The sequence below is a fragment of the Halobacillus rhizosphaerae genome, from assembly GCF_046719735.1.
GTDB classification, from domain to species: Bacteria; Bacillota; Bacilli; order Bacillales; family Halobacillaceae; genus Halobacillus_B; species Halobacillus_B rhizosphaerae.
On record NZ_JAUTWQ010000023.1, the window covers coordinates 1 to 57,671 of the forward strand.

Annotated in this window: 55 protein-coding genes and 1 riboswitch (1 of these 56 running past the window's edge); of the genes, 33 read left to right on the forward strand and 22 right to left on the reverse strand. The window is 39.9% G+C overall.

What is annotated here, in order from left to right:
- Nucleotides 1-55 precede the first annotated feature (55 nt).
- Nucleotides 56-607 carry a 3D domain-containing protein gene (locus tag Q7A53_RS18160; protein ID WP_411790618.1) on the reverse strand — a complete coding sequence of 184 codons (552 nt, stop codon included), beginning with the start codon at nucleotides 605-607 and terminating at the stop codon, nucleotides 56-58.
- Nucleotides 608-941: 334 nt separating this feature from the next.
- Here Q7A53_RS18160 and Q7A53_RS18165 point away from each other — a divergent pair, with 334 nt between their 5' ends.
- From Q7A53_RS18165 to Q7A53_RS18175, 3 genes are all read left to right on the forward strand, one after another.
- On the forward strand, nucleotides 942-2,141 hold the full coding sequence (locus Q7A53_RS18165; protein WP_411790619.1) for a dicarboxylate/amino acid:cation symporter: 1,200 nt from the start codon (nucleotides 942-944) through the stop codon (nucleotides 2,139-2,141).
- A 372-nt stretch (nucleotides 2,142-2,513) separates the two neighbouring features.
- A complete protein-coding gene (locus tag Q7A53_RS18170; protein WP_411790620.1) occupies nucleotides 2,514-3,665 on the forward strand; it encodes a zinc ribbon domain-containing protein in 1,152 nt (383 codons plus the stop codon).
- Between the two features lie 11 nt (nucleotides 3,666-3,676).
- Nucleotides 3,677-4,807, forward strand: coding sequence for a S1C family serine protease (locus Q7A53_RS18175; protein ID WP_411790621.1), 1,131 nt, complete (start codon nucleotides 3,677-3,679; stop codon nucleotides 4,805-4,807).
- A gap of 203 nt (nucleotides 4,808-5,010) precedes the next feature.
- Here the strand turns inward: Q7A53_RS18175 and Q7A53_RS18180 are convergent, their stop codons facing one another.
- From Q7A53_RS18180 to Q7A53_RS18190, 3 genes are all read right to left on the reverse strand, one after another.
- Nucleotides 5,011-5,301, reverse strand: coding sequence for a phospholipase (locus Q7A53_RS18180; protein ID WP_411790622.1), 291 nt, complete (start codon nucleotides 5,299-5,301; stop codon nucleotides 5,011-5,013).
- A gap of 209 nt (nucleotides 5,302-5,510) precedes the next feature.
- The gene (glnA, locus tag Q7A53_RS18185) at nucleotides 5,511-6,821 is read right to left on the reverse strand and encodes a type I glutamate--ammonia ligase (RefSeq protein WP_411790623.1); all 1,311 of its coding nucleotides are present in this window, start codon (nucleotides 6,819-6,821) and stop codon (nucleotides 5,511-5,513) included.
- 487 nt (nucleotides 6,822-7,308) lie between these two features.
- A complete protein-coding gene (locus tag Q7A53_RS18190; RefSeq protein ID WP_411790624.1) occupies nucleotides 7,309-8,502 on the reverse strand; it encodes a cytochrome P450 family protein in 1,194 nt (397 codons plus the stop codon).
- Nucleotides 8,503-8,924: 422 nt separating this feature from the next.
- Between Q7A53_RS18190 and Q7A53_RS18195 the strand changes: the two genes are divergently transcribed.
- Complete coding sequence (locus Q7A53_RS18195; protein WP_411790707.1) at nucleotides 8,925-10,172, forward strand: Nramp family divalent metal transporter; 1,248 nt, start codon at nucleotides 8,925-8,927, stop codon at nucleotides 10,170-10,172.
- A 186-nt stretch (nucleotides 10,173-10,358) separates the two neighbouring features.
- Here the strand turns inward: Q7A53_RS18195 and Q7A53_RS18200 are convergent, their stop codons facing one another.
- Nucleotides 10,359-10,949 (reverse strand): YgjP-like metallopeptidase domain-containing protein, encoded by a 591-nt coding sequence (locus Q7A53_RS18200; protein ID WP_411790625.1) that lies wholly within the window; start codon nucleotides 10,947-10,949, stop codon nucleotides 10,359-10,361.
- Nucleotides 10,950-11,172: 223 nt separating this feature from the next.
- On the opposite strand from Q7A53_RS18200, the gene Q7A53_RS18205 reads away from it, so the two are divergent.
- The 6 genes from Q7A53_RS18205 (at nucleotide 11,173) to Q7A53_RS18230 (ending at nucleotide 17,429) form a co-directional block, all read left to right on the forward strand.
- Entirely contained in the window at nucleotides 11,173-11,928 is a 756-nt protein-coding gene (locus Q7A53_RS18205) for an alpha/beta hydrolase (RefSeq protein WP_411790626.1), read from the forward strand.
- A 134-nt stretch (nucleotides 11,929-12,062) separates the two neighbouring features.
- Nucleotides 12,063-13,991 carry an N-acetylglucosamine-specific PTS transporter subunit IIBC gene (gene nagE / locus Q7A53_RS18210; protein ID WP_411790627.1) on the forward strand — a complete coding sequence of 643 codons (1,929 nt, stop codon included), beginning with the start codon at nucleotides 12,063-12,065 and terminating at the stop codon, nucleotides 13,989-13,991.
- Nucleotides 13,992-14,048: 57 nt separating this feature from the next.
- Nucleotides 14,049-15,233 carry an N-acetylglucosamine-6-phosphate deacetylase gene (gene nagA, locus Q7A53_RS18215; RefSeq protein WP_411790628.1) on the forward strand — a complete coding sequence of 395 codons (1,185 nt, stop codon included), beginning with the start codon at nucleotides 14,049-14,051 and terminating at the stop codon, nucleotides 15,231-15,233.
- Nucleotides 15,230-15,988 (forward strand): glucosamine-6-phosphate deaminase, encoded by a 759-nt coding sequence (gene nagB / locus Q7A53_RS18220; RefSeq protein ID WP_411790629.1) that lies wholly within the window; start codon nucleotides 15,230-15,232, stop codon nucleotides 15,986-15,988. Before nagA ends, nagB begins: the two co-directional genes overlap by 4 nt.
- Nucleotides 15,978-16,697 (forward strand): GntR family transcriptional regulator, encoded by a 720-nt coding sequence (locus Q7A53_RS18225; RefSeq protein WP_411790630.1) that lies wholly within the window; start codon nucleotides 15,978-15,980, stop codon nucleotides 16,695-16,697. The genes nagB and Q7A53_RS18225 overlap by 11 nt, the downstream gene beginning before the upstream one ends.
- Before the next feature lie 9 nt (nucleotides 16,698-16,706).
- Nucleotides 16,707-17,429, forward strand: a complete 723-nt coding sequence (locus Q7A53_RS18230; RefSeq protein ID WP_411790631.1) for a sugar isomerase domain-containing protein — start codon at nucleotides 16,707-16,709, stop codon at nucleotides 17,427-17,429.
- Between the two features lie 88 nt (nucleotides 17,430-17,517).
- Here the strand turns inward: Q7A53_RS18230 and rpsN are convergent, their stop codons facing one another.
- Entirely contained in the window at nucleotides 17,518-17,787 is a 270-nt protein-coding gene (gene rpsN / locus Q7A53_RS18235; RefSeq protein ID WP_411790632.1) for a 30S ribosomal protein S14, read from the reverse strand.
- Nucleotides 17,788-17,962: 175 nt separating this feature from the next.
- Nucleotides 17,963-18,064, forward strand: a riboswitch (TPP riboswitch).
- A 78-nt stretch (nucleotides 18,065-18,142) separates the two neighbouring features.
- On the opposite strand from rpsN, the gene thiT reads away from it, so the two are divergent.
- From thiT to Q7A53_RS18270, 7 genes are all read left to right on the forward strand, one after another.
- A complete protein-coding gene (thiT, locus tag Q7A53_RS18240) occupies nucleotides 18,143-18,724 on the forward strand; it encodes an energy-coupled thiamine transporter ThiT (RefSeq protein ID WP_411790633.1) in 582 nt (193 codons plus the stop codon).
- 154 nt (nucleotides 18,725-18,878) lie between these two features.
- Nucleotides 18,879-19,748 (forward strand): DUF1028 domain-containing protein, encoded by an 870-nt coding sequence (locus Q7A53_RS18245; RefSeq protein ID WP_411790708.1) that lies wholly within the window; start codon nucleotides 18,879-18,881, stop codon nucleotides 19,746-19,748.
- A gap of 122 nt (nucleotides 19,749-19,870) precedes the next feature.
- On the forward strand, nucleotides 19,871-20,461 hold the full coding sequence (locus Q7A53_RS18250; protein ID WP_411790634.1) for a DUF2087 domain-containing protein: 591 nt from the start codon (nucleotides 19,871-19,873) through the stop codon (nucleotides 20,459-20,461).
- Nucleotides 20,462-20,528: 67 nt separating this feature from the next.
- The gene (locus tag Q7A53_RS18255) at nucleotides 20,529-21,731 is read left to right on the forward strand and encodes an MFS transporter (RefSeq protein ID WP_411790635.1); all 1,203 of its coding nucleotides are present in this window, start codon (nucleotides 20,529-20,531) and stop codon (nucleotides 21,729-21,731) included.
- Between the two features lie 153 nt (nucleotides 21,732-21,884).
- Nucleotides 21,885-22,691, forward strand: coding sequence for a formate dehydrogenase accessory sulfurtransferase FdhD (gene fdhD / locus Q7A53_RS18260; protein ID WP_411790636.1), 807 nt, complete (start codon nucleotides 21,885-21,887; stop codon nucleotides 22,689-22,691).
- A 15-nt stretch (nucleotides 22,692-22,706) separates the two neighbouring features.
- Entirely contained in the window at nucleotides 22,707-25,652 is a 2,946-nt protein-coding gene (fdhF, locus tag Q7A53_RS18265) for a formate dehydrogenase subunit alpha (protein ID WP_411790637.1), read from the forward strand.
- Complete coding sequence (locus Q7A53_RS18270; RefSeq protein ID WP_411790638.1) at nucleotides 25,652-26,119, forward strand: helical membrane plugin domain-containing protein; 468 nt, start codon at nucleotides 25,652-25,654, stop codon at nucleotides 26,117-26,119. The genes fdhF and Q7A53_RS18270 overlap by 1 nt, the downstream gene beginning before the upstream one ends.
- A gap of 193 nt (nucleotides 26,120-26,312) precedes the next feature.
- Here Q7A53_RS18270 and Q7A53_RS18275 read toward each other — a convergent pair whose 3' ends face one another.
- Nucleotides 26,313-27,185 carry an alpha/beta hydrolase gene (locus Q7A53_RS18275; RefSeq protein WP_411790639.1) on the reverse strand — a complete coding sequence of 291 codons (873 nt, stop codon included), beginning with the start codon at nucleotides 27,183-27,185 and terminating at the stop codon, nucleotides 26,313-26,315.
- Between the two features lie 172 nt (nucleotides 27,186-27,357).
- Between Q7A53_RS18275 and Q7A53_RS18280 the strand changes: the two genes are divergently transcribed.
- Both Q7A53_RS18280 and Q7A53_RS18285 read left to right on the forward strand, forming a co-directional pair.
- Complete coding sequence (locus tag Q7A53_RS18280; RefSeq protein ID WP_411790640.1) at nucleotides 27,358-28,443, forward strand: glycosyltransferase family 2 protein; 1,086 nt, start codon at nucleotides 27,358-27,360, stop codon at nucleotides 28,441-28,443.
- Nucleotides 28,440-28,898, forward strand: coding sequence for a glycosyl-4,4'-diaponeurosporenoate acyltransferase CrtO family protein (locus Q7A53_RS18285; RefSeq protein WP_411790641.1), 459 nt, complete (start codon nucleotides 28,440-28,442; stop codon nucleotides 28,896-28,898). The genes Q7A53_RS18280 and Q7A53_RS18285 overlap by 4 nt, the downstream gene beginning before the upstream one ends.
- A 92-nt stretch (nucleotides 28,899-28,990) precedes the next feature.
- Here the strand turns inward: Q7A53_RS18285 and Q7A53_RS18290 are convergent, their stop codons facing one another.
- The 4 genes from Q7A53_RS18290 to Q7A53_RS18305 all read right to left on the reverse strand — a co-directional run bounded on the left by Q7A53_RS18290 (nucleotide 28,991) and on the right by Q7A53_RS18305 (nucleotide 33,892).
- On the reverse strand, nucleotides 28,991-29,467 hold the full coding sequence (locus Q7A53_RS18290; protein WP_411790642.1) for a DUF456 domain-containing protein: 477 nt from the start codon (nucleotides 29,465-29,467) through the stop codon (nucleotides 28,991-28,993).
- Nucleotides 29,468-29,667: 200 nt separating this feature from the next.
- Nucleotides 29,668-31,896 carry an MMPL family transporter gene (locus Q7A53_RS18295; protein WP_411790643.1) on the reverse strand — a complete coding sequence of 743 codons (2,229 nt, stop codon included), beginning with the start codon at nucleotides 31,894-31,896 and terminating at the stop codon, nucleotides 29,668-29,670.
- A 103-nt stretch (nucleotides 31,897-31,999) separates the two neighbouring features.
- Nucleotides 32,000-32,614: a TetR/AcrR family transcriptional regulator gene (locus Q7A53_RS18300; RefSeq protein ID WP_411790644.1), complete on the reverse strand. Its 615-nt coding sequence runs from the start codon at nucleotides 32,612-32,614 to the stop codon at nucleotides 32,000-32,002.
- A 273-nt stretch (nucleotides 32,615-32,887) separates the two neighbouring features.
- The gene (locus tag Q7A53_RS18305) at nucleotides 32,888-33,892 is read right to left on the reverse strand and encodes an aldo/keto reductase (protein ID WP_411790645.1); all 1,005 of its coding nucleotides are present in this window, start codon (nucleotides 33,890-33,892) and stop codon (nucleotides 32,888-32,890) included.
- Nucleotides 33,893-34,162: 270 nt separating this feature from the next.
- On the opposite strand from Q7A53_RS18305, the gene Q7A53_RS18310 reads away from it, so the two are divergent.
- Nucleotides 34,163-35,380, forward strand: a complete 1,218-nt coding sequence (locus Q7A53_RS18310) for a cation:proton antiporter (RefSeq protein ID WP_411790646.1) — start codon at nucleotides 34,163-34,165, stop codon at nucleotides 35,378-35,380.
- A gap of 265 nt (nucleotides 35,381-35,645) precedes the next feature.
- Here the strand turns inward: Q7A53_RS18310 and nfsA are convergent, their stop codons facing one another.
- Nucleotides 35,646-36,383, reverse strand: coding sequence for an oxygen-insensitive NADPH nitroreductase (gene nfsA, locus Q7A53_RS18315; protein WP_411790647.1), 738 nt, complete (start codon nucleotides 36,381-36,383; stop codon nucleotides 35,646-35,648).
- A gap of 201 nt (nucleotides 36,384-36,584) precedes the next feature.
- Here nfsA and Q7A53_RS18320 point away from each other — a divergent pair, with 201 nt between their 5' ends.
- The gene (locus Q7A53_RS18320) at nucleotides 36,585-36,929 is read left to right on the forward strand and encodes a hypothetical protein (RefSeq protein WP_411790648.1); all 345 of its coding nucleotides are present in this window, start codon (nucleotides 36,585-36,587) and stop codon (nucleotides 36,927-36,929) included.
- A gap of 12 nt (nucleotides 36,930-36,941) precedes the next feature.
- On the opposite strand, the gene Q7A53_RS18325 is transcribed toward Q7A53_RS18320, so the two are convergent.
- Nucleotides 36,942-37,193 (reverse strand): hypothetical protein, encoded by a 252-nt coding sequence (locus Q7A53_RS18325; protein WP_411790649.1) that lies wholly within the window; start codon nucleotides 37,191-37,193, stop codon nucleotides 36,942-36,944.
- Nucleotides 37,194-37,455: 262 nt separating this feature from the next.
- On the opposite strand from Q7A53_RS18325, the gene Q7A53_RS18330 reads away from it, so the two are divergent.
- The 5 genes from Q7A53_RS18330 (at nucleotide 37,456) to Q7A53_RS18350 (ending at nucleotide 42,530) form a co-directional block, all read left to right on the forward strand.
- Nucleotides 37,456-38,427 carry an ATP-binding cassette domain-containing protein gene (locus Q7A53_RS18330; protein WP_411790650.1) on the forward strand — a complete coding sequence of 324 codons (972 nt, stop codon included), beginning with the start codon at nucleotides 37,456-37,458 and terminating at the stop codon, nucleotides 38,425-38,427.
- Nucleotides 38,417-39,196, forward strand: coding sequence for an ABC transporter permease (locus Q7A53_RS18335; protein WP_411790651.1), 780 nt, complete (start codon nucleotides 38,417-38,419; stop codon nucleotides 39,194-39,196). Before Q7A53_RS18330 ends, Q7A53_RS18335 begins: the two co-directional genes overlap by 11 nt.
- A 153-nt stretch (nucleotides 39,197-39,349) precedes the next feature.
- On the forward strand, nucleotides 39,350-40,372 hold the full coding sequence (gene rsgA / locus Q7A53_RS18340; protein WP_411790652.1) for a ribosome small subunit-dependent GTPase A: 1,023 nt from the start codon (nucleotides 39,350-39,352) through the stop codon (nucleotides 40,370-40,372).
- 251 nt (nucleotides 40,373-40,623) lie between these two features.
- Nucleotides 40,624-41,187, forward strand: coding sequence for a class I SAM-dependent methyltransferase (locus Q7A53_RS18345; protein ID WP_411790653.1), 564 nt, complete (start codon nucleotides 40,624-40,626; stop codon nucleotides 41,185-41,187).
- 416 nt (nucleotides 41,188-41,603) lie between these two features.
- Entirely contained in the window at nucleotides 41,604-42,530 is a 927-nt protein-coding gene (locus tag Q7A53_RS18350) for a manganese-dependent inorganic pyrophosphatase (protein ID WP_411790654.1), read from the forward strand.
- A gap of 184 nt (nucleotides 42,531-42,714) precedes the next feature.
- Here the strand turns inward: Q7A53_RS18350 and Q7A53_RS18355 are convergent, their stop codons facing one another.
- Nucleotides 42,715-43,311 (reverse strand): GNAT family N-acetyltransferase, encoded by a 597-nt coding sequence (locus Q7A53_RS18355; protein WP_411790655.1) that lies wholly within the window; start codon nucleotides 43,309-43,311, stop codon nucleotides 42,715-42,717.
- Between the two features lie 139 nt (nucleotides 43,312-43,450).
- Between Q7A53_RS18355 and corA the strand changes: the two genes are divergently transcribed.
- Nucleotides 43,451-44,401 carry a magnesium/cobalt transporter CorA gene (gene corA, locus Q7A53_RS18360; protein WP_411790656.1) on the forward strand — a complete coding sequence of 317 codons (951 nt, stop codon included), beginning with the start codon at nucleotides 43,451-43,453 and terminating at the stop codon, nucleotides 44,399-44,401.
- Nucleotides 44,402-44,813: 412 nt separating this feature from the next.
- Here corA and Q7A53_RS18365 read toward each other — a convergent pair whose 3' ends face one another.
- From Q7A53_RS18365 to Q7A53_RS18375, 3 genes are all read right to left on the reverse strand, one after another.
- Nucleotides 44,814-45,374, reverse strand: coding sequence for an FAD-dependent oxidoreductase (locus tag Q7A53_RS18365; RefSeq protein ID WP_411790657.1), 561 nt, complete (start codon nucleotides 45,372-45,374; stop codon nucleotides 44,814-44,816).
- 205 nt (nucleotides 45,375-45,579) lie between these two features.
- Entirely contained in the window at nucleotides 45,580-45,912 is a 333-nt protein-coding gene (locus Q7A53_RS18370) for a hypothetical protein (RefSeq protein ID WP_411790658.1), read from the reverse strand.
- 89 nt (nucleotides 45,913-46,001) lie between these two features.
- Nucleotides 46,002-46,751, reverse strand: coding sequence for an SDR family NAD(P)-dependent oxidoreductase (locus Q7A53_RS18375; protein ID WP_411790659.1), 750 nt, complete (start codon nucleotides 46,749-46,751; stop codon nucleotides 46,002-46,004).
- A gap of 143 nt (nucleotides 46,752-46,894) precedes the next feature.
- Here Q7A53_RS18375 and Q7A53_RS18380 point away from each other — a divergent pair, with 143 nt between their 5' ends.
- From Q7A53_RS18380 to Q7A53_RS18390, 3 genes are all read left to right on the forward strand, one after another.
- Nucleotides 46,895-47,434 carry an HD domain-containing protein gene (locus tag Q7A53_RS18380; RefSeq protein ID WP_411790660.1) on the forward strand — a complete coding sequence of 180 codons (540 nt, stop codon included), beginning with the start codon at nucleotides 46,895-46,897 and terminating at the stop codon, nucleotides 47,432-47,434.
- Between the two features lie 370 nt (nucleotides 47,435-47,804).
- Nucleotides 47,805-47,945: a hypothetical protein gene (locus Q7A53_RS18385; RefSeq protein WP_411790661.1), complete on the forward strand. Its 141-nt coding sequence runs from the start codon at nucleotides 47,805-47,807 to the stop codon at nucleotides 47,943-47,945.
- 108 nt (nucleotides 47,946-48,053) lie between these two features.
- Nucleotides 48,054-48,191, forward strand: coding sequence for a hypothetical protein (locus Q7A53_RS18390; RefSeq protein ID WP_411790662.1), 138 nt, complete (start codon nucleotides 48,054-48,056; stop codon nucleotides 48,189-48,191).
- A 244-nt stretch (nucleotides 48,192-48,435) separates the two neighbouring features.
- On the opposite strand, the gene Q7A53_RS18395 is transcribed toward Q7A53_RS18390, so the two are convergent.
- Complete coding sequence (locus tag Q7A53_RS18395) at nucleotides 48,436-50,148, reverse strand: glycoside hydrolase family 3 N-terminal domain-containing protein (protein ID WP_411790663.1); 1,713 nt, start codon at nucleotides 50,146-50,148, stop codon at nucleotides 48,436-48,438.
- A gap of 300 nt (nucleotides 50,149-50,448) precedes the next feature.
- Between Q7A53_RS18395 and Q7A53_RS18400 the strand changes: the two genes are divergently transcribed.
- Nucleotides 50,449-51,498 (forward strand): PQQ-dependent sugar dehydrogenase, encoded by a 1,050-nt coding sequence (locus Q7A53_RS18400; RefSeq protein ID WP_411790664.1) that lies wholly within the window; start codon nucleotides 50,449-50,451, stop codon nucleotides 51,496-51,498.
- 157 nt (nucleotides 51,499-51,655) lie between these two features.
- Complete coding sequence (locus tag Q7A53_RS18405; RefSeq protein ID WP_411790665.1) at nucleotides 51,656-52,288, forward strand: hypothetical protein; 633 nt, start codon at nucleotides 51,656-51,658, stop codon at nucleotides 52,286-52,288.
- A gap of 160 nt (nucleotides 52,289-52,448) precedes the next feature.
- On the opposite strand, the gene Q7A53_RS18410 is transcribed toward Q7A53_RS18405, so the two are convergent.
- Nucleotides 52,449-52,871: a VOC family protein gene (locus Q7A53_RS18410; RefSeq protein WP_411790666.1), complete on the reverse strand. Its 423-nt coding sequence runs from the start codon at nucleotides 52,869-52,871 to the stop codon at nucleotides 52,449-52,451.
- An 86-nt stretch (nucleotides 52,872-52,957) separates the two neighbouring features.
- Entirely contained in the window at nucleotides 52,958-53,776 is an 819-nt protein-coding gene (locus Q7A53_RS18415) for an AraC family transcriptional regulator (RefSeq protein ID WP_411790667.1), read from the reverse strand.
- Between the two features lie 443 nt (nucleotides 53,777-54,219).
- On the opposite strand from Q7A53_RS18415, the gene Q7A53_RS18420 reads away from it, so the two are divergent.
- Nucleotides 54,220-55,014 carry a DUF817 domain-containing protein gene (locus tag Q7A53_RS18420; RefSeq protein ID WP_411790668.1) on the forward strand — a complete coding sequence of 265 codons (795 nt, stop codon included), beginning with the start codon at nucleotides 54,220-54,222 and terminating at the stop codon, nucleotides 55,012-55,014.
- A 176-nt stretch (nucleotides 55,015-55,190) separates the two neighbouring features.
- Here Q7A53_RS18420 and Q7A53_RS18425 read toward each other — a convergent pair whose 3' ends face one another.
- Nucleotides 55,191-56,588, reverse strand: coding sequence for a sodium:solute symporter family protein (locus Q7A53_RS18425; protein WP_411790669.1), 1,398 nt, complete (start codon nucleotides 56,586-56,588; stop codon nucleotides 55,191-55,193).
- Nucleotides 56,589-56,949: 361 nt separating this feature from the next.
- Nucleotides 56,950-57,671 carry the 3' portion of an AbrB family transcriptional regulator gene (locus Q7A53_RS18430; RefSeq protein WP_411790670.1) on the reverse strand. 361 nt of this gene lie beyond the right edge of the window, so the window shows 722 of its 1,083 coding nt (coding positions 362-1,083); its start codon lies off the right edge, out of view; it ends in the stop codon at nucleotides 56,950-56,952.

A 57,671-nucleotide genomic window follows, 5' to 3' on the forward strand; every position in this document is an offset into this window, starting at 1 on the left:
TTTTTTATAAGTGTCCATTATTCGGGTTATAGTTCACTTGAGCCGGGCTTTTTCATTAGGATTCTATAATTTCTACTTGAATTTGTCTGCGTCCAAAATCCATAGCGTTGCCGTGGTGAGGGATAAAACAGTCAATTCGATGACCTTGAATGTCAGAACCAATATCACCAGCGATAGCGACCCCGTATCCTGGCACTCTTACTTTTGAACCTAGAGGAATTACATCAGGATCTACGGCAATAACTTTTTTACCAGGATGTGCCTTCAGGTTGATTCCTGTATAAGTTGTCCCGCTGCAACCATCGCAGGAAGCTGTATAGGCAGTGGCTTCTACATTAACCGTCCGTTTTACATTAGAAGTTTTCTTTTTCTTTTCTTCTTTTTTAACGTGCTTTTTCTTTTTTTCTTCAAATCGTTTAATCTTGGAATCTTTTTTCTTATTAAGATGAGATGATTTCTTCACCATCGGACTAATCTGGATAGCAGTCTGCTCACTTTTTGATAATTCTAAAGCTGAAACGGTAGAATTATCTTGAAATCCGTGTCCTGTGATACCAACTATATAAAAGGCAAGAGTGAATAATAATATAAATAATTTCTTTTTCATGACTTTTTTACCCCTTTCAAAGATCTACTTACAGGAGTATAACAAGGGGAATAGGACTAAACAAATACAAGGAAGCAACATTTCCATTACAAAACCATTACATATGACTTATTCGACAAATAAGTATTTTGTTAGACATCTTTCCGTATGTTTTCTTGTAAATTAATGGGCATTTGATCAGTAGCTCTAAAGGAAATAATTCCAAGGTAAAGTGTTCGAATTTTTTAAGCATTCTTTCTTCACAAACTCCTTTTCATAGTTTATTGTATAGAGAATAGTGATTTCTGCACTGCTTTAATACGTTGAATTTACATAAGGAGAAAGGAAGTTAGTCATGAACAAAATACCTTTATTACTAAGAATAGTTTTAGCCATTGGACTAGGCATAGCCGCTGGTTTAATTGTCCCGGAATCCTTCATTGAAGTATTCGCGACTTTTACTGGGTTATTCAGCAATTTCCTTGGCTTTGTCATCCCTTTAATTATCATTGGTTTTATTGCACCGGGTATTGCTTCAATGGGAAAAGGTGCCGGCCGTATGCTCGGACTCACGGCAGGTCTTGCCTATACTTCAACGATAGCCGCTGGTTTACTTGCTTTCATAACAGCAAAAAATCTGTATCCGGTAGTTTTGTCGGGACAAAGTTCTCAGTCTTTATCTAATCCAGAAGATTCATTAATTGAAGCTCCGTTCACTCTTGATATGACCCCGATTATGGGGATCATGGCAGCACTGATATTTTCATTCATCTTAGGTGTAGGAATCTCTACTTTAAAAGGAAATACATTATTTAATGTACTGGACGAGTTCAGATCCATTATCCAAAAACTGATTGAACATGTAATTATTCCGTTACTGCCTTTTCATATATTCGGGGTATTTGCGAATATGACTTATGCAGGGCAGGTGGGTACAATTCTTAGTGTGTTTGCCAAAGTATTTGTTATGATTATTGCCTTACATCTTATTTATTTACTAGGAGTTTATACGTTTGCTGGCAGTCTCCACCGCGCTAATCCATTTCAAATGCTGAAAAAAATGGTTCCTGCTTACTTCACCGCCCTTGGTACACAATCATCTGCAGCTGCGATTCCCGTGACACTTAAGCATGTGAAGAAAGTGGGAGTGAAAGAACGGGTGGCCGACTTTGCTGTCCCTTTGCTTGCCAATGTGCACTTAGCCGGAAGCACTATCACAATTACAAGCTGTGCTATGGCCGTGCTTTTCATGCAAGGAAGCAGCATTGGTTTTGGTGAAATATTTCCGTTTATTTTAATGCTGGGGATCACTATGGTGTCTGCCCCAGGTGTGCCGGGAGGAGCTGTAATGACAGCGGTTGGATTGCTCGAGTCCATGCTTGGATTTGGCCCTGCCATGGTATCCTTAATGATTGCCCTTTACTTAGCTCAGGATAGCTTTGGAACGGCAGCGAATGTAACAGGAGACGGGGCGATTACTACCATTGTTAACCGTCTTGTGAAAAATCGCCTTAAGGAACCTAAAACAGCTCAGGCCAAACAGAAGATTGGTTAAATGGAATGGAAAAAGCCGCTTACCAAATTAGCGGCTTTTTTTCATCTTTGTATTTATTTAGCTGTGCCCTTCCGCTTTTTCCCACAACATGTACGGCGAGCGGGTTTCTTCTGGCTACCGTTATTTGCCGATTTACCTGGTTGATTGCTCAATTGTGCCACTCCTCTCGAATAGGATAGAATTATCTTATGCTTTCGTCCCCATTTCTGGCCGTGCGAATCACACACTTTCTATAAACTTCAGGGAACCATCATGACTTGTCAAAATTTATGTACCTCTGTCGATAAAATGGCAAATCATGCTATAATAAAACGTGGATAAAGGAAATTACTCCATTTCTTATTGAATTGTCAGATACAAGGAGGAAGGCCCATGACCAATTGTGGGAAATGCGGGGAACAGGTGAGTGAAGAATCCCGCTTCTGTTCTCATTGTGGAGAAAGCTTAGACGAGGACGGGAAACAATCCCGCTTGATCAGGCGAAAAAACCTCTGGCTTGTTTTGCTTCCGCTTATTGCTGTATTGATCTCCAGTGGTGCCATATTCTTTACATATAATTATGAAAAAGCGATTAACCAAGAAGTTCTTGGAGATAAAGAAAAAGCTGTCAAAATGGCTTTGGACGGGAAATATATGGAATCGGAAGCCATCCTTGCTGAAGCCGTGGACAAGCGTCCAGATTTTAATGCGGTTCAAACGGAGTTAAGCAGCATCCGTTCTGCGCTGGCGATGAACAGTGATTTGGATAAAATTGATGACTATATTGACGACAATCGTTTAAAGGATGCTAAGGAAAGCTTAGGTACGATCCAAAATCAAATTATAAATCATAATAGTAAGCTGACCGCCACACTATCCCCAAGAACAAATGAACTGGATTCGAGAATTACTGTCAAAGAAATCAGTAACGAAATTAATCAGGTGGATACGATCGATAACCTAGCAGTAAAGCTGGACACTCTCTCAGGATTAAATTTAGAAGAGGCTGCAAAAGTGCGGGAAAAAATCTCTCAGAAAATAGTTTCACTTGCAGTAGATAAGGCTGAAAAAGCGATGGATAATAAGCAATATACCGATGCAGTGAATGTCGTGGACAGAGGATTGCAATATGTTTCTAACCATGAAAAGCTTGTAAAGCTAAAGAAACGTGTGATTAAAGAACAAACCGCCTTCGAAAAAGCGGAAGAAGAAAGAATAAAACATGCCATGCAGCAGGCAGCTAAAGAAGATCTGAAAAATAAAAATGACGCTGTGAAAATACTGGACGTTAAATTATCTAATAGTGAATTTGGAGAAATGAAAGTATCTGGTAAAGTGCAAAGTGTGGCTACAAAAATTATCAGTTCCATAAAAGTAAACTATGATTTAGTAAACGATAAAGATAAAGTCGTAAAATCAAGTTCTTCTCAGATTTATCCTATGTATTTAAATCCAGGAGATAAAGGAAATTTTGAAAAAGTCATGTATGATGTTAAAGGAGACTTAACTGTAAAAGTTACAGACCTTGAATGGTATGTGGAATAGGGGGGATTCGTATGAACCGTAAGTGGGTGATCAGCCTCACACTAACGATCTTCATTTTGGCAGCAGGGGGAGCCGGGAGTTTGTATATAGTTAACACTGTTCCCAAAAAATTAGAAGCTGCTGTTGTACTTGATCAGCCGACTGATACGAATGAAAATACAGAACCGATTTCACAGACCAAAGACATTATCTTTCAGGCTCAAAAAAAAGTAGTCCAAATCAAACTAAAAAATGGGACGATTGGTTCTGGGTTTTTGTATAACGATAAAGGTGATGTTATTACCAATGCTCACGTAGCTGCGAATCAAAATAAAGTTACCGTCATTACTGTCGATTCTAAGAAGCTATCAGGAGAAGTCATCGGTATTAGTCCTGATACGGATATTGCCGTAGTGAGGGTGCCGGGTTTAAAGGATGAAAAACCCTTGCCGATCCGTTCTTCAAGTAAAGCAGAGCTTCTTGATGAAGTATTAGCATTAGGAAGTCCTCTAGGATTGCAGAATACAGTTACTAGCGGAGAAATCAGCGGTCTGAATCGTAATTTTGATTTAGATCCTTTCCAGTATAAAAATGTTTATCAAATTTCAGCTCCCATTGCACCTGGAAATAGTGGAGGACCTCTAATAGATAAGAAGACGGGGGAAGTAATAGGAGTGAACTCTGCTAAACTTGGAAAGGAAAATATTGGATTCAGCATTCCTATCGTTGATGTTTTGTCACTAGTGAAGAATTGGTCCAAATCCCCAATGGAGTCCCTGCCCAAATTTCCTAATATAGATTCGAAAGAGGAAAAACCGCAGGAAACTTCTAAAGCAGAAGAAGCTACTTATTTGGTGCAATATTTTTATAACAGTATAAACCAAGGTGATTTTGTGACCGCCTATTCTTTGATAGGAAGCGATTGGCAAAGCACGAAAACATATGAACAGTTCAGAACGGGATACAATAACACTTTATCAGTAAGTATTGATAACATTATTGCTGATCCTAAGGACAACCTGGTTGAAGTTACTGCCATTATTACAGCAGAAGAAACAGATCACGGTGAAGTGAATACGAAGAAATACCAAGTGAAATATCCGGTCGGGTATGAAAACAATCAAATGAAAATCCTCTTAGGAAGCGGTGAAGTACTAAAGTAATCGCTCTCCAAAAACTGAGCGAAACAGCAGCATGCTGATGGAGATAACCCGAGCCCATTTAAAGGCTCGGGTTTTTCTTTGTCTAGGAATGATTATATGATCTGGGTGTGGATACCTTTTTTGCAGTGTTAAGCCCCGCCAGCTCTAGCCTTTGAGAATCCTCTTAATGAAACAAGCCATCCAAATTAAAATAGGATGGCTTGTTAAATCCCACAGGTAAAGAAGGATTGTAACTTCATATATTGATAAATCGTCTGAGCGTGTCTTCCTTCTAACGTATGGGGGTTACGCAGCTTTGATAACTGCCGGAGGAACTGTTGATCACAATAACAGCATGGGCCGTACTGTTGGTAACATTCATCATGGGCTTTGCATGCTGCATCAACAGCATTAATGGGCGCTCCAGGACCACTGCAGCCGGGACCGCACCACTTATAGCCTGGGAATATACAAAATCTTGGGAAATACCCTCTTCTGTTTCGTGAATTTGACACTTTTCTGCCCCTTTGCTCTGCTATATTGTAGTTTATGAATGAGAGCAAGCCGCGGTATAGATAAATAACATATCTTTACGAATAAAAGTAGAAGTCATCATGCTAGTACTAGTAAGGTGATGCGGGAATAATATAATAACTCCTCTTCCCATGACCATAAGAAAATCCCTCCTTGTAGGAAAAAGGAGGGATTTTTTCTATGATTTATCTTATTTATTCATATATTGGTCAATTTCCCATGGGCTTACATAAAGGGAATATCTTGTCCATTCTTCTTCCTTCGCTTCAATATAAGCTCTAGAAGTGTGGTCTCCCAGTGCATTCAATAGTACAGTATCATTCTTAAGTGCTTTCACTGCTTCTTTTAAATTAGTAGGAAGAGTAGGGACACTGTCATCGGTAACTTCATATAGGTTACGAGTTTCATCTTGACCAGCGTCTAACTCGTTACGAATTCCTTCAAGTCCTGCTTGAATAAGAACAGCAAGCGTTAGATAAGGATTAGCTGTAGGGTCCGGGTTACGTACCTCGAAACGAGTACCTTTACCGCGGGTTGTTGGCACACGTACCATACAGCTGCGGTTAGAGTGGGACCATGCAATACTTACGGGAGCTTCGTAGCCAGGTACCAGTCTTTTGTAAGAGTTAACATTAGGGTTAGTAATAGCTGCAATTCCACCTGCGTGGTGAAGAATACCAGCAATAAACTGCTTCATAACTTTAGAAACTCCATCTTCAGCTTTCTCATCATAGAATGCGCTGTCGCCATCCTGGAACAACGATAGGTGACAGTGCATGCCTGAACCGTTCTCGCGGGAAAATGGTTTTGGCATGAAGGTTGCATGGTATTCATGGTTAGTTGCAATATCTTTGACCACATTTTTAAATGTTTGAATGTTGTCAGCTGCTTTAAGCATGTTATCGAAGCGGAAGTTAATCTCATGCTGCCCCTTGGCTACTTCATGGTGAGAGGCTTCCATTTCAAATCCATATTTCTTAAGAGTACGAACGATATCGCGGCGGACTTTATCGCCTTTATCTTTAGGGGAAGCATCAAAGTATCCACCGTGGTCATTCATTTGACGGACTGGATAGCCTTCTTTATCCAATTTGAAAAGGAAGAATTCTGGTTCTGGCCCAACATTAACTGTGTAGCCCATATCAGAAGCTTCTTTCATAGCTCTTTTAAGTATATAGCGAGGGTCACCTTCAAACGGTGTACCATCTGGTTTATAGATGTCACAAATAAAACGCACGGATTGATCTTCGTCAACCGTCGCTGGAAGTACTAAAAAGGTATCCAAGTCGGGAACAAGGTACATGTCACTTTCCTGGATTGCTGTAAATCCTGAAATAGAAGAGCTGTCGAACATGGCTTCATCGTTTAGTACCATATCTAATTCATCAATGGGAAGTTCTACGTTTTTGGTATCACCCATCATATCTGTGAATTCGAGCAGGATGAATTCAACGTTTTTTTCACTTACTTCATGTTTGATCGATTCTTTCGTATAGCTCATTTAGTTATCTCACCTTTTCCTTTTTTATTGGAGTTGTATTGTTGGATAGGAAACCTTGTTTCCCTTATGTTAGGAATTCTAACACATAATGTAGGTAAAACTCAAAAAGAATTCTTGAAATTTTTAAAAATTTTAAACTATCTTTCTGTCGTTCTCCTTAATTTAACTATGGAATTCCTTTTCATAAAGGGGTTTACCCTGCTTTTAATATTTAAAAACAATCTTTTCATTTAATTTATTGGAGCTTATTATATCGGGGGTGGTTTTGTAAATTGATGGCTGTCATTAATCAATTCCTGTCGAGAAAATTACAGCCAAGTGCTTGGAATGAAGTTTCTGGGGCGTAGAACAGGACATGGGGGAACTTTAAGAGTGCCTTCATACCTGACTATATACTGAAAAACCCGAACCATTTTACTGCAATGATCCGGGTTTTCTACTCCATACTAGTATCTTTAACTTCAATCTTTTCAACTGGTGAATAAGCTTATAGATTTACTTTTAACTGATTCAGTCCTCTAAGCAGAAACACTTGCCGCCATTCCGGTTTGGACATCTGGTTCAATGAAATATTTGGAAAGGCAGTTAAAAGAGACTTGAAGGCGATTTTAGCTTCTAACCTTGCTAAAGGGGCACCTAAACAGAAGTGAATTCCATATCCAAAAGCGATATGTGGGTTTGGCTTCCTTTGAATATCAAATACTTCTGCATGATGGAATTGCTTATCGTCTCGATTTGCCGAAGAAATGGAGCCAAGTACGAGGTCTCCTCTCTTTATTGTTTGATCATGAAGTTCCAAATCATCTTCCGCCCAGCGGGCAGTAGAGAAATCAACGGGACTATAATACCGAAGTGATTCTTCAATTGCCTGTTCTGTGAGCGACAAGTCTTCTTTTAATAAATTTAATTGGTCGGGATGTTCAAATAAGGCAAGCATTCCATTGCCAATCAAATTAACTGTAGTTTCATGACCGGCAATAATCAGCAGTACAATCATGGAATAGAGTTCCTCATCGTTTAGCAAATCACCTTCATCACGCGTTTGCAGCAAGTTCGAAATAAGGTCCTCTTGAGGATTTCGTTCCCGTTCAGCAAATAATTCTTTCAAGTAATCAATAAATTCCCCGATATCTCGAGTGAAGTCTCCTTCTTCTCCATCTGCAGCAGATACGATAGTGTTGGACCATTGTCTGAATTTGTCTCTGTCCTCAATAGGAACCCCTAGTAATTCACTAATTACAATGATAGGAAGAGGGAAGGCAAAGTCATTAATCAGATCAATGTCTTCTCTTTTCTCTGACATTTGGAAAATAAGCTCATCTGCGATATCTTGAATTCTTGGCTCGAGTTGCTTGATTGTTTTAGGGTTGAAATGCGGCTGCACGAGCTTTCTTAACCGGCGGTGATCAGGTGGATCCGCATCTAGCATCATATTCTGAAAAATTTTAGCTTCCATAGGATCGTCATCCGATTGTGCATTTGAGAAAAGTTTGGACTGATCCTTAATAAAACTAGGCTGCTTTAATAACTTAAGTACATCTTCATACTGCGTGACAATCCAGGTGGTGTTTCCGTTTTGCTCAGATAAGGCATGAATAGGCTGATTCTTGCGCAGGTCCTCAAAAAAAGAATAAGCCCCCACTTTAAAATTAGATTCATAAACTTCTTGGACAGAAATCATCCTTAGATCCTCCTTTTAATCTGTATGTAGTGCCAGATCTTACCATCAGTATACACTGGGATAGTTAATACCCTCAACTATTTATGGTTCAACTCTCCCCAATTAGAAGTTGTATGACTAGGAAAGTCTTCAATGAACGGGATTGGGGAAGAATAGAAGGTGTGAATGGAAATAGACGGATGAGTAAGTTATTCTTTGAAAATCTCTATTTTTACAAGTAATTGATCTAAACCTTTCCATCAAATTTATTTAATTTGTGTGTACGAGTTGATTTTTTAGATCAAATAGCATACATTGGTCACAGGAACTAATTTTTCACTAGGGCAACTTTTTCGCTCGAGGGAAAATGCAGGAGGGTTAAAGTGGATAAAACGCTGCTTGGAAAAAACACTGGAAATCCAGTTTTACAAAAGAAAAAAAGAATAGATTCACAGACGTATGTTGAAGCTTTAGGAAAGAGGAAAGGGTTAAAAAGGCTATTGCCATTTTTGGGGCCAGCTTTCATAGCGGCTGTTGCTTACATCGATCCAGGCAACTTCGCAACCAATATTCAGGCAGGTTCTCAATTTGGCTATATGCTGTTATGGGTAATCTTCGCATCAAATCTTATGGCCATACTTATTCAATCTCTTTCTGCCAAGCTTGGAATAGCAACAGGAAGGAACCTTCCAGAAGTGGCAAGAGATCACTTTCCGAAATGGGCATCGATGGGTTTATGGATACAAGGTGAGCTAATAGTAATGGCGACCGATTTAGCCGAATTTATTGGTGCGGCCCTGGGACTGTATTTGATATTTGGAATCCCTATGCTGCCATCAGCCATTATTACAGCAGTGGCTTCCTTTCTAATTTTGGAGCTTCAGCGTAAAGGTTTCCGTCCTCTGGAAGCTGTGATTGCAGGAATGGTGCTGGTTGTGGTATTTGCATTTGGAATCCAAGTATTTTATGCACAGCCTGAGATGGCTCCTCTAATGAAAGGGCTGTTTGTGCCGGGCTTTGATGGAGTAAGCAGTGTACTTCTTGCAGCTGGAATTCTAGGAGCAACGGTTATGCCGCATGCGATTTATCTTCACTCTGCTTTGACTCAGAGGAGAATAGTCGGAGAGAACGAAGTAGAGAAGAAGGAAATTTATAAATTTGAGTTCATCGATATTTTAATCGCCATGCTTATTGCAGGGGCAATTAATGCCAGTATGCTAATCGTGGCGAGTGCATTATTTAATACCAATGGAATTGTGATTGAAGATTTGGATGTAGCATTTAATCACTTTGAAATTCTGTTAAGTCCTACGGCTGCGATTTTATTTGGAGTCGGACTTCTATCAGCGGGATTATCCAGTTCTTCCGTGGGTACTTTATCGGGAGACGTCATTATGCAGGGGTACATTAAACGAAGTATTAACCTTTATTTACGTCGTTTTATTACGATTATTCCGCCGCTAGTTATCATTATTGCAGGGATAAACCCAACGAGGGCATTGGTGATCAGTCAGGTCATCTTATCATTTGGAATTGCGTTTGCTTTAGTCCCGTTAATTATCTTTACAAGTAGAAAGAAACTCATGGGATCACTTGTGAACAAAAAAATTACAACTTATGCTTCGTGGGTGATTGCGGCTATTATCATCGTGCTGAATATCTTTTTACTTTACCAAATTCTTTTTGCATAAAGAATCTTGGCCAGAAGTTTGTTAGCCATTATTAAAACCGAAGGATGATAAAATCAACATGATTTCATCATCCTTCGGTTTTTTTGTGCACCTTAATATAATCTGGTCTTCCTTTGATGGTTCATCATCAGCTTACAGGCATTGTCTTATATCCCAGTCTCAATAGATTGTAAAGTCATCGAAATACTAACATACTCTTTCTTCCTGAAGGTCTTTAATATGAAGGAGAATATCCTCCTTTGAACGCTGTACCAGTCTCCAATTTAAAGCTATTTGATTGTTGTCTTTTACACCGAGTCTTGTTTGGTCGTTTTCAACCTCAATGGATTGCTCATCCAGGGTGTTAAACTTTTCTTTTGCCTTTGCTGCCATCCACAGGGAAAGTAATTCATGAAGTTTGGATAATGATTCTTCTTCCTTCATATCAGAGGGATAGGAATAATTAAATTTCCCTTTATGGAATTGAAAATTAGGTTCTTTATCTTTGGACTTATCAATAACGAGTTTGTAGTTTCTTCCTAAATAGGAAATTTTTTGACTGTCTTCTAATTGGAGCCCATCTATGGAATAGAGGTCTTCATGTGTTTTCTGCCATTTTTGATGAATCCATTCCGTTTTCTTTCTTAAAAAGGCTTCAATTTTACTGCTGTCTTTATTCTCAGCAGCGGTTACATGGACACCGTTTAGATCATCTAAGTAAATTTTTATGAAATTTATGTCTGGCTTAGTTGATAGTTGATAACAGATCTGTTTGCTGCCGTCTTCTAGTAAAGGCATGTATTTTCCCCTTTCCTTCCTCTTCAATGTTTATTCTAATAAAGTCCTCATTTCCCGTCAAAAGCTCCATTTCAGAAGGAATGTCTTTTCTATAAAAGATTAGCAGGTTATGGATTATATGAGTGGGTTGAAGGGTAGATATTTAAATGGATTAAAAGCTGATTTATAGACATTAGATCTGTTACTACACTTTTACATAAATAAATGAGAGGAGCATGAAAATATGGCAGTTTATGACGTCATGGACAATGCTGAAACGATCCAGTTCGAGGGAAATAAAGTAGGAATATTAATTTCACATGGATTTACGGGCACGACTCAAAGCATGAAACCTTTAGCGGAAGCTTATGCAAAAGAAGGCTACACAGTTATTTGCCCGCGCCTTGCAGGACATGGAACTTCTCCGGAAGATATGGAGAATTCGACAGAACAGGATTGGATTCAATCGATTGAAGAAGGGTATCACTGGTTAAAGGACCGCTGTGAGATTATTTTCGCAGTGGGGCTTTCCATGGGAGGAACACTAGCTCTGTATATATCGGAGACCTTCGAGGATATAAAAGGAGTCATACCGATGAATGCGGCCATTGAAATACCAGAGATGGAACGGTTGCCTTCTGAAACGGAAGATCGTTATATTGATGCGATAGGTTCAGATATTAAGAAAGAAGGGGTGGAGGAGTTAGCTTATCAAAAAACTCCTGTACAAGCCATTACTGCTTTATCCAGATTAATGGAGAATGTGAAACGCCGCTTGAATGGAGTTCATTGTCCCATCATGCTTTTTGTTTCAGATGAAGACCATGTCGTCCCTCCAAGTAATGCCGAACTGATTTTTGATAAAGTCTTTTCAGAGCATAAAGAAATCGTACACTTAGAAAACAGTTATCATGTGGCCACACTGGATTACGACCAGGACTTGATTATTGAACGGAGTCTAGAGTTCTTTCAAATGTATGCTCAAGCAAAAAACAGTTAATGTAAACTAGTTAAGCAGCGAAGATTGCTGCTTAACTAGTTTTATATAATTGGTATAGACAACTATATGATAAGATGATAAGGTATTAGTGATGAAGCGGTTTCATATTATAAATTTTCGGAAGGCGGTATAAAATGCTGAATTTTCTTCAACGAATTGGTAAGTCGTTAATGTTTCCGATTGCGACATTGCCTGCAGCTGCATTGCTAGTCAGACTTGGGATGGATGATATGCTTAATATTCCCTTTATGACGGCAGCAGGTAATGGGATTCTAGGCAATCTTGCTCTTATTTTTGCTATTGGTATAGCTATGGGATTTGCTAAGGACGGCAGTGGAGCTGCTGCCCTGGCAGGTGCGGTCGGCTATTTGGTTCTAAATGAAGGGATAGGTGCCATTAATTCAGATATTAAAATGGGAGTCTTTTCAGGAATCATTGCAGGGATTGTAGCAGGTATGCTTTACAATCGTTTTCATGATGTTAAATTTCCTGATTTTCTCTCCTTTTTCGGCGGGAAACGATTTATTCCTATCATTACATCTGGCGTCATGGTAGTGCTTGCCTTTGTATTAGGATACTTATGGGTGTATCCTCAGTATCTTTTGGATGCAACAGCGCACTGGATTTTAAATTCCGGCGCAGTGGGAGTAGGAGTCTACGGGGTGTTAAACCGTCTGCTTATTCCAGTAGGTCTTCACCATGTCATTAATACATTAATTTGGTTTGATTTCGGATCCTTTACGACAAGTTCAGGAGAAGTAGTTAAAGGTGAAATCAACCGTTTCTTAAATGGAGATCCCAATGCTGGCAGTTTCTTAGCAGGTTTCTTCCCGGTCATGATGTTTGGGCTGCCATCTGCTTGTCTGGCCATGTACGCAGCGGCTAAGAAACATCGTAAAGCTGCGGTCGGTGGAATGCTTCTAAGTATTGCCCTGACTTCTTTTCTTACAGGGGTTACAGAACCGATAGAATTTTCATTCATGTTCTTGTCACCATTACTATATGGAGTTCATGCTCTATTAACTGGTTTATCTATGGTTATCGCTTACCTTTTTCACATCCGTGATGGGTTTGGATTTTCAGCTGGTTTAATTGACTACTTGCTTAATTACAATATTGCACAAAATCCATTTATGCTGATTATTATTGGTCTCGTCTTTGGTGCCATTTATTTCTTTGTTTTTTACTTCCTTATTATCAAACTGGATTTAAAAACACCTGGACGTGAAGATGAAGACGAAGACTTTGTAGAGGAAACACAGGAAGTTGGGATGCCATCAAGCAGTTCCAATGATTATGATGATAAGTCCTACTATTATTTAGAAGCCCTTGGGGGCCCGGACAACATTGATTCTCTAGATTATTGTACGACAAGACTAAGGATGAAAATGAATGATCGAGATCAAATTAATGAGAAGCAGTTGAAGAAACAAGGAGCTCGAGGGGTTATGAAGGTAGGGAAAAATAACCTTCAAGTAATCGTTGGTACTTCAGTAGAATTCTTAGCAGAAGCGATGAAAAAAAGGATGAATGCAGGGGATATGACTCCTCCTGGAAAGCAAACACAGGACGCTGAATCAGCACCTGCGCAGACTGCTAAGCGAGTTCTTCAATCCGAAGAATTTATTATGCCGATTGAAGGACAAGTCCTGCCGTTAACAGAAGTACCGGACCAGGTCTTTGCAGAACAGATGATGGGGCCAGGGTTTGCGATCGACCCTATCGGTGATACTATCTGTTCTCCTGTCGATGGTAAGGTGGTGCAAGTCTTTCCTACCAAGCATGCCATAGGGCTGGAGTTAGCCAATGGAATAGAAATTTTGATTCACATAGGACTGGATACAGTCAAATTAAACGGAGAAGGATTCGAAACGTTAGTCGAAGCTGATCAAACCATTAAGCAAGGTGATCCGTTAATTCGAGCACAATTTAATGAAATTAAAAATAATGTGCCGTCGATTATCACTCCGATTATCTTTACCAATCTTGAAAACGAACAAGTTCACCTCCTGAAATCAGGTAAACTGCAGCAAGGTGAATCCGGAGTTATTTCGATTAAATAAGCGAAGCAGAAGAGACATTGGGTTTCTCCCTGCTTTCCGTAAAGGTGGAATGAACACATGAGTGATATCGTTGAATTTACTAATTTATCCATTATTACTGAGGAAGGTGAATGGAAGACTGGATCTCTGCAGATTCATAATGGTAAAATCACCAAACTATCTCATCAACTTATTGGCGGGGCTGATCAGGTCATTGATGGAAAAGGGAAGCAGTACACACTGCTTCCTGGCTTTATCGATGTTCATATCCACGGAGCGAATGGTTTTGATGTAATGGATGCTACCTTTGATGGTCTCCAAGGAATTGCCCGTCAGCTTCCGAAAGAAGGTACCACGAGTTTCTTAGCAACAACAATGACCCAGTCTTCAGATGCAATTTCCAAAGCTGTGACTAATGTGGGTCAATACATGGAAAGCAAGCTCGCAGATGGTGAAGCAGAAGTTCTTGGGATTCATTTAGAAGGGCCATTTATTTCAAAAAATAAAGTAGGAGCCCAGCCCATCAAGCACGTAATGGAGCCTTCAGTAGAGAAATTCTCACATTGGCAGGAGCAAAGTCAGGGACATATTCGATTAATTACGCTTGCCCCTGAAGAAAGTGGAGCTATGGAACTTATTAAATACGTGAGTTCCCAAGGGGTAACGGCCTCTATAGGACACAGTGATGCTGACCTTTCCGTTGTGAATGAAGCGGTGGAACATGGGGCGAAGCATGTCACTCATTTATTTAATCAAATGAGAGGACTGCACCACCGAGAACCGGGTGTAGTGGGAGCTGCTCTTCTAAACGAAAAATTAATGGTCGAAATGATAGTGGATCGTATTCATGTCCATAAAGATGCCATTAAATTAGCTTACCAGCACACTAAAACTGACAGGACGATTCTTATTACAGATGCGATGCGCGCTAAATGTTTAGCGGACGGTGTGTATGATCTTGGCGGTCAGGATGTGGAAGTGAAGAATGGAGAAGCCCGATTAGAGGATGGAACGCTTGCTGGAAGTATTTTGACGCTGGCAGAAGCAGCGAGAAATATGAAAGAAGACCAAGAGTTAAATTATGAAGAACTTGCGGCCATTACATCGGCAAACGCAGCCAAACAGTTAGGGGTCTTTCATCGAAAGGGAAGTATTAAAGAAGGTAAAGACGCTGATCTTGTTATGCTGAATGAACATGGGGAAGTAATGGTTACGGTTTGCAAGGGTACCATTGCTTTCGACAGCAGGGAGGTGAGTTCGTGAAAGTGATCGTAACAGATAATTATGAACAGCTTAGCGCTAGGGCAGCAGAAATCATTGAAGACCAAGTAAATATGAATTCAGGTTCAGTGATAGGGCTGGCGACTGGTGGCACGCCGCTAGGGACTTATAAACACCTTATCAAAGGCTTCCAGGAGCGGAGCGTGGATTATTCTAAAGTAACTACTTTTAACTTGGATGAGTATGTGGGATTAGAAGAAGATCATCCTCAAAGCTATCACCAATTTATGGAGCAGAATTTATTCAATCATGTGAATATAAATCATACTCGTACTTATATCCCCAATGGGAATGCCGAAAGCCTTGAGGAAGAATGTCTTCTCTATGAACAACTCATTGAGGAAATCGGACCACCAGACTTGCAACTCTTAGGAATAGGAGAAAATGGTCATATCGGCTTTAATGAACCGGGAAGTTCGTTTCAGGGTTTCACTCATATTGAACAGTTGGATGAATCGACCCGTGAGGCAAATGCCAGGTTCTTCAACTCAAAAGAAGAAGTACCCTTGGAAGCCATCACAATGGGGATCGGTTCGATTTTAAAGAGTAAAGCCATTCTCCTATTAGCCTCAGGGGAACATAAAGCGAAGGCAATCTCCCAACTTTTAAAAGGGGAAACAGATGAACAATTTCCTGCCTCTGCATTATTGGATCATCCCAATGTCACGCTTGTAGTTGATCGAGCGGCATATCAATTAGTTGAAGCGGACGAAGGAGAGAGAGACCATGCTCAATAAGAATTCTCCCCTTCCTATGTATTATCAAATTGAAGAGAATTTAAAGCAGCGTATGGATACTGGGGAATACACTCCTGGGGATATGATCCCTTCTGAAAGAGAACTATCTGAGTTTTATGATGTGAGTCGGATGACTGTCAGACAAGCGGTTACAAATATGGTGAACGATGGCTACCTGTACCGTGAAAAAGGAAAAGGTACTTTTGTAGCAGAAAGCAAAATAGAACAGCCTTTGCAAGGGATGACTAGTTTTACCGAAGACATGAAGCAGCGAGGGATGGATGCCAGTAATAAATTGCTGGGATTCGAAACGATTCCGGCGACTCATGAAATCGCTAGAAAATTGCATCTGAAGGATAATCAGGAAGTTTATCGAATCCAAAGAATTCGTTATGCGGACGAGCAGCCAATGGCAATTGAAACGACCTTTATTCCTAAAACATTAATTCCAGATTTAAACGAAGAACTGGTGCAGGGGTCATTATACAATCATATTGAGAAACGTCTGCCTATTGCTAATGCCACTCAAGTAATTGAAGCTACGATAGCGGATGAGCATCAATCTCAGCTGCTTGAAGTCCCTCCTTTATCGGCAGTTCTGCATATTGAACGAAATAGTTTCTTGCAGGACGGTACTCCATTTGAGGTCGTGAAGTCTGCTTATCGTGCTGATCGTTACAAGTTCATTAGTGATATTTATCGTTCATGAGGTGAGGAAATGAATTATTTTACTATAATAGCTGATATGATTAAAGAGTTAGAGAAATCAAGTAATGAAATGATCGATATGATTAGTGAACAAATAGTAGAAAGTCTTAAGTCAGACGGAATCATACACCTGTTTGGTTCCGGACATTCTAGTTTACTAGCTCAGGATGTTTACTACCGGGCAGGAGGACTGGTTCCAGTCCATCCCATTACTCCAGCGCCATTTATGCTTCATAATGGAGCTGAAGAATCTAGCCGAAATGAGAGAAAACATGGTTTGATCGTACCCTGCTTAGAAAAGGAGAACCTGCAAGCGAATGACGTTCTTATTGTAATCTCAACATCCGGCAGAAATCCTGCTCCCATTGAAGCTGCTCTTTATGGGAAGGAAAAAGGACTATTAGTCGTAGGGATGTTATCGAAAAACTACACGTCCTATCAAAGATCTAAGCACAAATCAGGGAAAAGGCTGGAAGAAGTCGTAGACCTCACACTGGATACGCAAGTTCCTGTCGGGGATGCCGTGATGAGCTCTGAAAGCTTTCAGGAGAAATTCACCCCCGTATCATCCGTGGCAGGCACAGCACTATTGCACAGTTTATTTACAAAAGTCATCGAAAAACTAGCGGAAGAAAATATAAAACCGCCGATCTTTAAGAGTGGAAATGTAGATGGCATAGACGAACACAATCATAAGCTTATGAGTAAGTATAGGAAGCGGATATCCTTTTAAACTTTATGTAAACCCATCAGTCCAGCGGGCTGGTGGGTTTAAGTTTTCTGGAATCATCACGGCTTTTTTCGCTCGCTGAGATGAAAAATTACCAGCTGGCTTTTTTAACACCAGGAATCTGACCTTTATGGGCTAACTCTCTAAACTGAATGCGAGAAAGACCGAATTTCCTCATATATCCATGTGGTCGGCCGGTCAAGGCACAGCGGTTTTGTGTGCGTGATGGAGAGGAGTCTCTTGGCAGCTTGCGTATAGCTTCAAAGTCGCCAGCCGCTTTAAGCTCCTTGCGTTTCTCTGCATATTTGTCTACCAACTTTTGACGTTGCAGCTCTTTAGCAATTTTAGACTTTTTCGCCAATGGGTGACCTCCTTAAATAGTAATTGTTACGATTTGAATTATAGGACTCCCACTGCATAATGTCAAATTGTCAGGACTTTGTGCCTCAATATTAGATTTCCCAGGCAATAAATCATAGTTGTCTAGAGTGAGTTGTTCTACTATAATAAGGGCAAACAAAAAAAGCATAATAAATTTAGCCCTCAAGGGGAGCCCTCCAGGCTGAGAGTGAACAATTTGTTCTGACCCTTTGAACCTGTCAGTTAATACTGGTGTAGGAATGGCGGCTTTGTTGATGGTGCAATGCATGGGATCCATCAGAAAGCTTCCCTTTGTATTGCTTTTTTTGTGCTCAATTTTAAAGGGGGAGTTTGAGATGAAACACAAAGGAGTATTGTTTTTAGTCGAAGTAGCTATTTTCTCGGCTATTGCTATTTTGCTGGATATTATCCCGTTTTTGTCATTTAAATTATGGGCCCAGGGGGGATCGGTGTCCTTCTCTATGGTGCCAGTATTTATTATGGCTTACAGATGGGGAATAAAAGGTGGATTATTAACAGGATTTCTACTGGGAGTCTATCAAATATTACTGGGAAATGCTCTTCTAGTTACACCTGTACAGAGTTTCCTAGATTATATTCTAGCATTTACGTCGATTGGATTCGCTGGAATAATGGCTGGCCAGATAGCCTCTGCGGCTTCTAAACATCATGTGAAACGAATGATTACAGCGATTATCACCGGTTGTTTGATAGGAAGTCTACTAAGGTTTGTGAGTCATTTTATCGCGGGCATTGTCTTTTACGGCAAATTTGCACCGCCGGGGCAGCCGGTATGGCTTTACTCTCTCCTCTACAATGGAGGTTATATGCTTCCTGCCTTTATATTAAGTGCGGTGATTGTCAGTATACTTTTCGTGAAAAGACCTCAACTCATCATTCACAAGCCGTATAAATAATTATAAGAATAAATATTCTACTTTTAAATTGAAAGGTGAGCTCAGTTTTTTAATCTGGAGCTCACCTTTTTTTAAGTCATGAGAATTATATATGAAGCAGGAGAGTTAAAGGATCGAATCGAATTTTAAAGGAGTAGGAAAGAAAGGGGTCAGGATATTGAAAGATAAACCGAATATAGTTGCTACATTTTCTATTGTGGGCCACGATCCTGAAACGGGAGAGTTAGGAGTTGCCGTTCAATCTAAGTTTCTTGGTGTGGGGTCGGTGGTGCCTTGGGCTGAAGCTGGCGTAGGAGCGATTGCGACGCAAGCACTAGCCAATCCTGCTTATGGACCGTCAGGATTAAAATTATTGAGAGAAGGTCTTAGTGCACAAGAAACGTTAGATGAATTAGTTAAAAATGACCCTCAAGCAGATGAACGTCAGGCAGGCATTATAGACGCGAATGGAAGGGGAGCGACGTATACTGGCGCAAATTGTCTTGATTGGGCAGGAGGAATGACCGGCCCCAATTACTGTGCGCAAGGCAACATTTTAGTAAATCAAGCAACAGTATCGGAGATGGGAAAAGCCTTTGAACAACATTCAGGGTCTCTTTCAGATCGATTGATTGCTGGACTGCAAGCTGCCCAAAAAGCAGGAGGGGATAGTCGCGGCCGTCAATCAGCAGCAATTTACGTAGTTAAAGATAAAGGAGGCTATGGGGGACTGAATGACGTTTTTGTGGATCTTCGTGTCGATGATCACCCGGATCCAATCGAGGAATTGAACAGGATTTATCAACTGCAGCAGTTATACTTTGGGGAAACAAAAACAGAAGATATTAAGAGGATAGAGGGTCCGTTTAAGTCAAGATTAACGGGAAAACTGCACCAGCTTGGTTACCTTTCCACAAAATCGCCATCAGACCAGGAATTATATAAAGGTTTAAAAACATTTATAAATACTGAGAATTTTGAAGGACGGGAACAAAAAGAAGGGTACATAGACATGCAGGTGTATACTTTTATGGAAAATCAATAAGTTTGTCATTTAAAGCGGCTGATATTTTCTTCAGTCGCTTTATTGACGTTCGATACTAATTAGTTTACTATCTAATTAGATGAATGACTAATTAGATAGAATTGAAGGGAGATGAAAAAATTATGCAATTGGATAAGATGGTTGCCTTTCACAAGGCAGTCGGCGATCCTGCAAGGTTAAGGATTATCGCCTTACTCAGAAAGGGACCGCTGCACGGGCAGGCAATTGCGGGTAAATTGGGTCTGCGTCCTCCGACAATTTCGCACCATATTAAGAAGCTGAGGGATACCGGGATGGTTTATGCCCTTCGTGACAAGAATACGATTTACTTCTATCTAGATGAAAAGAAACTCGCCTTTATGGCAAGTGCTATCTTAAAATTGGGAGATGAGGAGAGTATGAAGAAGGATGAATTGAAAGGTACGGAACAAGAACAGAGAAAAGTAATTCAAAGTTTTATTACGGCAAATGGCCAATTAAAACAGCTTCCAAGTCAATTAAAGAAAAAGCTAGTCGTTCTTTCTTACTTTGTCCAGGGGTTTGAAACGGGTAAGGTCTATCAAGAAAGCGAAGTGAATGAATATATTAAAACTTTCTATGATGACTTTGCTACTTTACGAAGAGAATGGATTATGCATCATTTCATGTACCGTGAAAATAATCAATACGAATTAAATCCTCAAGAAATGTGGCCGCTAGTCGTTAAAAGGTAACAGAGGTTGCCTTTTTCTTTTTGTAATCTAATTAGATGCATATCTAATTCGTGGGGCAGGGAATATCATGACTTCTTCCTTATTGAAAAATCATCCATATAAATATCTCTTTTACTCTGGGATCGTAAATGGAGTGGGCGATCGCTTTAGTCAAGTAGCTGTACTAACTCTGCTTTTACAGCTCACCGGTTCTGGCTTAGCAGTAGGGGCAGCTATGGGAATTAGAATTCTTCCGTATTTATTTTTATCTCCTATTGGAGGAAGACTCTCTGATCGTGTAAGCAAAAAAAAGCTAATGATAACCACGGACATAGTAAGGGTGCCGTTTGCCTTAAGTCTTCTATTTGTGAACACAGAAAATGATCTATGGATCATTTTTGTCTGTGTCCTGGCATTGTCCTGTGGGGAAGCATTCTATCAACCAGTTAGAAAGAGTGCCATTGCAGGAATTACGGATGCAGAAGAGTTGATTCGAGTAAATGGGTTAGAACAAGTAATGATAGGTGTGGTACTCATCATTGGTTCGATAACGGGAGGGATTGTAACGTATGTGATTGGAGTCAAAATGGCATTTTTATGGAACGCTTTGACTTTTATCTTCGCTGTTCTTCTGATCAAACACTTAACCTTACCTATGAACATCTTCGCTAACGAAGAAGGGGGTGAGACTCCTCTCTCAGCAAAAGTCTTTTTTAATAAGCTTCACAAAGTCGTACTGGCTGTCTGTCTTATCGAACTTGTTATTTCTGCAACGGATGGCATATTTAACGTACTTATTAGTTACTATGGTTCAGAAACCTTACAACTGGGAGGTCTGGGTATTGGGGCATTGTATGGTTCGTTAGGAATAGGTTTAGCGGGAAGTTTTGTCATTACGAGAAAACTATCGCGCTCATTCCTGCAAATAGGGCTCTTCTCCATCATTTTGGAAGGCGTCTTGCAAGTTGCGGCAAGCCAGGCGGATGCGCTTCTGGAGGTATCCCTATTGTTTACAGGGATTTCATTTGTTGGTGGAATCGGTGCTGCCTGTTTTCATACTCTGATTATGAAGCATACTGCTAAACATTGGCAAGGACGTGTATTTGGAGGGTTGGAAGCAAGTACCAATGTCATACTAGGGGGGTTCATGCTGGCATCGGGAATTGCTTTGGACCATTTCTCAGAAAGGTTCATTGGTGGGATCGGAGGGGGAGTAAATATTGTTTTTGGTTCTATAATGGTAGTAGTCTTCTTCTTATTTAAGAATAGAGCTAAACAAACACCATTCTGATAGGTCTAGTTAGGATTCAAGGGTAATTTACCTCATCTAATGAGTAAACTCAATTTAGATAAAGCTAAAAAGAGAACTTTCGTTGATTTTCAGGTTTGAATTATCTCCAAAAAGGAAAATACCTGTATCATCCTTTTGAAATGAGGCAGAATTATGGAAAAAGGGACATTACATTGGAACATGACAAAGTATGAAAGGGGTGTGTACAGCGAAGAAAATGATGAGGTTGCAATCGAATTTCCTCTCACTATACACATTAATGGCGAGGAATATGCCACCATGGTGTGTACCCCTCTTTATCTTGAAGAATTAGTCATCGGTTTTTTGGCAACAGAAGGAATAATAAGAACCACAAAAGATGTGAAGTCCATATCAATTGATAAGGATATGGGGTTTGCTTACATAGACATCCACCGTACTTTCCAGCGATTGAATGCTGGAGATAAAAGGTGGATCGGTTCTTGTTGTGGTAAAAGCCGCTCTTTTTATTTTCAAGGGGATGCTAAGACGGCTCGCACAGTCCTGAGTCATTTTCACGTTGAACCCGAGGTATGTCTAACTTTAATGAATGAATTTCATAATCACGCTGAGATGTTCCAGCGTACAGGCGGGGTGCACCAGGCAGCCTTAGCTGATAAAGATGGAATGCAAATCGTTTTTTCAGATATTGGGAGGCATAATGCTTTAGACAAACTATATGGTTATATGCTGAAACACAGCATGCAAAACAACCAAAAAATCATTATCTTCAGCGGACGTATTTCTTCTGAGGTGCTGTTGAAGGTCTCCAAAATGGGGATAGGGTTTTTATTGTCAAAGTCTGCGCCTACTAATTTAGCCCTGGAGTTAGCCTATGACCTTAATATTACAGCGGCAGGATTCGTCCGCAATGATAGAATGAATATATATACGCATCCAGAAAGAATTATAGAAACTAATAAACAAAGGGATCTATCGTAAAGGGAGGAATTTAAATTGTTAGAGCGAGACCATACAGTAGTTACTATAAATGGCAGTGAGTATTTAGCAGACCCGGGCCAGAATTTGCTTGATTTAATTAATTCAACAAATGAAACAGTTCCGCAAATCTGCTACAACGAGTCACTCGGTCCCATAGAAACCTGTGATACTTGTATCGTACAGGTAAATGGAGAGTTGAAGCGTGCCTGCGGCTTAAAGGTTGAAGCAGGAATGCGGGTGCAGACGGAATTACCTCAGGTTAAGATAGCTCAGAAAGAAGCGCTGGATACGATTCTTGAAAATCACGAACTTTACTGTACCGTTTGTGATTACAATAATGGGGATTGTGAGATTCATAACACTATGGACGAATTTGGTCTGGAACATCAATCCCGTCCTTTTAAAGAGAAACCCTACAATAGGGATGATTCCGGCTCTTTCTATCGTTATGATCCCGATCAGTGTATTCTTTGCGGGCGCTGTGTAGAGGTTTGTCAGGATGTACAAGTTAATGAAACACTCACAATCGATTGGGAACGCCAGCAGCCTCGTGTCATCTGGGATAATGATGTTCCTATAGATCAGTCCTCTTGTGTAAACTGCGGCCAGTGTTCGACCGTCTGCCCATGCAATGCCATGATGGAGAAAGGTATGGAAGGCGATGCTGGTTTTCTAACAGGACAGGAACCCGGGCTCCTTAAATCTATGATAGATTTAACGAAAAAAGTAGAAACGGGATATGGTCCATTGTTTGCCGTGTCTGATACAGAAGCTGCCATGAGGGAAGAACGAATCAAGAAAACAAAAACCGTATGTACGTATTGTGGTGTTGGATGCTCGTTTGATGTTTGGACAAAAGATAGAGAAGTACTTAAAGTCGTTCCTCATGCGGAATCTCCGGCAAATGGAATCTCTACATGTGTGAAAGGGAAATTCGGCTGGGACTATGTAAATAGTAAAGATCGTTTAACAAAACCGCTTATCCGTAAAGGCGAAATATTTGAAGAAGTAGAGTGGGACGAAGCAATCTCCTATGTGGCAAAAAGATTTAATGAAATCAAAGTGGAGAAAGGCGCAGACCATTTAGGGTTTATTTCTTCCTCAAAAGCAACGAATGAAGAATCATACTTAATGCAGAAACTTGCCCGCCAAATCATAGGCACAAACAATATTGATAACTGCTCCAGGTATTGTCAAACCCCTGCTACTATGGGATTGTTCCGAACAGTAGGACATGGAGGAGACTCAGGTTCCATTTCTGACATAGCTAAAGCAGAACTCGTAATCACTATAGGATCTAATACGGCAGAATCCCACCCAGTATTAGCCTCTAGAATTAAACGATCTCATAAATTATTTAATCAAAAATTATTTGTCTTCGATTTGAGAAAGCATGAAATGGCCCAGCGTGCTGACCGCTTCTACCGGCCGAAGCCTGGTTCAGATTTAGTTTGGCTTTCTGCCGTAACCAAATACATTCTTGACCAAGGCTGGGAAGATAGAAAATTCCTAGATGAATGGGTGAACTCCTACGAAGAATACAAGCAGAGCCTTGAACCTTTCACATTGGAATACGCTTCAGACTTAACGGGGATTCCAGTGGATGAATTGAAGAATGTAGCGGAAGAGATCGCGAAAAGTGAAACGGTCTCCATATGCTGGGCTATGGGTATCACTCAGCATATGCGCGGAAGTGACACGAGTACGGCTATTTCCAACTTGCTGCTCGTTACAGGAAACTATATGAAACCAGGGGCAGGCGCTTATCCATTGCGAGGGCATAATAATGTTCAAGGCTGCAGTGACTTTGGCAGTATGCCGAACTTCTTCCCTGGTTATGAAAAGACAACAGACGACGAGGTAAGATCCCGCTATGAAAAAGCTTGGGGTGTAGAACTTCCGGCAGAATTTGGTAAAGATAATCATCAGATGATTGAGGCCATTCATGACGGCAACCTGTCAAGCATGTTTGTTATTGGGGAAGATACCGGAATAGTGGATGCAAACATCAACTATGTAACTGATGCTTTTGAAAAACTGGATTTCTTTGTAGTACAGGATTTATTCCTTACGAAGACAGCCGAATATGCGGATGTAGTATTACCCGCTGCCCCGAGTCTGGAGAAGGACGGTACGTTTACAAACACGGAGCGAAGAATTCAGCGTTTGTATAAATCATTGGATCCGCTCCCTGGTGCCAAGCCTGACTGGGAAATTTTATCTCTACTTGCCAAAGAAATGGGCTACGATTGGGGATATGAGCATCCAGCAGAAATAATGGCAGAGTCAGCGAGTCTCTCTCCTATGTTTGCGGGCGTTACTTATGATCGTTTAGAAGGGTACAATTCCCTGCAGTGGCCAGTAGCACAGGACGGAACGGATACGCCGTTACTGTTTACGGAAGGATTCCCGTTTGAAGACAAGAAGGCAAGATTATATCCTCTTGACTTTCAACTCGAATACGATACCACCGATGAGTATGATCTGCATGTAAATAATGGCCGGCTTCTTGAGCATTTTCATGAAGGGAATATGACTTATAAATCGGAGGGAATTGCCAGGAAAACACCAAATTCTTTCGTCGAGGTTTCTCCTGAACTGGCAAAAGAACGCGGTATAGAAGAAGGGGCTCAAGTGAAGTTAATATCCGATGCTGGATCAGCCACAGGCAGAGTAACTATCACAGACCGAGTAAGTGGCAAAGAGCTTTTTATGCCCTTAAATGACAACGGAAAATCAGCGATAAATTTTTTAACAGATAACCGGGTAGATAAGGACAGTAACACGCCTGCATATAAAGAAATTGCTGTAAAAATGAAGATTCTTAAGAAAGAGGGCGAGTCCCCCATTCCTTCTAATAATCATCGAAGAGGAGAACCAGTCCCTCAAGTTAGTGTGAAAGTAGAGAAGAAGTGGCAAAGAGAGGATTATGAATTTCCGGGAAGCAAGGTGAGAAGATAATGGCAAAGTCAATTACTACCATTAAACGTTATGAAGTTTCTCAGGAGGAACAAAGAGAGAAGGATTTTTCGGAAGTTAAAGAAGCCGTCTCAGATAATAAAGAAGCAATTTTAAAGGGGATTAAACTTCTTTCCGCCTTGGATGAAGGCGGCACCCTTGATTCCGCGTACGCCTTTAATAAGAAAAAGAATGCGGCTCTTACCAATTTAGTGGAAGAGATAAATAAAGAGAGGTACACTTCTTTGCTTGAGAACCTCCCTGAACTTATTTTCTTACTAGGTGATTTGGATGTAAAAGCCATCCGGGATCTGACCTCCCGGTTAAATCATGGATTAGAGGAAATGGAACCTTCCTCGGAAGGAAAGAAAACGTCGATGTTTGATTTAGCGAAATCCTTAAAAGATCCAGAAATCAACCGTAGTATTACGATGATTTTACAGTTCTTAAAGGGGATGGGGAAAAAATAAACCGATGAATTCTAAAAGATATTAGATGATTCAATTCTTCAAAAGTACTCCAATTTATTTTACAGTTGGAGTACTTTTTTTAATAATCTGGAGGGGAAGATGATGTTAACGTGGGATGTATGGAAAGTATGAAGCACTCAGTAAATCGTAGAGTACAGGGTGACATTCACGACCCATTCACTATTGGGGGACTTTACTGTACAGCCTTGATCAATGATTCTGCAATTAATCGCCAAGCCTGCTGAGCCTTATCCTTAGGTCCTAAATGATGAAAGGCGTGCGTACAGTTCTCGAAAAGTTCCAGTTGAACCTGGACTCCTGACTTTATTAACTTGTTTGTGTACTTTTCTGCCTCAGGGCGAAAAGCGTCATGCTCGGCAGCGATTATGAGTGCTGGAGCTAATCCTTCCAGTCTTTCTGCCAAAACAGGAGAAGCATAAGGGTGGGCAGCTTGGTTGGACTCGGGTACATAACAATGATTCAGGAAATTGGCCACCTGCGGGTATTTCGACCGCCAGGGGTCAGGCTCAGGCTTTTCTGCATGGGGAGTAGAGAAATCAAGCATGGGACAGGATAGAACTTGTAGTAAAGGTTGTGGTTCATGACGTTCTTTTAATAACATGCAGAGCACTGCCGCTAAGTTTGCACCGGAACTTTGACCGCCAATTATTATTTTTTCAGGATCAATTCGCAGTTCTTCTGCATGATGTTTGATCCAGTTCAATATGTCATAGCTTTGTTGTACGGGAATGGGAAACGGATACTCAGGCGCTTTGGGATAGTCTACGTTCACCACCACACATTTAGTTTCATTAGCAAGCATGCGGCAATAAGGGTCATCCATCTCTTTTGAATGCATAATAAAAGCTCCACCATGAAAGTTTAGATAAACCGGCCGTCTTTCTACAGCTCCTATTGGGTAATAGCAGGAGATGGCCGTGCTAAGCTCATAGTTATCTATAAGGATATCAGTTTTTGTTTGAACAGGTTGAAACTCCACTAGCGGTTTTTTTTCTGCTTGGTTAGGTAATAGTCGAAGCAGGTTAGCTGTCAACGTAGTAATCATAAATAAGCTCCTCTCATTTTTTGTTTGTACGAATGCAGCAGCGCAAATAATTTGCTGTGTAAGAGAACTGAATTTTTTCATCTCTAAAAATATTGGAAATATATGAATCATGCTATGATTGAATTATGGTTCTCACGAATTCGAAAAATGTAAAAGAGATGAGGTGTAAGCGATGTGGCTCATGATCTTTGCTGTAGTAGCTACTTTATTGCTTTTTTGGCATAAGGTGGCTTTTCCTTTAGAAGAAATTAAAGAAACTGAATCGTACTCTATTATCATTCCTGCGCGTAATGAAGCAGAGAATCTTAAGCGCTTGCTCCCATCTATTCTTGCTCAGAAGAGTATCCATCAGGAAGTTTTAGTAGTGGATGATGATTCTGATGATAATACTTCTGAAATTGCCCGATCGTATGGAGTAAAAGTAGTAACCCCTCCGCCAATTCCAAGTGACTGGCAGGGGAAATCCTGGGCTTGTTACCATGGTGCAAAAGAGTCTTCAGGAAGAACATTATTCTTTCTCGACGCAGATACCTGGTTTTCTCCTGATGGCCCCAACCGAATTATTCAGTTTGCAGAAGCCCAGGAAAAAGAGTGTCTTATAACCATTCACCCTTATCATGAAATGCGTTCGTTCTGGGAAAAACTTTCCTCTGTGTTTCATATGATAGTATTTCTATCGTCAGGAATCACTAACTTTTTCAGAAATCGCATGAATACCCATGGTGGCTTCGGACCTTGTTTAATTATTAAGGCGGATACGTATTGGAGGCTGGAGGGTCACTTTAGCATCCGGGGAGAAATTGTTGAACATTTAGCATTAGCAAGACGAGCGGGAAAGCAAGGAGTAAGGACATTCGCCTACAGCGGTAAAAAAGTAGTTCATATGAGAATGTATCCTTCACGCTTTTCAGCGGTGGTAAATGGCTGGTCAAAAAGCTTTGCCTCTGGAGCTCGAACAGCTTCGCCTGTTTTGTCGATTGTAAGTATTATTTGGGTTTCTCTTATCATTTCATTCCTGGTAAATATGATCCACATTGGGTGGTGGAGTAGTATTATTTATGTCATCCTATCGTGTTTACTGTATCGTTTTCTAAAGCAGGTCGGTACTTTTCATTGGTATGACGCGGCTCTTTTTCCCGTTCACTTTTTCTTTTTTGTGATTGTATTTGCCTATTCTTTCCTGAATTCCTTTCTGTTCAAGCAAACTACATGGAAAGGCCGCCAAATTGCAGGAAATAAGGGGAAAGATTCCTCATGATAATAGTTAATGCTGCCGTCTGGGTTGCTATCCATTTAAGTATAAGTTTCATCGTATTTTTCTGTCCGGAATCTTTTGTTTTGAAATTTTCAACAATCTTTAAAATCAATAAATGGGAAAAAAACGGATCCATTTATGAAAAAATCAAGATTAGAAAATGGAAACACAGGCTGCCTGAAGCCCGAAAATGGTTTAATAATGGAACTGGTAAAACGGCGAAGGACTTGAGAGAGAAGGGAAGTCTTTGGAAATTCGAATTACAAACTTATCGATCAGAGCTCTCTCACTGGATGCAAATGCTACCTGCGCCTTTGTTCTTTTTCTTCAACAGTCCTTTAGCAGGCTGGATCAATATCATGTACGCCGTACTCTTTAACCTTCCTTTTATTATTATTCAGAGGTACAATCGATCGCGTCTAGCAAAGCTTAAAATGCTTTCCCTTGACCGCAAATGATCTTATTGGTGGGAGATCATCAGGCGGATTTTTCCATAAAATTAATCAGGTTGGAATGACTGCTGAAAAGATGTAGAACGAACCATACACCATTATAGTTCAAAGAAAAACCATCCAATCATTATCAATTGAATAACGATTTTTGCAATAGAGCCGCTTAGAAAGCCTAGAAATGACCCTAAGGCTGCTTTGGCAGCTGATTCAGGGGTTCTTTTTTGGATTAATTCGGCCACTGCGACTAAGATTAGCGGCAGCAGAATGATCCCGAATGGAGGAAAAATAAATGAACCAGCGATCACACCTGCCGCTGCTGCTCTTTCTCCCCATTTACTTCCGCCATACTTTCTTACAAAATAACTGTTCGCTATAATATCAGCGGCGATGAGAAGCACGGTTAATAGAATAATTCCAATCCAAAAATATAGAGAAAGCGTATCCCGATCAATAAAAAAGTAATAAGTTACATATCCGATCCAAAGAACCAGCGGTCCCGGAATGATCGGGAATATCAAGCTGGCAAAGCTAGCTGCAAAACAGATAATTATGATGCTCCAGTATAGATACTCCATAATTCACCTCCTGATTTGAATTTATTCTATCATTTAAACTAAGTAAAGGCGGAAATAACTTGAAAATTTTAACCGAAAAGCTGACTAACAGATCCGCACTTAATAGGAGCATGCCCTTCCTTTAAATAACTAGACTCCGAACCAATAGAACGTGGTTCGGAGTCTAGTGAGAGTATAATTCCTATATTCCGGCTTCTCAGTTAATGAGATTTGCTTCTTTCTGTTTTAAGTTTCGGTTTACTTGGCCAGAATGCGTACTTTCCGAGTATTCCTGTAAGAGAAGGAACGAGAAATGGTCTAACGATGAACGTATCCAGTAAAACTCCTATTGCCGTCACTGTACCAAATTGGACGAGTACTTGAATAGGAAGAGTGATTAATACTGCGAAAGTCCCTGCTAAAATTAATCCGGCAGAGGTAATAACTGAACCGGTTTCCGATACCCCTTCGCTTATCGCTTGGCCCAATTTCTTGGAGAGGCTTTTCTTCCAAATACTTGAGATCATAAAGATGTTGTAATCTTCTCCTAGGGCAACAATGAATACAAAAGAGTACAGCGGGATAAACCCTTGTAGTTCTTCCACTCCAAAACCGTAATGAAGTATAATCCAACCAATTCCAATCGCACTAAAGTAAGAGAGCAGGACAGTCGCCATTAAATATGCCATAGCAGTTAAAGATCGCAAATAAAGAACAAGTAATAAGGCGATCATGACAATAATGACGGGAATGATTACTTTGGAATCCCGGTTAACGATTTGTGAAGTATCATATTGCTCAGCGGTTTGACCCGCAATCCATACCTTATCCTCTGGATTAGAAATAGCTGCCGATTGCAGAGCGTTTTCTGAGATATCTCTTAAGTTTTTAATTTTGTTAACTGCTTCTTGAGAATAAGGATTCATAGAATATTCTGCGCTATAGCTTAATAGGTTCGGGTCATCTTCGGCTTTTTTTGCATCAGAAACTTTAGCTATATAAGAGAGATCTTCTAAGTTCTCTTTTATGTTTGTGCTCTTGCCGTCGGTCTGAACGATGATTTGGACAGGAGCCAGCTGTCCTGGATCAAAGTGTTCCCCGATTAATGAAAAGCCTTGTCTGGAAGGTGTATCCTCTGGAAAAGTAGACAAGGTGTCAAAGGTATACTTCGTCTGGGTAGAGAACAATGCTAACACACCCAGTATAAGCGCAGTAGTTAAAGCAATAATCCATTTTTTATCAATCACTAGTTTGCCAAGACGGTCCCAGATAGTAAGTTTGGTTGTTTTTTTCGGTACGGATTTCCCTTTTTTTCTTGCCCGCTCCTCTTCCATAGCAGGGGTTCTCGGGATGAACGGAAAGAATGATCCTCTGCCGAAAATCCCCAGCAAAGCAGGTACGAGGGTAAGGCTTGCGATCATCATAATTAATATCGCCAAACTAAAAGGAACGGCGAAACGTTGAAGGGTCCCATACTGAGCAAGCAGAAGAATAAGTAAAGCAAACATGACGGTTAGACCACTCATTGCAATCGCTCCAGCTGTACCGCTGAAAGCTTTTTTCATAGCGGTTAACCGGCTTTCTTCTTCTTTTAGAAAACTTCTGTATCGTGCGATAAGAAATAAACAGTAATCTGTTCCTGCACCAAATAAAAGGACGGTCATTATCGATAATCCTTGGGCATCAAAGGTAATCCAGCCTTGAGCTGCCATCCAGCCTAATAACGGATTAATAACTCCATAAGCGAATCCAACCGCTACGAGCGGAATAAGAGCTAAGATAGGGGAACGATAAATGACTAATAGAAAGATTAAAACCAGGGCAACCGTTGATAACAGCAGGGATACATCAGCATTTGAAAACAGTCCCTCTGCATCCACTGCGATACCTGCTGGACCAGTAACGCGGCTCACCAATGTTTGGTCGGCGTCTATATCGGCTTGGAATGGTTCAGAACCAAAGATGTCCTTGACTTGGCTTTTTACTTTCTCCAGTCCTTCTTTATACACCGCTGTTTCTTGATTTTCGTCAAAGAAAATCGGCTGCACAATCGTAGTTCCATCCTCTGATACTTGCTGCTTAAGCGCCTGAGGGGGAAGCTGGAAATAGGGAATGGTCCCTTTCTGGTGCGGAAGCGGATCCTCAGTAATTTCTTTAGAGAGCTGCTGAATATGCTGAAAGTCTTCTTGAGTTAATCCATCTTCCCGATACCAGGTTATAAGTGCAGGTACGCCTGAATCGGACGGAAATTGCTCTTTCGCAATGCGTGATGCCTCCACGGAAGGCACGTCTTCGTCAAAATTACTAGCGGCATTATCCTCCTGAGAATTGGCCTGAGGAAGCAATCCATTTAGTATTCCAACCATGATAATCCATAATACTACTGTTATCCATTTCCCGTTTTTCCCGCTGATGCGTTCTGAAAATCTTTCAAACCAACTATTCTCCACTTTCATCAACCTCCATAAATGATCGTTTACTTATCAATTGATAAGCCAAGGGTAAAAAAATTGTACCAGCCCATCGGATGATACGAGATTAAAGATTGTTTGCTTAATGAATAGAATCTGAGGCAAAACCATACAAAAAGAAGCTGATAATCTTTTTTGCTGCTTCTTCACTGCGTTCGGAAGCTTTTGTTTCTTTCCCTATAGTAAAGATAGTGGAAGATAAAGCATGGTTTATTAATGTCATGAGAAGCCGTGCACAAACGGTCGGTGTATAGCCGCTTGCCTGAGGGTCCCGCAGAGAGCCGTCGGTAAAACCTTTCTTAAATACCTCAATCATTGGATATAAATAAGCTTCGTGCCACCACACTTGAATTTGTTTCTGAGCCGGTTCAGGCAGCTCATGCTGAATATCGTGAAACATCTGAGTTAAATCATTCGGGTGGTGTTTTATCATATAGGAAACCACTTTAAGGAGACATTTCTCTGTAGACAGGTTCTGCGCCAGAATCTCATCCATGGATTGCTTTGTTTCTAAGGAAACAGAACGAATGACTTCAACATATAGTTCGGTTTTCCCTGAGAAGTGGTGGTACAGGGCAGGCTGGGTAATGCCGCATGTATCAGCAATTTGTCTAGTAGAGACTGCTCTGTAGCCTAATTCCATAAATAGCTTTCGTGAAGTTTGAATAATCATGTTTCTTGTTTCAGTTTTTTTCATTGTAGTTTCTCAAACTTTCTTTTGTCATTTCTTCTAGCGCTAATCCAGCTTATCAAGTGATAAGTTTAGTTATAATTGAATCATAATTGATCACAGAAGAGAAGTCAAAATTGAATCGGCTGAAGCAAAGATCTATTAAGCACGGCAGATGGACAAAAACGCCCGAACCGGTTATTTTCACAGGTTCGGGCGTTTTAGTGTCTTACTTTAGTTCTCCATTTAGCTAAGGCGTAGATATCTTGCAGTTATATCGATTAATGCCTCATCTCTCTGTTACCTAATTCCCATATCCTGACGATCGGGCGGTGCCATAAATTCTGGTCCGACCGGGTCTTTAATATGCTTTGAAAGAATCTTATCAATATCATTCATTGTTTCTTTATCAATGTGAAAATCTTCAATTTCCTGTACTGGATCCAACTGTTCTGGTTTTCGGCCACCCATAAGGGCAATGCCAGAACCTGGCTGATCTAATACCCATCGGAGGGCCAGGTGAAGAACACGTTTACCATAACGACTTTTGGCAAGTTCATCTAATTCCTCGACAGCATTTAAGTACTGGGTGAAACGAGGCTGCTGGAATTTAGGATCGTTGTTTCTTAAGTCATCTCCTTTAAATTCTCTATCCGTTGACATTTTTCCTGATAAAAGACCGCGGCATAGGGAACCGTAAGTAATCGAGGTAATTTCGTGTTCCTTAACGTATGGCAGAATACCCTTTTCGATATCCCGTTCAAATAAATTGTAAGGCGGCTGAAGAGTATCTATAGGAGCAGCTTCTCTAAAAATATCCATCTGTTCTGGTGAAAAGTTACTCACTCCGATCGCTTTAATCTTCCCTTGTTTGTGAAGATAATGGAGAGCTTCTGCCGTTTCATGAATAGGGGTGACTGGATCAGGCCAATGAACTTGGTAGACATCAATATAATCCGTCTGAAGTCTTTGTAATGAATCTTCGACTTCTTGATGAATTCGTTCTTTACTGCCATTTCTAAACACATCTTCACCTTTCCAGTCCATTCCTACCTTAGTAGCCAGCAGAAGATCATCCCGGTTTCCATATTGCTGAATGGCTTTTCCGACAATTTCCTCGGATTGGCCAAATCCATAAACCGGGGCTGTATCAATGAAATTAATTCCTTTATCCAAAGCGGAGTGGATGGTTTTTATAGATTGTTTTTCATCGGTTCCGCCCCACATCCAGCCTCCGATCGCCCAAGTACCCAGTCCAATCCGGGTGGCTTGTTTTTCTGTATGATTAATTGTTAATTTTTCCAACGATTCCACCTCCATAACGAATTCATCCTTGTGTCTACCCGCAAATCCACATGATTAATCTTTTTAAGTGGCACGACTCTTGAAGGTGGAAGCGAAAGAAATATTTACAGCCAGCTTTAAATAAAGAGAATAATGGGGGAGAATATAAAGATCTGCTTACTATTCTTACTTCGAAAAGAGGGAACTTCGTGAATAAAATAGTAAAGGTTAGTAATCGAATAAGAGTTATGACAAAATAAAGGTATATTATGCCAATGGAGGTACAACATAATGGACGGATTTCATGAAGCTTTTATACAAATTTTAATTTTACTGGCTATTTCTGTTTCAGTCATTGCAATTGCCAAGTTGTTAAAAGAACCTTACTCTATTGCTTTAGTCATTGTTGGATTAATTCTTGGACTAACAGAAATTCCCTATTTGGAAGACGCAGAATATTACATAACACAGTCGGATGTTTTTGAGGCAACCATCATCTCGCTTTTTTTACCGATTCTTTTAGGGGACGCAACGTTAAAATTATCCTTTCCTCATTTATATAAACAAAGAAAGCCAGTAGTCAGCCTTGCGTTTTTAGGAACTTTTCTATCCTTTATCTGCATTGGTGCCGGGGCTTACTTTCTGCTTGGCCTGCCTCTTGCCGTCGCTTTTACATTTGCTGCATTGATGAGCGCAACCGATCCCATCAGTGTGCTATCCATCTTTAAGTCCTTAGGGGTATCGCAGAAGCTGTCCACTGTAATGGAAGGTGAATCGCTATTTAATGATGGAATTGCTGTCGTACTGTTTAAGATATCAAGTATCTATCTGTTGACTTATATTGAGATGGGGTGGTCCGGACTTGGTCACGGAATCCTGCTGTTTTTGCAATTTGCAGCAGGTGGAGCAGTAATTGGCTTAGCGATGGGATATATTTTTTCTCAGATCATCCGTCTATATGACGATTATCCCTTAGAAATAGCATTCAGTGCTTTACTTTTTTTCGGGAGTTACTTTATTGCAGAACATTTCCACACTTCTGGAGTGATTGCTGTGGTAGTTGCAGGTCTTATTTTTGGAGAATATGGGGCTAAGATCGGCATGTCAGATGAGACAAGGACGAATATTAACACGTTTTGGGATGTTATTACTTTGCTTGCTAATTCTCTCATTTTCCTTATGATTGGCCTGGAAATCCAAAATGTACAATTCAACGGCAATTGGATATTAATTCCATTAGCGATTCTCATTGTATTACTAGGTAGAACGATTGCTTTATATTTCAGCACGAGACGTATCAACGGTATATCTGTTAAGGAGAGGCTGCTTCTTAATTGGGGAGGTTTGCGAGGAAGTTTATCTGTAGCTCTGGCTCTAAGTTTACCAGAGGATTTTTCCGGAAGAGATGAAGTCTTGCTGTTTACATTTTCCGTTGTGTTGTTTTCGTTACTAATTCAAGGGTTAACCATTAAACCGCTTATTAAAAAACTTGGACTAATTGGTGATTGATAGGAAGTTTGGCAGCTGTCCGGTTTTTATAGACATTATCAAACCTGAACCCAAATATGGTTCAGGTTTGATTTATTTAGAAGTAAATACCTATTCGTGAGAGAGGTACTGCTGTTTTCAGAGACATTTATAAAGAAAAAGGGGAGCAGCGGGATTAATAGTACTTGAAAAAATAAAAAATGCCTGGCAGAAAAATGTGTTTTTTTCAGCCAGGCAATAATGTTTTAGTTTTTAGTATGACTTCTCCTACCCTTTCTAAATTGGTTTATCGCTTATTAAATCCTTTTTTCTGGACAAGATCCGTGACGTCCATCCTCATTGGATGAGTAAATCTTCTCCGCATTTGATCTGTCCAAGTATCATTCCTAGAATTAGAAGTTCTGGATTGATAATACGCCAAAATTTGCTCATCAAATGCATCTAGTTCTTGTTCATGCTCCTGGTATTCATTTTCAAAATATATTGCTCTTTTAGGAAGCCGCGGCTTTTGATCTGGGCTGTGGTCAGGTGTTCCCAATACCATCCCAAATAAGGGGATCACGTGATCTGGGAGTCCGAGTATCTCATCTACTCTTTCGATATTATTTCGAATACTTCCAATAAAGCAGATCCCTAATCCCATAGATTCAGCAGCGACTGCTGCATTTTGTGCCGCCAAAGCCGCGTCAATGGCAGATACTAGAAAGTGTTCACTGTTTTCTAAATTTGGAAGCATTTCTTTATATTCCTCTTTTGAAGCTTTTACTGCAGGTCTATGAAGATCAGCACAGTAAATAAGCAGATGACCATTATCTTTAACGTAAGGCTGATTAGTTATTTCAGCGAGCTCCGTTTTTTTCTGTTGATCTGTTATTCCGATAATGGAATAGGCCATCATATAACTTGAGGTTGAAGCACTTTGTGCAGCCTTAATTATCGTATCCAGTTGTTCTTCTGTTACGGGAATATCTTTAAATTGTCTTATCGAACGGTGATTTAATAGAGATTGAATGATTGAATTCATAAAAAATTTCCTCCTAGTTATAATCCTACTTCATTTAAAATTAACAAATTGCGATTAGATTTTGTATTAATACGATCTTTAGGAAGTAATTTAAAGTAAATTGACAAAAAATTAAGAAAATTTTAAAGTGAATTTAGAGGAAAAATTTTTGCTGACGAAGAATTTATTACTATACTATATTTTTTTAGGCAGGTGAGCCCTTTGTCTAACGTATTTGACTTTGAGCAGTACAAATTCAAGAAGGACGTAAAAAACCAAACACAAAATAAAGCCATAATAGTAGAAGTTTATATTACTACTGTCAAGTTTGTATGCCAGTATTTAGATATTACATATGATCATCCTGTAGAATATGTGACGTCCGATATGGAGCTGGAACTGCTATATTGCGGGGACCGTGATCGATTCATAAAGACCTTTACTGCCATAATCACCTATTGGGGAATAGAAACAGGTATGGAGAATGTCTTACCGCCTGAAGAAGAATTTGAGCGCTTCAAAACTATCGGGGACCTATGTATTTATATTGAGAAACGGGTGAAATGACTATAAGACTGATTAGTTCAGTCTTATAGGTTTCGCCTTTTTCATATGGATTAGCCCTAAATATATTTGGAGACTGCCGAGACCGAACAATACCGGACCAATGGAAAATGCGAAAAAGATACTTAAAATAATTTGCAGGACTCCAGACAACATAGTGTATAAGTATTTTCTTCTCCTGAAGCTTACATAGGCTGAAAAAGTATTAACGAATGCGGCAATTAGCAGGAAAGGAATAAAACGAGTTACATCGAATAAGTGGATCATTTCGCACCTCCTCACTAAATGAATGGCTTGATATTATTGGAGTTTACCACTGTTTTCCATCTTTTTTCAACAGCGAAAAACGTCTAGTTTTGCGATGGGGAACAGTGCCCTCTCTTTTCCTTGATCGTCAGATTTAAAAGAGGGTTCATTCAATGTGCTTAAGAAAATATTAATAGGTGAAATGCAGCACTTTATTCGGTATGTTATTTATAAGGAGAAAGACTTACTGAGCATAGGAAAGCCAAGGAGAGGAGATCGCCCAATGAATGGAAGAATTGAAGTGAGAAATTTATCGAAAACTTTTAAAAAAGGAAACGTTAAAGCAGTGAAAGATGTTTCTTTTGATGTGAAGGATGGAGAATTTTTTGCTTTCTTAGGACCCAATGGAGCTGGTAAGTCCACGACGGTTCAAATCTTAACGACGCTAATTAATGCAACTGGTGGAAAAGCCATGGTGGCGGGTCATGACGTTATAAAGGAACCGGAGAAGGTGAGGAAATATATCGGTGTTGCGCTTCAGGAAACTGGAGTTGATCCTGATTTGACTGGAAGAGAGATGATTGAATTACAAGCTAATATCTTCGGTTTTTCTAAACAGGGAGCTAAAACGAGAGCGGATGAACTGTTAGGAATTGTTCAGCTTGAAGAATCAGCGGACCGGAGGATAGGAAATTATTCGGGCGGGATGAGGAGAAGGCTCGATTTAGCTCTTACGTTAGTGAACGAACCAAAAATTTTATTTTTGGATGAGCCGACTACAGGGCTTGATCCATCAAACCGAATGGCCATTTGGAAGGAACTCCGCAGGCTAAACCAGGAAAATGGAACGACTATCTTCTTGACGACTCAATATTTGGAGGAAGCAGATTCTCTGGCAAATCGCATTAGTATTATTAACAATGGTGAGATTGTAGCCACGGGGACACCTAAGGAGCTCAAAGCTCAAATTGGCAACGATTTGATTGCCATGACCTTTCATTCTGAAGAAGAAGAGAAAATAGCTGAGCAGCTTCTGAAAAGTGAAACCAATGACATAGATGCGATCCGGCAAAATGGAAAGTTAAATATATATGTGGATGATGGGACAAAACAACTGCTGGAACTCATCCGGATTCTCGATCAGCATCAAATTGAAGTAGACACCGTAAATTTATCCTCTCCTACATTGGATGATATTTTCTTGAAAATTACCAGTGAACAGAAAGTGGAAGGAGAGCGTTCTTATGGGGAATAATCTCTTTAAAGACACCTGGTTAATAACAAAGCGAAACATTAAAACGACACTTAGAAATCCTTTTTCTTTTATTCCCAACCTGATGATTTCAGCTTTTTTCCTGCTGGTCTATGATGGTGGATTGAGTGGTATTTCTCAGCTTCCCACTTTCGAAGGAGCCAATTACCTTGCCTTCATCCTTCCCGTATCTATAGTGTCTGCAGCCATCGGGGGAGCAGGTGGAGCCGGGCAGAGTATTGTGAAGGATATAGAGAATGGGTTCTTTTCAAGACTTCTTCTCACTCCTGCTTCAAGACTCGCCATTGTGCTTGGGCCGATTATCGCGGGCATGCTGCAGTTATTCGTTCAAACTATTTTAATTATATGCATCGGTTATTTATTAGGGCTAGAATCAGTTACAGGTTTTGGAGGGATCTTGTTCGTTATTTTTATTGCTATCGGATGGGGACTTGCCTTTGCAGGTTATTCAGCAGGTGTAGCGCTGCGTACGAAGAATGCTCAAGCTGCACAAGCAGGAACTTTTATATTCTTCCCGCTCATCTTTCTAAGTACAACCTTTGTCCCTTATGATTTGATTGAAGCGAATTGGCTGAAAGTAGCGGCAACGATCAATCCAACAACGTATATTTTTGAAAGTATGCGTACTGTATTAATCGATGGCTGGGTTTTTTGGGATCTGATGCAAGGTGTATTTGCGATTATTATTGTGTGCGCCATAACGATAACGTTTGCTGCATTATCTGCAAAAAAAGCGGTTTCCAGAGGCTGATTACTATAAATTTGTGGTATAATTTAGAAACTAACGTAAAGGAGTTGATGTGTTATGTCTATTAAATCAAGTTATCAACCTCAAACCAATCCATACAATCATTTAGGAGGACACATCAACTGATTGCGGTCCTCCTGCTACAGGAGGAATTTAATGAACAAGCAGCAGCTTAAAGATTTTCGTAACCATTTTCAACTACAGGTAACCTCTGAGGAAACAACAGGGAGAATCAGCCGGGTAACCCAGGGTCTCTATGATATTCGTACTAGGGATAAGACTTATATTGCCCAGCTTTCTGGACGTTTTCACCATCAAGTGGAGAGCAGCCGCGATTTACCTGCGATTGGAGATTGGGTTATTGTTGAACCTTATGATCAAGATGAAAAGGCTCTGATTCATAAGGTCTTAACCAGAGAAACGTTATTATCAAGAAAAAAAGCTGGAGAAAGCCATACTGAACAACTCATAGCTGCCAATATAAATAAGGTGTTTATTGTGACCGCCTTAACAGAGGAATTCAATTTAAGAAGAATTGAACGGTATATTACGCAGATTTATGAAAGTGGTGCACTCCCAGTTATTGTATGTACAAAGCGGGATTTATGCAGCGAGACGGAAGATAGGCTGGCAGAGGTAACCGCTTCAGCTCCCGGGATATCCGTATATGCTATAAACAATCTAACTGGAGAAGGGTTAGATTTATTGGAAAATGAATTAATTCCCGGAGAAACCATTGCATTAATAGGTTCGTCCGGCGTAGGGAAATCCTCGTTAATTAACCGGCTTTTGGGAGAAGAAAGAATGACTACCAGCGAAGTGAGGTCTTCTGATAATCGTGGAAGGCACACCACTACTCATCGCGAATTGTTTGAACTGCCAAATGGTTCTGTGGTTATTGATACACCTGGAATGCGTGAACTTCAGCTCTGGAGTAAGGAAGAAAGTTCTGATGCAGCTTTTTCAGATATTGAAGTTTTAAGCGATAAATGTAAATTCAGAGACTGCAGTCATGACACGGAACCCGGATGTGCAGTTCAAAGAGCGATTAAAGATGGCGAATTAGAGGAATCTCGCTTGAAAAACTATTTTAAATTGAGAAGAGAACTTAGGCGGTTAGAGCTGAAGGAACAATATGGGACGCATCGTACAAATCGTATTTTACATGGACCTAAGTGAATTTTAATTCATCAGACTTAAGAAAGGTGTCAGTGAACTGACGCCTTTTTTATTTTTTTACCATCGTTTTAGGACCGGGTCATCCCTCAAAATCTTATGATAATCCCCCTGCCGATTTAATAAAGGGGGGAATATTTTTAGGATAGGACGGGAAATAGTAGGTAAGGGATGACTATGTAAAGCATCTTTAGGATATTCAGGTTATTCAAAATGTAAGAGTTCTACTAAGATATCAATAGGAGGATATGAATATGTCAGATCGATTATTTTCACCAGAAAAAGCGGAAAAGCTGTTAAGTGATGACCGACAAAAAACTGTGCCAGTAGATCAAATTATTAAGCTTTTAGATTTGCAAGGCAATGAAAAAATTGCTGACCTTGGAGCTGGAAATGGATATTTAACTCTCCCATTAGCACAAGCAACTAAGGAGCGGGTGACGGCCGTGGACCTGCAAATGGAAATGTTAGACATGCTGGCTGCAAGAGCAGAATCAGAAGGATTAGACAATATAGAACGAATGGAAAGCGGTATAGAAAAGCTGAATTTCCCGGATGGTTCTTTTGAGAGGGCCGTGACTGCTTTTGTACTTCACGAAGTTTCTGACCTTGAGCAAACCTTAAAAGAAGTAGACCGAGTATTAAACGAAAACGGAAAACTTCTGATTCTGGATTGGGAAAAACGCGATTCTGATCAAGGACCGCCTCTTAACCATCGGATTTCTTCAGAAGATATGGCCAAAGCTGCTTCAAAACAGGGATTTAAATTAGAAACCGGACATTTAAATGAAAATGTTTATTACATTTTAGCTCAATAATGCAGGAACAAGGGTATGAAGAGGACAGACACATAAGTGCCAGGAGAAATTTCAAATAAAAAAGCCTGGTACAAGAGTATTTTATTCGCCGTTTAACCCGGACCTTTTATTTTCATGGTTCGGGTTATCTTTATTTTATGAAGGTACTGCAATGGCCGAATTTCCTTCTAGGAGGAATGAATTCAGCTAGATTAGGCATTTGGATAAATGGGCATTAGACGTCAAAATACTTGGAATGATTTTCTGCACAACGCAGCGGTATCTTTCCTTTTGAGACTAGAAAAATTGTGCTAAGATAGATGTGATAAGAATCCCGTGATGTTCACGAAGTTCGACTAAATCAGTGTTTTATTTTATAATGTAACCTGGTAAATTGAATTACTTTACATATTGATAGCAGAAAGGATGTAGTTGAGATGAGTAAAACATTAATATTTGGTCACAAAAGTCCTGATACAGATACAATTTGTTCAGCGATTGTATATTCAGATTTAAAGAAAGCTCTTGGGCATGATACTGAGCCGGTGCGTTTAGGGGAAATTAACGGGGAAACTCAATATGCTCTGGAGCATTTTAGTGTAGAAGCACCTCGACTGGTAAATACTGTGGCGAATGAAGTAGAGCAAGTTATTCTTGTAGACCACAACGAGCGCCAGCAAAGTGTTGACGATATTGAAGATGTGCAGGTTACGGAAGTTATTGATCACCACCGTATTGCTAACTTCGAAACAAAGGGGCCGCTTTATTATCGTGCTGAACCGGTTGGATGTACAGCAACTATCCTAAATAAAATGTATAAAGAGAATGGCAAAGAGGTTTCTAAAACTATGGCAGGTTTAATGCTTTCAGCAATCATTTCTGATTCTTTGCTATTCAAATCCCCAACTTGCACTGATGAAGATAAACAAGCGGCAGAAGAACTAGCTGAAATTGCTGGTGTAGATGCAGAGCAGTTTGGTCTTGAAATGCTGAAAGCTGGTGCTGATATTAGTGACAAATCCGCCGATCAGCTTATTTCCCTCGACGCAAAAGAATTCCAGATGGGGGACAAGAAAGTCGAAATTGCCCAAGTTAATACGGTAGACACGAATGACGTACTTGCTCGAAAGTCAGAGCTTGAGGAATCTATAAATCAAGCCGTTTCTAATAAAAATCTTGATTTGTTCCTGCTCGTAGTGACTGACATACTTTCCAATAATTCAACTGTGGTTGCGGTTGGCGGCGAGACAGATGCCGTAGCGCAGGCTTTCGGAGTTACTCTTGATGGAAATCAAGCAGTCCTGGAAGGTGTAGTCTCTCGTAAAAAACAAATAGTACCTCCGCTTAACAAGCAGCTAGGATAAGTTTAAAGAATTGAATCAATGATAGATATTTATAATAGAAAAGCCGAACCGATGACTATTGGTTCGGCTTTTCTATGTTTTGAAAGCGGCAATTTATTATTCCTTACAGTTATCCGGAGTCAGGGCAAGCAGTCCAATCATCCTGTTACTTTTTAAAATCAACGAATGATTGGGCTGCTACCCGTTAAGGTGGGGAAAGAATATTTTGACGGCTTTCCCATTCTTCTCGAAGAATGCCCATACGAATGGAATCATAAAATGTTCCCTCGAAGAATCGGCATTTTCGTAGCCTGCCTTCTAATTTCATCCCTAGCTTTTTACCCACATGCATCATCCGTTCATTCTTGGACCAAGTAGTTAAGCCTACTCTTTCGATAGGGAGGGAATTGAATAAATGTTCAATCCACAATCCAAGAGCTTCCGTACCGTACCCATTACACCAAAAGGCAGGATTGTAGATTCCTATACCGATTTCAAGCCATAAAGAAGGTTTGTGCTCCCAGTAATAGGTTACTGTGCCAATGATTTTATTTTGAACGATAATGACTAGGCGGGAGTCAGGTTCATCCCTTTTCAATCGTTCGACTCGAGCATGCTCATGACTTCGATAACTTTCTAGAGTATGGGGCTCAAGCGAATAGTAAGGCGCGTCCCATTTTTTCCAAACTGGATCTTTGTCTCCGTAGATCAGCTTCCAAAGTATAGGGAGGTCTTCTTCGTTTAAACTTCGCAGGAAGACCTTTTCCCCGCGCAGTGCAACCTTTTTTAAAGCGTTACCCATATCCATTCTCCTTTAGCTGGAATCTTACTATTATCCTACCATATTCGATAGAGGATAATGAGTTATCTTTCTGGGTTTTCTATCTGTTGAAAAGGGGAATACATTTAGATACATGCGTACATAAATGAAGGGTGATAGTATGATTGAGGTTACAGCATTTTCAAAGGAAAAAGGGATCCTCGAAGGGTTGACATTGGAAGAGCTTACTCTCATGGATGCCGATTGGTATTGGGTGGATTTCAATAATCCTACGGCAGAAGAAGTTAAACTTTTGGAATCATATTTTCATTTTCACCCGCTGGCCATTGAGGACTGCCTCCACGAATTGCAGCGCCCGAAGCTTGATTATTATGATGACCACACGTTTTTTGTTATCCATTCTGTGAACAAAAAGACACTGGAAAAACAGGAGATTGATCTGTTCTTAGGGGAATGTTCTATTGTGACGTATCACAATAAAGATTCGCCTGCTTTAGAGTCTGCCAGGAGTCTTTTGAAAAGAAATCGCGATCCACAATCGCTGGATGAATATTTTGTTCTTTATCAATTGCTGGATAAAGTCGTAGATAACTATTTCCCCATCGTCTATCAAATTGAAGATCATATTAATGAGATTGAGGATAATACGCGTAAATTATCTATGGAGAAACTGCTTGATGAACTATTTGACCGTCGCAGTGAATTGCTTGCCTTAAGGCAGACGGTTCATCCAATGAGGGATTTATTATACCGCGTGCTGAATACTCACCATCTTGACGGTGTAAGAGATCGGCGTGAATACTTTGCTGATATTCACGATCACTTAATTAAAGTGGCAGAAATGATAGCTTCAAATCGTGAAATGACTCAGGATATCAGGGACAGTTACTTGTCACTCAACTCACACCAAACGAATCGAACTATGCAGATATTAACGGTTATTTCAGTGATATTCATGCCTCTTACGTTTATCGTAGGGATATATGGGATGAACTTTAGTAATATGCCGGAGCTGGATTCAAGGTATGGATATTTTGTAGTCTGGATTGTGATGATTGCAATAGCTGTCGGAATGTACTCATGGTTTAGAAATAAAGGATGGTTTGATTAAGAAGCTTGCACCCTGATGGGTGCAAGCTTCTTTTCCGTCTAAAGACTGAGATGAAATCACTCGCCTGACAGTTATAAAAAAACCGGAAGCGATCTATACTACAAGTATCAAATGTAAAAGGGGTGCTTCTTATGTGGAATGAGTTTGAAATCTCCGTTGATATTGAAGAGCGCCGGCCAAAATAATGACTTGGACTATACTCTCTCCAACTTAAAAGAGAAAGAGGATAGGCTATAGGGAATGAACTCAGTCTAAAGGGGAAACTTAAGTGATTTTCAGTGGGAACTTTTGGAGTTCCTGCCTTATGCAGGACAAAGAATCCGAACGATGATGGAAGAATGGTATTAAAAGGTCATCATCGTTCGGGTTTTATAAAAGTTAAAAGACTTCTTACTCAGTCTAACTTTTGTTATTATTTTAAGATATCGTGGTCTACGTACCGTTCCCCGTTTAATTCACTGATAACATTAATCGCCACTTGTGCTCCATCACCAGCGGTAACGATCGTGTGGACACTCACTCCTGCCACAGTACCTGCTGCCCAGATCTTTGATTGGTCCGTATGTCCGCTTTCATCTACTTTAATCATTTTCGCGACTCTAGGTTCTTTACCATCTACTACTTCCAGACCGAAGCTTTCCGCAAGCTTAGTAGACATCCCCGTAGCAAAAATAATATGATCCACGTCGTAGGAATTTTCGGAAGTAAGAATCTTGTACACACCGCCATTAGATTGAATTTCTTTCACTTCTTCTTTAACAATATCTGCTCCGAATTTAGCCGCTTGTTTCTGGCCGTTTTCTAAGAGCTTAGGGCCTTCAATTCCATCAACACCGTAATGGTTTTCAACCCAGGCTTTTGCTGTGATACTCTTACCGCTATCAAACAATACGGTTTTCTTTCCTGCTTTTGCAGTAAGTAAACCTGCACTTGCTCCTGCAGGTCCTGCGCCAATAATACCTACATCATACATCCATCTTCACTCCTTTAAGTGTGAATTTTCACACTTTTAGTATAGCGGAGATTGAAGGGTAAATAAAATAGTTAACAAGAATTGTTCACAAAAAACGCCTTGCTCCTTAATGGAACAAGACGTTTTTATAATGGTGGGGAGGGTGAAAGTAAACCCTATCATAAAGTGATCACTAAAAATGAAAATTATTGATTACGCGGTGAAATTAGACAGTGATAGAAGTGCGGCTGTTCATGATTTGTTCTGAATATCTAGTTCTACGATTAACTTCAGAAATGTTATCTGTACATAGACTTTGAAGCTCTTCATAGACATCCTCCACATTTTCACCGTCAATAATTAACAGAACAGGTTCATCCACATTTACAAATAGGAAGAATGATAATAGCTTTGTAAGATGACCCGCATCTGCAATTAGATGGTTCTGGTGAAGATAAACGCTCTGTTTATTTTTTGTAGAAAGTTTATGAATGTTAACAATTTGATTTGTCGTTAATGGCTGATGAAAGTATACATGATAAGAAGAAAGTTCTTTCAATTCGACCAACCTCCCTGATGTTTTTATCTTGATATAGCTTTACCCGTCTCCTCTTTCAGATAAACATGAAGTTTTCAAGATAGAAATTCTCAATGTTCATAAATCATTTTTCTAGTCATCCCGCCATCAATTACTAAATTTTCTCCAGTAACGAAGTCATTTTCTATATCGGTTAAATAAAAGCAGGCTTTAGCTACATCTTCTGGCTTGCCTGTACGATTAGATAAGTGCTGAAGGTGATCTTTGTCTCTAAGATCCTCATAATTTTCCGTTTGTATCCAGCCTGGGCTGATGGAGTTGACCCTAATGCTGTCTTTAGAAAGGCTCGCCGCCATCGCATGAGTTAACGCTATAATTCCTCCTTTAGAAGCGGCGTATCCCTCTGAATCAGGCTCTGACATAAATGCTCGTGTAGAGGCCATGTTTACGATACGTCCCTGAATATTATTTTCCTTCCATATACCGGAAGTTAGTTTAGAGAACAGAAATACGCTTCTGAGATTTGTATGAATTATTTCCTCCCATTCTTCAATTTCAAGCTCAAACATCGATTTAAAGCTGCTGATCCCAGCATTATTAATCAAGATGGTGAACGTACCAATTTCTTCCTCAATAGTAGTGAATAGTTTCTCGATTTGCTGTGGATCAGTTACATCACAGGAATAAAAGTAGCCGTTCCCTCCTTGCTCCCGAATTTCTCCAACTAATTGTCTGCCATGTTCTTCATCTTTATCACAAGTAATAACTTTAGCTCCTTGTGCTGCATAGGATAATGCGAGACCTCTCCCTATTCCGTTGCTTGCTCCAGTAATTAAAACAGTATCTTCTGTAAAGTTCATACTCAAAACCTCCTCTAACGCTTATTTCCTTTTTAAAAGAAAGGGTAAACCCCTCTATGAATGGGAAGACTCTGTTATAGTAAACTTGTAGGAATAGAAGAACCGTGATATATTATTTTTCAAAAAAATGTGGAGGAGATCCTATGACAAGAGTCACGCTGGTAGACGTTTTTAAACATAGAATTACGCAGAAATATTTACAGCGATCCGGCATCAATCATGCGGTGACTGTCGCCGGCTATGCCTTCGATTTAGCAGTCAAGAATGAAGTTGATCCTAACCTTGCTACGAAATCAGCGTTGCTGCATGATATGGGACATTACGAATGGTACCGTGATGGAAAATGGGATTATGATGAATACCGCAAACATGACATTCATGCAATTAAAGGGGCTGAAAGAGCTCATAAGCTGCTTATAAGACTAGGTGAAGATCGGTTAGTAGCAAAAGAAGTATCGGTCGCCGTACTGCTACACACGGATAGTTACCTGAACTTTGATTTGGATAATAAACGCACACCCTTACAGTATGTAGTAGCAGAAGCCGATCGGATTGATGAACAGCCTAATGGGCTGCACCATTATAAACAGATGGATAAGTCAGATGCTTTAAAAATCCTTCATAGGCTTGATCTTAAGATCGACAAGGTCCTTGAAAATGATGAGAAGAAAATGTCAAGTTGAAAATGTGACAAATTTTCAAAAAGTTCTTTACTTTTAGAAAACGTTTCTATATAATTCCATTGTAAGAAGAAAATTTAAACTTAACGAAAGCGAGGTCGGAATCATGATGAAATTATTTGTAGATGCTGTTAAATCTTATAAAACAATGAATAACATGACAATGGCCTGCGCTGACCGAAATTAATTTAATCTTTTATTAAAATTCAGTCATATTAGCTGCAGGCGGTGCATATTGTATTCCTGTGGCTTTTTTAGAGAAAGTATCCATTCTCTATCTATTTAGCAAAGTCACAGAAGCCTGTGGCTTTTTATTATGCTTGAAAAAGGATAATTTTACCTTTTTTGTATAAAAATTCTTAAGGAGGTGATGATGATGACAATTCAATTCTTTATTTTTACGGTTCAAGTCAGCAAGAGGAAACGAAAGAAGTATCCATCCTTACCTGGATACAGTCCCTGTGAAATTGAGAAAAATATTGATCGCAAAGCAGCGTTCTTACATTACAACTAGAGAGGAGAATTATAAATGTTGGAAATGAGAAAGATTGAATTTATGGCTTGGTTAAATGTGGAGAAAGATAGTGCATAGCGAAGGTTATACAGGATTGGAGGTATGAACATGCGATTAAACTTTATCATTTTCACGGTTTTCATCGAACGTCAAAACCGTGAAACAAGAGAAGTATCTATTCATCGTAAGGAAAGAATTGAACGAAAAATAGATGCCATTAAACTTAAGCATCATCTATTTTTATAAGAACCTGTAAAGAAGCAGGGCACAGTACCCACCTAAATCAAGGAATGCTCGACTGCCAACCCCAGTTTGATTATCTGTTCATTAGAGGGGAAACGGTAGGATGTATGTGCTGTGGGTACCCTGACTTCTATAGAATAATAAATCCGAATGAGATGATATCCTATCATCCTCATTCGGATTAAATATGGGCTATAAACTTGTGTTTCAGTATTCTTAAGGAAAACTATATAGCTAAGACAGAGGATTATTTAATACTCTGCTTAATTTTCTTAATCTTTCGGTTTAGCGATGAGATGTCAGGGTTATTTAGCTGCTGGTTAGAGAGTTTGTATTTTTGTTTTATTTTCAAAATCCGATAAACGGAGTCATCAATTCGTTCTTCAGAAAGTTTTCCCTCTTTAACTGCTTGTTTTAAGGCACTGATCGCTCCTTTTTGTTGGTTTTCATGAAAAGCGACCATGACTACATCTGCTCCAGCTTTAACTGATTGCACGGCTGCTGTTTTAATGGAATAGTGTTTTTCTATCGCACCCATGGTCAAGTCATCTGTCATAACCAGTCCATTAAAATTCAAATCTTTCCTTAGCATATCCGTGATTATCACAGGTGACATTGAGGAGGGGAATTTTGTTCCCAGTGATGGGACTAGCATGTGAGTCACCATAATGACGTCTGCACCTTGATCAATTGCATTTTTATAGGGCAGCCAATCCTGATTTTCTAATTGTTCTTTGTCATATTCAAGCGTAGGTAAATCTTTATGGGCATCTACACTCACACTTCCATATCCCGGAAAGTGCTTTAGTACGGGAATGACGTTCTTTGAGTCCAACCCCTTCATTGTAGCACTCCCCAGCCGGCTTACCATTTTAGGATCCGTTCCGAATGATCGCTTTCCAATTGCGGAGGTGGAAAGGTTCTTTATAACATCTAGAACGGGTGCATAATTCATATTAAAACCTAGGGCACTTGATTCTTCACCAAGGGTCTGTCCGGCCAGATAAGATAAATCAGCGTCGTTTTTCTTTCCAATATTATAACTCGAAGGCATAGGGAGAATAGGGTTCGGCATTCTTTCCACAATCCCGCCTTCTTCATCAACGCTTATAAACAGAGGAATGGAGGGATTTACGTTCTGATTTATGGCTTTTAATTGATTGGTCAGCTTAAGAGTTTGATTTGGAGTACTAATGTTTTCGCCATAAAGAATGATTCCACCGATATGTTCCTCTTTGATCATGGTTTCCACTTCACTGCCTGCAGTTAATCCGTTCATTCCTATCAATACCATCTGACCGATCTTTTCAGCTAAAGACATGTTATTTAACTGAGCAGAAAGAGAATTTTCAGCGATGTCTGGGTTATAGAGTGAAATATGATCCACAGCTGCAGTTTCTTTCTCGGCTGTCGTTTGATTCATAATCCATTTTAAATCATTTCCGTTATCAAGCGGATAAATCAAAATCTTCTGATGAACTTCATTTTTATCATAGGATAACACCTGATTTGGCTTACCCATCACTTGTTCGATATCTTTTCTGGTAAGATCCTGAAGTTCATTTTCATAAGAACGAATATCAAATATAGGAGAGTGCTTGAAATAACCAATAGTATAGTTTTTTGATTTAAAAGAAGCGTATAATCCTACATTGGTATGGCTGATGTTGTCTGGATTGCCCCATTTTTGTTTTACCTTGTTTAAGTTCGTTTCTCCCACTTTAAATGGCAAGTGTGGTAACTCGCCGTTCTCAGCGTCCTTTACAATCTCGTTAATAACCTCCCTTGTTTTGGTGGAAGGATTCGACCCTTGTGCTTCGTCCGCAGAATTTGGATTTGCAGAATCCTGTGAGCTTGCATCGGAGGAATGAGTATTAGAAGTAGAATTGTTTGAAACATAAAACCAAACGGCACTTACAGCCAGGATAAATAAAATAAGTATATAGACAAAGCGTTTCAAATATAACATCTCCTATTGTTGTTAATATGTATAGTATCTCTCATTTTACGTCACTTCTGCTAATTAAATGTTTCAAAAATCGGCTTCACTTCTTTATCGTTCCCGGAGACTGCCCATCATAATACCTTTTCAAGCCGTAAGAATAATATGGTTAAGCAATTTCTTATATCCAGAAGCTCTCTTATTTGATATTCAAGCACTTGGATTATAGTAACTTGTATGATTTGATTCTCAAGATAGATCAGAAAAGCAGCTTAACAAAACATTTGTTATACTAGGTAAAAATTGGAGATGGTGAGCATGTCTAAAATCCTGCTGGTATTGCTAATTTTTCTTGCTGCGTGTGCTCCTTGGGAAGAGGAGAATAACAAACCAAACGAATCTGGGAATAAGAATACAGGAATAAAAACTGTGCTGACAAACTTACATTCACCTTGGGATATTGAAGAGAGTCATGGGATTTTTTATATAACGGAGCGAGAGGGAACCATTGTTAAATGGGAAGAAGGAGAACAGAAAAAGAGGGAAGTCGTTCACACCGACAAACCGATTACTCAAAAGGGTGAAGGGGGACTATTAGGATTTAAACTGCTCCCGGACTTTCCGGAAAATAAAGTGGCACTCGCCTATCATACATATCAAGACGGTGATACCACTCTAAATCGGTTGGTTGTTTTAACCTTAGAAGGGGAGACGTGGAAAGAAACCGATGTTCTATTAGAAAGAATCCCTGGAGCCCAATTCCATAATGGGGGTCGAATTGAATTGGGACCCGATCATAAAATCTATGTCACCACAGGTGATTCGTTGAATAAAGATCTTGCTCAAAATAAACAATCGCTTGCTGGGAAAATCCTGCGATTAAATAGAGATGGCAGTGTACCTAAGGACAATCCGTTTCCTGACTCGTATATCTATAGCTACGGTCATCGAAACCCTCAAGGATTGACATGGAACGAGGATGGCACTCTGTTCGCTGCGGAACACGGTTCGGATCAGCATGATGAAGTGAATATCATCACTCCTGGTTCCAATTACGGCTGGCCAATTATCAGAGGCAAGGAAGAGAAGAAAGGGATGGAGACGCCATTATTCGAAACTGGGAAAAATACTTGGGCCCCTTCAGGTCTGGCCGCTTATAAGGGCGATCTATTCATTGCCACCCTAAGAGGAAAGTCTCTTCAAAAGCTGTCTTTTACTGGATCAAATCCAGAGATGGTAATGAATCAATTCGGACGGCTGCGCGATGTGGAAATCGTGGGTGACGACCTTTATATCATTACGAACAATACGGATGGGAGGGGCAGCCCGGGTGCGCAAGATGATAAGCTGCTGAAATGGCGTCGTTAATGAAAATGATATCTCGCTGTGTGGCATAATGCGGCGAACAATAGATGAATTGGGGCATGTGAAAAAGTTCAACCCGTAAAAAGAAGAAAACCCTGAATTTGAAGGTAAAACATTTATCTGGCAGGAGGGTTTGTAGAAAATAGATAGAGGTGATCCGGTGAGAAAATTAACGAAATGGGTTTTAATTATTCTTGGTTGCATCTTAAGTGTGATCGGATTTATTGTAATTTCTTTTATTGTGGAGATGACCCCGGATAAGGATAAAGAAGAAAAAGTTAAAGCTAAAGCGGAAGAATATATAGAGTCCGAGTTTTCCGGGCAGATGGAGATTTTTGATACGCTGTATGACAATATGGGGAATTTCAATGGATTTGAATATGCGGCAAAGGTAGAAAATAAGGACACAGATGTACAGTTTTTAGTTTATGAGCAAGAATCTAGCGGTGCAATGGCAGATGATTATGCCGTAAGCTTTTACGAGAAAACATTACACGATCTTATAATTGATGACATTGAAAAAATGTTTGATCATCCAGAGATGGTTACTGTGGATTATGAGCAAACGAAGATTGCAAGGAAATACATTGGGGAGACGGATATACCCGATATACGGGAATTGAATGTTTCTCCTTCGTTAGTCATTTGGATGGATCGGGGAAGAGAATCTGCGGATGAGGAAAAAACAAAAGAACTCATTGAGATATTGAAAAAAGAAAAAAAGATTCCACACGTAGGGTTAAAAGTGGATTATATAAATATGGGTGGCGAGAATATAGTGAAAAACTATTAAATGGAGAGTTTTCCTTTTACCTGAGAACATTACACTCAGGTAAAAGGAAGTCTGCAAAAAACACGTAAAACCAAAATGCTCCAATTTGATTTTATGTGCTATTGCAGCTGTTTAATGAAAACCCTAAGATACCGCCTCAAAGGACACCCATCTTTTTATTTTATCCCTCTAGTTCCCATTCTGGATTCCATACGACTTCCCATAAGTGACCGTCTAAATCTAGAAAGTGTCCTGAATATCCTCCCCAAAATACATCTTTAGCAGGGTCAATGATTTTCGCTCCCGCTTTTTCTGCTTCCAGCATGACCTGATCCACCTCACGTTTACTTCCTACATTGTGGCCAATTGTAAATTCAATAGAGCTGGATGGGTCAATGGGGAGATTAACTTCTTCAGCTAAACTTTTGCGTTCCCAGAGGGCAAGTTTTAACCCATTTTGAAGTTCGAAAAAAGCTACAGCTCCATTTTCAAATTCCTGGCCTATAATCCCTTCACTCGGGAGACCGAGACCACGCCTATAAAAATTAAACGATTGTTCAAGGTTATTTACAGCAAGAGTGATTACCGTTATTCGTGGTTTCATAAGAATTTTTCCTCCCTGTCTAAATTTACTGCTCTTTATAAGAATACCCTTTAAACTGAATAAGGAATTGTAAAAAACGGACGCCCTTATTTTTTGCTTGGGAAAACCGCACTGGGTACTAGCCCATAAAAACTTTTAAAATCATGATTAAAGTGAGCTTGATCGTAATAGCCATATTTCAAAGCTGTCTCCATAAAATCTGCAGACCGGCTGTCATGCAAGTCTTTCAATAAACTTTGAAAACGAATGATACGTGAAAATTCCTTCGGAGAGACACCTAGCTCTTGATTGAAGATTCTTCTCAAGTTTCTTTCACTTTGAATTAGGTTTTTAGCCAATAATTGTACGGAGCTCATTCCGTTTGCTGAGTAAATATGCTGAATGCTTTGCTCAAGTAACTTCGAACTTGAGTGAATATCTGTGTTATTTATCATATCCATTAATTTCGTTTCAATCTTATTAATTCTTTCTTCGGTTCCTTCCGCTTCTTGGATTTCTTGAAAAAAGGAGAGGGCATCTTTTCCCCACACATTTTCAAGTGATACAGGGTAACCTAGTAATTCTTCAGGGGGATATTTTATGAAGCGCTGTGCATGGGTTGAGAAAAAACGAATACCAAGAAAATGCTGGCGACTTGAAAAATTTACTACTTCAAATTGAGTCATCAGTCCTGTAACAAAGGCACCTTTTTCAGGTGTAGATGCTGTTAAATCAAAGATTATATCGAGACAACCGTCAGGTAATATTCGGTGAGGAATGATCTGACTACCAGGGTGATAATCCAAAGTCCAATAACAGGCTGTATAAGTTCTGAGCCTTTGACTTGGCTGGTGTTCTTTATAAGAATATTTTGAGTCTGGAACATGTAACAGGGAAGGGGATTGGATGGGGCGGAAAAGATCCATGTGTCACCTCAATTGCTGTTTATGTAATAGTAATTAAATTATAATATACTTTCATTTCAATGAAAAACGCACTCTCCCGTTCAGGGAGTTTTTTTGTCTGCAAAAAATTGATGATCAATAAAAATCACATGAATCAATAATAAAATATTGAAATAGAGTAAAAATTTATTGATTATCAATAAATAATGTATTAAAATCAAATCATTAGCCATTTCAAAAGAGCTGCTCACAAAAAAATGAAATTGTTTGGAAGCTCACTTTTTTCTGATGGGATGACCCATTTCTTTTTAGTTGTGGAGTTAGGAAATATGGCAAAACAGCAAACGTAAGCATAGTTAAAACGAACCTTACAAGCCATCTGTAAAGCATTAGATTGTCAGCTAAGTAAGATTTTGGGGTAAAAATTGATGTTGAAAAAAATAAAGTTACGGAGGGATGAGAGGATGAAGGTGGTGAGACAACTTGTTCATTTTGGATGGGAGCAAGCGCTTTCCTGCTTGTTTCCTGTAGTTATATTTGCATCTTTGGCAATTACCAAATTTATTCCACTTCCACTAATGGGAAGGTATGACTGGATGCTATTCATCTGCTTACTAATGCAATGGGGAATGGTAAGGTCCGGCTTGGAAACGCAAGATGAGCTAAAAGTAATCTCGTTGTTTCACCTCATCGGCTTGACCCTTGAACTATTCAAAGTACATATGGGCTCCTGGTCTTACCCGGAAGAAGGGTATACAAAAATTTTTGAAGTACCCTTGTACAGCGGGTTTATGTATGCAAGTGTAGCGAGTTACCTTTGTCAAGCTTGGAGGAGGCTGAAGGTAGAATTAATTCATTGGCCATCTCTATGGATGGTCGTACCTCTTGCAACCTCGATCTACTTGAACTTTTTCACCCACCATTTCTGGATTGACGTGCGCTGGTGGCTGTCTGCCTTTGTAATCTTAATCTTCTTTCATACATGGGTATCCTTCGAGGTGAATGGAGTGCGCTATCAGATGCCGCTCACTCTTTCTTTTGTACTCATCGGATTCTTTATATGGGTTGCTGAAAATATCGCCACTTTCTTTGGAGCATGGCAATATCCGAACCAATCAGATACTTGGAGTATTGTCCACTTAGGAAAGGTAAGTTCATGGCTTTTGTTAGTGATTGTCAGTTTTCTCATTGTATCGGCTTTAAAACAAGTAAAGGGTAAAAGTTCAACCAAGAGTAGGGATTACAGGCAAGTTATTTAGATTTCTTGCAATTTAAATGTCAGATCATAGGGTGGAGACTCTAGGTATATCCACATATTTGATCTTATAGTGATTAAGACTATTGAGAAAAAAAGAGGCGGTACAAAAATGTACGCGCCGCTTCATTTATAAATCGTGATTACCATTGTAAACTTTTTTTTATAAACAGTGATTTACTATTCATACCTCAATGACCTATTTTGAGTCATCAAAGTCACCACAATTAATACAAGTACCGCAATAGGTAATGCAATTAAAACACTATTTAACTCGAAAGGTTTCCCCAAGGGGATCTCCCAAATCAGCGTGGTCAGTACTCCGGCAATCATGGATGATAAACCGCCGGATTTGTTTACTTTTTTCCAAAAGAACACCGCGAGAAGAGCGGGAGTAAGACCGGCTCCATAGACAGTGTACGCATACATTTGCACGGATAATACGGTTGGGAAATAACTAATTAAAAGATAAGCCAAAATCCCGAGAATGATAATAAAAATTTTCGTCAGTTTTAGCAATTTCGCGTCACTAGCATCTTTGCTAATATATTTTCCAACAATATCATATGTGACGTTTGTTGCCGCAGATAATAAATATGAATTTCCTGTCGTCACGATAAATGCCGTTGCTGCCGCTAATAGAATTCCTCCTACTACTGTAGGCATAACTAAAGTTGTGGCCATCAGAGCCATTCCAGGGTCAATATCTGGAAACATGGATAGCGAAGCAAAAGAAATAAATGAGATCGATGGCGATATAAGCACCATACCAACGAGCCAGCCAATCTGTGCCTTCTTAGAAGATTTATCTCCACTAGAAGAAGCCAGGCGCTGATACATATTCTGATCTCCAAGCAATAAAAATAACGAAGGTAAAAGAAAACCGAGCAATTGAATATTGGATAATGAACCGGTGGCAGTTAAATGGTCAGCAGGAACATTAGAGGTGATGGTGTCCCATCCGCCAGCAATAACTATGATGGTCGGCAGAGTGATTAATAAAGCCGCAATCGCTAAGAAAGCACTTAAAGCATCTGTCGGGGCTACGGATCTTAAACCTCCGATGGACGCAAGGAAAATAATCATAATGGCACCAATTATAGTTCCAGCCTCTACAGAAATTCCCGTCGTCAAGTTTAAGATAAATCCGAGTCCAGTCATTTGGTAGGAAACAATACCGACAAAGGCAAGAATGATAATAATACTTGCCATCATTCTCGAGGTTTTCCCGTATTTTTCTTCTAAAATTCCAGATACAGTGTATTTCCCGAACTCCCGAATTTTTGGAGCAATTAAATAAAGAATCCCAATTCCCAAGAGTGTAGGGAGCATCATGAGCAATGCAGGGATAATTCCAAAGCTATAGGCCATGGAAGTCTCTCCACCGGAAATACTTCCGCTGCCTGTCCAAGTGGCAAGAAGGGTACCCGTTAACACAATTGTACCTAAGCCTTTGCCAGCCAGTATAAAGTCTTCACTATTTGATATCTTCCTAGAAAAATATATACCCATAGCGATCATAATCACGCCATAAATTCCTACAAACCAAAGCAGGGTGGGGTTGTTTGATAATTCCAAGATGCAGCGCCTCCTAAAAGAAATCTTTTTAAATAGTCTGGACATAAATTAAATCTCTATCCGTAAATAGGTTGTTCTTAAATAGAAATGAGAATTTATTCAGGGGATGACACTGTGTACTCATGAGAGCTTAAAAAAATTGTTTATATTTCTGCACATTCACATACTGGGAAAGTTAAAATGGATCATATCACAGTATAAATTCAGGGAAAGGCAAAAAATATAGATCATGACGGAATTTTGGGGGGGCGTTAACTCCATTATGTAAAAAAAGCTATAAATCCATGGAAAAGGATTTATAGCTTTTACTTTTTAAAAGGAGTTACCCTGGCTTTTGATGCTTTCTAATCTCTTATGATGATTAGCTGCTATTCTTCTTTTGAACCGCTTGTTTATTTACTACGTAAGGAATAACAAAGGGTAGCAGCAAATAGATCGTTAACAAACGAACCAGCTGAAGAGAAGCAACAATTGAGGCATCAAGACTAAGGACGGCAGCTGTAGAGGACATTTGCGGTGCGCCTCCTGGAGCCATGGCCAGCATGCTTGTAACATAATTTAGAGATGTAGTCTCGAAAAAAATAAAGGAGATGACGAAGGTTAACACCAAGTACATCATCAAGATTCCAACACTGAGCCAGCCAATCTTTTTCAGTTGAACTAAAGTAGCACGGTCAAATCTCAAACCAATAATTGCACCAAGCAGAGCTTGGCTGATTCCCACAAAGGTACCAGGTAAAGATCCAAGGTGAAATATAAATTGGTTAACCAAAAAAGCAAGCAGCATGCCATATAAAAGCTGCCCGGCAGGAATTTTTGCTATTTTCGCAAGGAATAGGGCCAGAGCAACAATGGCTAAAACACAAAGAATTTTAAAACCTGGAAACAGCATCGGGGCAGTCGTGCTACTGACTGATTCTGCTGCATGAGTTGCTGCTTGCTCACTTCCATTAGCGGTCAAATGGGCAACAAGTCCTGCTAAAACGGGAATAGACATGGCTACAAACATTGCCCGAGTCATCTGAAACCCCGCCACGATTCGCTGATCTGCGTCGTATTCTTCACTTAATGCCAGCATAGCAG

Coding starts and splice junctions, on each gene's coding strand:
- Q7A53_RS18230 (WP_411790631.1), top strand. CDS start 16,707: ATGAATTATTTTACTATAATAGCTGATATGATTAAAGAGTTAGAGAAA.
- Q7A53_RS18175 (WP_411790621.1), top strand. CDS start 3,677: ATGAACCGTAAGTGGGTGATCAGCCTCACACTAACGATCTTCATTTTG.
- thiT (WP_411790633.1), top strand. CDS start 18,143: ATGAAACACAAAGGAGTATTGTTTTTAGTCGAAGTAGCTATTTTCTCG.
- Q7A53_RS18290 (WP_411790642.1), bottom strand. CDS start 29,467: ATGGAGTATCTATACTGGAGCATCATAATTATCTGTTTTGCAGCTAGC.
- Q7A53_RS18410 (WP_411790666.1), bottom strand. CDS start 52,871: ATGAAACCACGAATAACGGTAATCACTCTTGCTGTAAATAACCTTGAA.
- Q7A53_RS18165 (WP_411790619.1), top strand. CDS start 942: ATGAACAAAATACCTTTATTACTAAGAATAGTTTTAGCCATTGGACTA.
- Q7A53_RS18390 (WP_411790662.1), top strand. CDS start 48,054: ATGCGATTAAACTTTATCATTTTCACGGTTTTCATCGAACGTCAAAAC.
- Q7A53_RS18255 (WP_411790635.1), top strand. CDS start 20,529: ATGACTTCTTCCTTATTGAAAAATCATCCATATAAATATCTCTTTTAC.
- glnA (WP_411790623.1), bottom strand. CDS start 6,821: ATGAGCTATACGAAAGAATCGATCAAACATGAAGTAAGTGAAAAAAAC.
- Q7A53_RS18160 (WP_411790618.1), bottom strand. CDS start 607: ATGAAAAAGAAATTATTTATATTATTATTCACTCTTGCCTTTTATATA.
- Q7A53_RS18205 (WP_411790626.1), top strand. CDS start 11,173: ATGGCAGTTTATGACGTCATGGACAATGCTGAAACGATCCAGTTCGAG.
- fdhD (WP_411790636.1), top strand. CDS start 21,885: ATGGAAAAAGGGACATTACATTGGAACATGACAAAGTATGAAAGGGGT.
- Q7A53_RS18415 (WP_411790667.1), bottom strand. CDS start 53,776: ATGGATCTTTTCCGCCCCATCCAATCCCCTTCCCTGTTACATGTTCCA.
- Q7A53_RS18280 (WP_411790640.1), top strand. CDS start 27,358: ATGTGGCTCATGATCTTTGCTGTAGTAGCTACTTTATTGCTTTTTTGG.
- Q7A53_RS18345 (WP_411790653.1), top strand. CDS start 40,624: ATGTCAGATCGATTATTTTCACCAGAAAAAGCGGAAAAGCTGTTAAGT.
- Q7A53_RS18355 (WP_411790655.1), bottom strand. CDS start 43,311: ATGGGTAACGCTTTAAAAAAGGTTGCACTGCGCGGGGAAAAGGTCTTC.
- Q7A53_RS18325 (WP_411790649.1), bottom strand. CDS start 37,193: ATGATCCACTTATTCGATGTAACTCGTTTTATTCCTTTCCTGCTAATT.
- Q7A53_RS18335 (WP_411790651.1), top strand. CDS start 38,417: ATGGGGAATAATCTCTTTAAAGACACCTGGTTAATAACAAAGCGAAAC.
- Q7A53_RS18225 (WP_411790630.1), top strand. CDS start 15,978: ATGCTCAATAAGAATTCTCCCCTTCCTATGTATTATCAAATTGAAGAG.
- Q7A53_RS18200 (WP_411790625.1), bottom strand. CDS start 10,949: ATGCCTTTACTAGAAGACGGCAGCAAACAGATCTGTTATCAACTATCA.
- nagA (WP_411790628.1), top strand. CDS start 14,049: ATGAGTGATATCGTTGAATTTACTAATTTATCCATTATTACTGAGGAA.
- Q7A53_RS18365 (WP_411790657.1), bottom strand. CDS start 45,374: ATGTATGATGTAGGTATTATTGGCGCAGGACCTGCAGGAGCAAGTGCA.
- Q7A53_RS18190 (WP_411790624.1), bottom strand. CDS start 8,502: ATGATTTCTGTCCAAGAAGTTTATGAATCTAATTTTAAAGTGGGGGCT.
- Q7A53_RS18350 (WP_411790654.1), top strand. CDS start 41,604: ATGAGTAAAACATTAATATTTGGTCACAAAAGTCCTGATACAGATACA.
- Q7A53_RS18250 (WP_411790634.1), top strand. CDS start 19,871: ATGCAATTGGATAAGATGGTTGCCTTTCACAAGGCAGTCGGCGATCCT.
- Q7A53_RS18380 (WP_411790660.1), top strand. CDS start 46,895: ATGACAAGAGTCACGCTGGTAGACGTTTTTAAACATAGAATTACGCAG.
- rsgA (WP_411790652.1), top strand. CDS start 39,350: ATGAACAAGCAGCAGCTTAAAGATTTTCGTAACCATTTTCAACTACAG.
- Q7A53_RS18400 (WP_411790664.1), top strand. CDS start 50,449: ATGTCTAAAATCCTGCTGGTATTGCTAATTTTTCTTGCTGCGTGTGCT.
- Q7A53_RS18275 (WP_411790639.1), bottom strand. CDS start 27,185: ATGATTACTACGTTGACAGCTAACCTGCTTCGACTATTACCTAACCAA.
- Q7A53_RS18385 (WP_411790661.1), top strand. CDS start 47,805: ATGATGACAATTCAATTCTTTATTTTTACGGTTCAAGTCAGCAAGAGG.
- nagE (WP_411790627.1), top strand. CDS start 12,063: ATGCTGAATTTTCTTCAACGAATTGGTAAGTCGTTAATGTTTCCGATT.
- Q7A53_RS18375 (WP_411790659.1), bottom strand. CDS start 46,751: ATGAACTTTACAGAAGATACTGTTTTAATTACTGGAGCAAGCAACGGA.
- nfsA (WP_411790647.1), bottom strand. CDS start 36,383: ATGAATTCAATCATTCAATCTCTATTAAATCACCGTTCGATAAGACAA.
- corA (WP_411790656.1), top strand. CDS start 43,451: ATGATTGAGGTTACAGCATTTTCAAAGGAAAAAGGGATCCTCGAAGGG.
- Q7A53_RS18285 (WP_411790641.1), top strand. CDS start 28,440: ATGATAATAGTTAATGCTGCCGTCTGGGTTGCTATCCATTTAAGTATA.
- Q7A53_RS18170 (WP_411790620.1), top strand. CDS start 2,514: ATGACCAATTGTGGGAAATGCGGGGAACAGGTGAGTGAAGAATCCCGC.
- Q7A53_RS18300 (WP_411790644.1), bottom strand. CDS start 32,614: ATGAAAAAAACTGAAACAAGAAACATGATTATTCAAACTTCACGAAAG.
- Q7A53_RS18420 (WP_411790668.1), top strand. CDS start 54,220: ATGAAGGTGGTGAGACAACTTGTTCATTTTGGATGGGAGCAAGCGCTT.
- Q7A53_RS18330 (WP_411790650.1), top strand. CDS start 37,456: ATGAATGGAAGAATTGAAGTGAGAAATTTATCGAAAACTTTTAAAAAA.
- Q7A53_RS18270 (WP_411790638.1), top strand. CDS start 25,652: ATGGCAAAGTCAATTACTACCATTAAACGTTATGAAGTTTCTCAGGAG.
- Q7A53_RS18310 (WP_411790646.1), top strand. CDS start 34,163: ATGGACGGATTTCATGAAGCTTTTATACAAATTTTAATTTTACTGGCT.